53 protein-coding genes, 7 tRNA genes and 1 other RNA gene are annotated in these 57,671 nt (G+C 43.6%); 13 read left to right on the forward strand and 48 right to left on the reverse strand.

Features of this window, described 5'->3' with window-relative positions; translation table 11 throughout:
* Window positions 1-290 precede the first annotated feature (290 nt).
* The 11 genes from L4C32_RS06810 to L4C32_RS06860 all read right to left on the reverse strand — a co-directional run bounded on the left by L4C32_RS06810 (window position 291) and on the right by L4C32_RS06860 (window position 6,229).
* Window positions 291-367: transfer RNA gene (locus tag L4C32_RS06810), tRNA-Arg, on the reverse strand.
* Between the two features lie 44 nt (window positions 368-411).
* A tRNA-Arg gene (locus tag L4C32_RS06815) sits at window positions 412-488 on the reverse strand.
* Window positions 489-537: 49 nt separating this feature from the next.
* Window positions 538-614 (reverse strand) — tRNA-Arg (locus tag L4C32_RS06820).
* Between the two features lie 50 nt (window positions 615-664).
* Window positions 665-741: transfer RNA gene (locus L4C32_RS06825), tRNA-Arg, on the reverse strand.
* An 18-nt stretch (window positions 742-759) separates the two neighbouring features.
* Window positions 760-851, reverse strand: a tRNA-Ser gene (locus L4C32_RS06830).
* Between the two features lie 34 nt (window positions 852-885).
* Window positions 886-962: transfer RNA gene (locus L4C32_RS06835), tRNA-Arg, on the reverse strand.
* Window positions 963-995: 33 nt separating this feature from the next.
* Window positions 996-1,087, reverse strand: a tRNA-Ser gene (locus L4C32_RS06840).
* A gap of 160 nt (window positions 1,088-1,247) precedes the next feature.
* The gene (gene csrA / locus L4C32_RS06845) at window positions 1,248-1,445 is read right to left on the reverse strand and encodes a carbon storage regulator CsrA (RefSeq protein ID WP_428196118.1); all 198 of its coding nucleotides are present in this window, start codon (window positions 1,443-1,445) and stop codon (window positions 1,248-1,250) included.
* A 277-nt stretch (window positions 1,446-1,722) separates the two neighbouring features.
* On the reverse strand, window positions 1,723-4,302 hold the full coding sequence (alaS, locus tag L4C32_RS06850; RefSeq protein WP_428196119.1) for an alanine--tRNA ligase: 2,580 nt from the start codon (window positions 4,300-4,302) through the stop codon (window positions 1,723-1,725).
* A gap of 263 nt (window positions 4,303-4,565) precedes the next feature.
* Entirely contained in the window at window positions 4,566-5,600 is a 1,035-nt protein-coding gene (recA, locus tag L4C32_RS06855; protein ID WP_428196120.1) for a recombinase RecA, read from the reverse strand.
* Window positions 5,601-5,746: 146 nt separating this feature from the next.
* Window positions 5,747-6,229, reverse strand: a complete 483-nt coding sequence (locus L4C32_RS06860) for a CinA family protein (protein WP_428196121.1) — start codon at window positions 6,227-6,229, stop codon at window positions 5,747-5,749.
* 141 nt (window positions 6,230-6,370) lie between these two features.
* On the opposite strand from L4C32_RS06860, the gene mutS reads away from it, so the two are divergent.
* Window positions 6,371-8,896, forward strand: a complete 2,526-nt coding sequence (gene mutS / locus L4C32_RS06865; protein WP_428196186.1) for a DNA mismatch repair protein MutS — start codon at window positions 6,371-6,373, stop codon at window positions 8,894-8,896.
* Between the two features lie 50 nt (window positions 8,897-8,946).
* Here mutS and rpoS read toward each other — a convergent pair whose 3' ends face one another.
* The 13 genes from rpoS to rlmD all read right to left on the reverse strand — a co-directional run bounded on the left by rpoS (window position 8,947) and on the right by rlmD (window position 22,697).
* Complete coding sequence (gene rpoS / locus L4C32_RS06870) at window positions 8,947-9,903, reverse strand: RNA polymerase sigma factor RpoS (protein ID WP_428196122.1); 957 nt, start codon at window positions 9,901-9,903, stop codon at window positions 8,947-8,949.
* Window positions 9,904-9,957: 54 nt separating this feature from the next.
* Window positions 9,958-10,836: a peptidoglycan DD-metalloendopeptidase family protein gene (locus L4C32_RS06875; RefSeq protein ID WP_428196187.1), complete on the reverse strand. Its 879-nt coding sequence runs from the start codon at window positions 10,834-10,836 to the stop codon at window positions 9,958-9,960.
* 42 nt (window positions 10,837-10,878) lie between these two features.
* On the reverse strand, window positions 10,879-11,502 hold the full coding sequence (locus L4C32_RS06880; RefSeq protein WP_428196123.1) for a protein-L-isoaspartate(D-aspartate) O-methyltransferase: 624 nt from the start codon (window positions 11,500-11,502) through the stop codon (window positions 10,879-10,881).
* Window positions 11,502-12,257 (reverse strand): 5'/3'-nucleotidase SurE, encoded by a 756-nt coding sequence (gene surE, locus L4C32_RS06885; protein ID WP_428196124.1) that lies wholly within the window; start codon window positions 12,255-12,257, stop codon window positions 11,502-11,504. Before surE ends, L4C32_RS06880 begins: the two co-directional genes overlap by 1 nt.
* A 22-nt stretch (window positions 12,258-12,279) precedes the next feature.
* Window positions 12,280-13,332, reverse strand: a complete 1,053-nt coding sequence (gene truD / locus L4C32_RS06890; RefSeq protein WP_428196125.1) for a tRNA pseudouridine(13) synthase TruD — start codon at window positions 13,330-13,332, stop codon at window positions 12,280-12,282.
* Between the two features lie 35 nt (window positions 13,333-13,367).
* A complete protein-coding gene (ispF, locus tag L4C32_RS06895; RefSeq protein ID WP_428196126.1) occupies window positions 13,368-13,850 on the reverse strand; it encodes a 2-C-methyl-D-erythritol 2,4-cyclodiphosphate synthase in 483 nt (160 codons plus the stop codon).
* Window position 13,851: 1 nt separating this feature from the next.
* Entirely contained in the window at window positions 13,852-14,568 is a 717-nt protein-coding gene (ispD, locus tag L4C32_RS06900; RefSeq protein WP_428196127.1) for a 2-C-methyl-D-erythritol 4-phosphate cytidylyltransferase, read from the reverse strand.
* Between the two features lie 12 nt (window positions 14,569-14,580).
* The gene (ftsB, locus tag L4C32_RS06905) at window positions 14,581-14,865 is read right to left on the reverse strand and encodes a cell division protein FtsB (RefSeq protein ID WP_428196128.1); all 285 of its coding nucleotides are present in this window, start codon (window positions 14,863-14,865) and stop codon (window positions 14,581-14,583) included.
* Between the two features lie 186 nt (window positions 14,866-15,051).
* A complete protein-coding gene (eno, locus tag L4C32_RS06910) occupies window positions 15,052-16,353 on the reverse strand; it encodes a phosphopyruvate hydratase (RefSeq protein WP_428196129.1) in 1,302 nt (433 codons plus the stop codon).
* An 84-nt stretch (window positions 16,354-16,437) separates the two neighbouring features.
* Window positions 16,438-18,078, reverse strand: coding sequence for a CTP synthase (gene pyrG / locus L4C32_RS06915; protein WP_428196130.1), 1,641 nt, complete (start codon window positions 18,076-18,078; stop codon window positions 16,438-16,440).
* A 130-nt stretch (window positions 18,079-18,208) separates the two neighbouring features.
* Window positions 18,209-19,018, reverse strand: coding sequence for a nucleoside triphosphate pyrophosphohydrolase (gene mazG / locus L4C32_RS06920; protein WP_428196131.1), 810 nt, complete (start codon window positions 19,016-19,018; stop codon window positions 18,209-18,211).
* A gap of 71 nt (window positions 19,019-19,089) precedes the next feature.
* Window positions 19,090-21,312, reverse strand: coding sequence for a GTP diphosphokinase (relA, locus tag L4C32_RS06925; RefSeq protein ID WP_428196132.1), 2,223 nt, complete (start codon window positions 21,310-21,312; stop codon window positions 19,090-19,092).
* A gap of 47 nt (window positions 21,313-21,359) precedes the next feature.
* A complete protein-coding gene (gene rlmD / locus L4C32_RS06930) occupies window positions 21,360-22,697 on the reverse strand; it encodes a 23S rRNA (uracil(1939)-C(5))-methyltransferase RlmD (RefSeq protein WP_428196133.1) in 1,338 nt (445 codons plus the stop codon).
* A 184-nt stretch (window positions 22,698-22,881) separates the two neighbouring features.
* Between rlmD and barA the strand changes: the two genes are divergently transcribed.
* Window positions 22,882-25,683, forward strand: a complete 2,802-nt coding sequence (gene barA / locus L4C32_RS06935; protein ID WP_428196134.1) for a two-component sensor histidine kinase BarA — start codon at window positions 22,882-22,884, stop codon at window positions 25,681-25,683.
* 27 nt (window positions 25,684-25,710) lie between these two features.
* On the opposite strand, the gene acpS is transcribed toward barA, so the two are convergent.
* The 11 genes from acpS to rpoE all read right to left on the reverse strand — a co-directional run bounded on the left by acpS (window position 25,711) and on the right by rpoE (window position 34,734).
* Window positions 25,711-26,091 carry a holo-ACP synthase gene (acpS, locus tag L4C32_RS06940; RefSeq protein WP_428196135.1) on the reverse strand — a complete coding sequence of 127 codons (381 nt, stop codon included), beginning with the start codon at window positions 26,089-26,091 and terminating at the stop codon, window positions 25,711-25,713.
* Window positions 26,091-26,822, reverse strand: coding sequence for a pyridoxine 5'-phosphate synthase (pdxJ, locus tag L4C32_RS06945; protein ID WP_428196136.1), 732 nt, complete (start codon window positions 26,820-26,822; stop codon window positions 26,091-26,093). Before pdxJ ends, acpS begins: the two co-directional genes overlap by 1 nt.
* A complete protein-coding gene (gene recO / locus L4C32_RS06950) occupies window positions 26,819-27,532 on the reverse strand; it encodes a DNA repair protein RecO (protein WP_428196188.1) in 714 nt (237 codons plus the stop codon). Before recO ends, pdxJ begins: the two co-directional genes overlap by 4 nt.
* Window positions 27,533-27,542: 10 nt before the next feature.
* On the reverse strand, window positions 27,543-28,508 hold the full coding sequence (gene era / locus L4C32_RS06955) for a GTPase Era (protein ID WP_428196137.1): 966 nt from the start codon (window positions 28,506-28,508) through the stop codon (window positions 27,543-27,545).
* A complete protein-coding gene (gene rnc, locus L4C32_RS06960) occupies window positions 28,508-29,179 on the reverse strand; it encodes a ribonuclease III (RefSeq protein ID WP_428196138.1) in 672 nt (223 codons plus the stop codon). Before rnc ends, era begins: the two co-directional genes overlap by 1 nt.
* A gap of 5 nt (window positions 29,180-29,184) precedes the next feature.
* Window positions 29,185-30,090, reverse strand: coding sequence for a signal peptidase I (lepB, locus tag L4C32_RS06965; RefSeq protein WP_428196139.1), 906 nt, complete (start codon window positions 30,088-30,090; stop codon window positions 29,185-29,187).
* 63 nt (window positions 30,091-30,153) lie between these two features.
* A complete protein-coding gene (lepA, locus tag L4C32_RS06970) occupies window positions 30,154-31,947 on the reverse strand; it encodes a translation elongation factor 4 (protein ID WP_428196140.1) in 1,794 nt (597 codons plus the stop codon).
* Window positions 31,948-32,026: 79 nt separating this feature from the next.
* The gene (locus L4C32_RS06975) at window positions 32,027-32,521 is read right to left on the reverse strand and encodes a SoxR reducing system RseC family protein (protein ID WP_428196141.1); all 495 of its coding nucleotides are present in this window, start codon (window positions 32,519-32,521) and stop codon (window positions 32,027-32,029) included.
* On the reverse strand, window positions 32,521-33,489 hold the full coding sequence (gene rseB / locus L4C32_RS06980; RefSeq protein WP_428196142.1) for a sigma-E factor regulatory protein RseB: 969 nt from the start codon (window positions 33,487-33,489) through the stop codon (window positions 32,521-32,523). The genes L4C32_RS06975 and rseB overlap by 1 nt, the downstream gene beginning before the upstream one ends.
* Window positions 33,490-34,131, reverse strand: a complete 642-nt coding sequence (locus L4C32_RS06985; RefSeq protein WP_428196143.1) for an RseA family anti-sigma factor — start codon at window positions 34,129-34,131, stop codon at window positions 33,490-33,492.
* A 24-nt stretch (window positions 34,132-34,155) separates the two neighbouring features.
* The gene (gene rpoE / locus L4C32_RS06990; protein ID WP_428196144.1) at window positions 34,156-34,734 is read right to left on the reverse strand and encodes an RNA polymerase sigma factor RpoE; all 579 of its coding nucleotides are present in this window, start codon (window positions 34,732-34,734) and stop codon (window positions 34,156-34,158) included.
* 242 nt (window positions 34,735-34,976) lie between these two features.
* On the opposite strand from rpoE, the gene nadB reads away from it, so the two are divergent.
* Complete coding sequence (gene nadB, locus L4C32_RS06995) at window positions 34,977-36,590, forward strand: L-aspartate oxidase (protein ID WP_428196145.1); 1,614 nt, start codon at window positions 34,977-34,979, stop codon at window positions 36,588-36,590.
* A gap of 35 nt (window positions 36,591-36,625) precedes the next feature.
* Here nadB and L4C32_RS07000 read toward each other — a convergent pair whose 3' ends face one another.
* Window positions 36,626-37,033, reverse strand: coding sequence for a protein YgfX (locus L4C32_RS07000; protein ID WP_428196146.1), 408 nt, complete (start codon window positions 37,031-37,033; stop codon window positions 36,626-36,628).
* Window positions 37,002-37,262, reverse strand: a complete 261-nt coding sequence (locus L4C32_RS07005; protein ID WP_428196147.1) for an FAD assembly factor SdhE — start codon at window positions 37,260-37,262, stop codon at window positions 37,002-37,004. The genes L4C32_RS07000 and L4C32_RS07005 overlap by 32 nt, the downstream gene beginning before the upstream one ends.
* 189 nt (window positions 37,263-37,451) lie before the next feature.
* Between L4C32_RS07005 and ygfZ the strand changes: the two genes are divergently transcribed.
* Window positions 37,452-38,426: a tRNA-modifying protein YgfZ gene (ygfZ, locus tag L4C32_RS07010; RefSeq protein WP_428196148.1), complete on the forward strand. Its 975-nt coding sequence runs from the start codon at window positions 37,452-37,454 to the stop codon at window positions 38,424-38,426.
* A gap of 58 nt (window positions 38,427-38,484) precedes the next feature.
* On the opposite strand, the gene L4C32_RS07015 is transcribed toward ygfZ, so the two are convergent.
* Genes L4C32_RS07015 through L4C32_RS07025 form a run of 3 tightly spaced genes read right to left on the reverse strand, consistent with a single transcriptional unit; the run spans window position 38,485 to window position 41,483 of the window.
* Window positions 38,485-39,696 carry an FAD-dependent 2-octaprenylphenol hydroxylase gene (locus tag L4C32_RS07015; protein WP_428196149.1) on the reverse strand — a complete coding sequence of 404 codons (1,212 nt, stop codon included), beginning with the start codon at window positions 39,694-39,696 and terminating at the stop codon, window positions 38,485-38,487.
* Between the two features lie 3 nt (window positions 39,697-39,699).
* Window positions 39,700-40,908, reverse strand: a complete 1,209-nt coding sequence (ubiH, locus tag L4C32_RS07020) for a 2-octaprenyl-6-methoxyphenyl hydroxylase (RefSeq protein WP_428196150.1) — start codon at window positions 40,906-40,908, stop codon at window positions 39,700-39,702.
* A gap of 5 nt (window positions 40,909-40,913) precedes the next feature.
* Window positions 40,914-41,483, reverse strand: coding sequence for a YecA/YgfB family protein (locus tag L4C32_RS07025; RefSeq protein WP_428196151.1), 570 nt, complete (start codon window positions 41,481-41,483; stop codon window positions 40,914-40,916).
* A gap of 319 nt (window positions 41,484-41,802) precedes the next feature.
* Here L4C32_RS07025 and zapA point away from each other — a divergent pair, with 319 nt between their 5' ends.
* The 5 genes from zapA to serA all read left to right on the forward strand — a co-directional run bounded on the left by zapA (window position 41,803) and on the right by serA (window position 45,180).
* The gene (gene zapA, locus L4C32_RS07030; protein ID WP_428196152.1) at window positions 41,803-42,114 is read left to right on the forward strand and encodes a cell division protein ZapA; all 312 of its coding nucleotides are present in this window, start codon (window positions 41,803-41,805) and stop codon (window positions 42,112-42,114) included.
* A 37-nt stretch (window positions 42,115-42,151) separates the two neighbouring features.
* Window positions 42,152-42,334, forward strand: a non-coding RNA gene (gene ssrS / locus L4C32_RS07035) — 6S RNA.
* Window positions 42,335-42,339: 5 nt separating this feature from the next.
* The gene (locus L4C32_RS07040; RefSeq protein WP_428196153.1) at window positions 42,340-42,951 is read left to right on the forward strand and encodes a 5-formyltetrahydrofolate cyclo-ligase; all 612 of its coding nucleotides are present in this window, start codon (window positions 42,340-42,342) and stop codon (window positions 42,949-42,951) included.
* Window positions 42,952-43,053: 102 nt separating this feature from the next.
* Window positions 43,054-43,710, forward strand: coding sequence for a ribose-5-phosphate isomerase RpiA (rpiA, locus tag L4C32_RS07045; protein ID WP_428196154.1), 657 nt, complete (start codon window positions 43,054-43,056; stop codon window positions 43,708-43,710).
* Between the two features lie 240 nt (window positions 43,711-43,950).
* Complete coding sequence (serA, locus tag L4C32_RS07050) at window positions 43,951-45,180, forward strand: phosphoglycerate dehydrogenase (protein ID WP_428196155.1); 1,230 nt, start codon at window positions 43,951-43,953, stop codon at window positions 45,178-45,180.
* 34 nt (window positions 45,181-45,214) lie between these two features.
* Here serA and L4C32_RS07055 read toward each other — a convergent pair whose 3' ends face one another.
* The 3 genes from L4C32_RS07055 to L4C32_RS07065 form a co-directional block, all read right to left on the reverse strand.
* Entirely contained in the window at window positions 45,215-45,595 is a 381-nt protein-coding gene (locus tag L4C32_RS07055) for a hypothetical protein (protein WP_428196156.1), read from the reverse strand.
* Window positions 45,596-45,712: 117 nt separating this feature from the next.
* Window positions 45,713-46,417, reverse strand: coding sequence for an oxidative stress defense protein (locus L4C32_RS07060; RefSeq protein ID WP_428196157.1), 705 nt, complete (start codon window positions 46,415-46,417; stop codon window positions 45,713-45,715).
* 47 nt (window positions 46,418-46,464) lie between these two features.
* Window positions 46,465-47,367 carry a LysR family transcriptional regulator ArgP gene (locus L4C32_RS07065; protein WP_428196158.1) on the reverse strand — a complete coding sequence of 301 codons (903 nt, stop codon included), beginning with the start codon at window positions 47,365-47,367 and terminating at the stop codon, window positions 46,465-46,467.
* Window positions 47,368-47,472: 105 nt separating this feature from the next.
* On the opposite strand from L4C32_RS07065, the gene L4C32_RS07070 reads away from it, so the two are divergent.
* Complete coding sequence (locus tag L4C32_RS07070) at window positions 47,473-48,096, forward strand: LysE/ArgO family amino acid transporter (RefSeq protein WP_428196159.1); 624 nt, start codon at window positions 47,473-47,475, stop codon at window positions 48,094-48,096.
* A gap of 14 nt (window positions 48,097-48,110) precedes the next feature.
* Window positions 48,111-48,614: a YbaK/EbsC family protein gene (locus tag L4C32_RS07075; protein WP_428196160.1), complete on the forward strand. Its 504-nt coding sequence runs from the start codon at window positions 48,111-48,113 to the stop codon at window positions 48,612-48,614.
* 51 nt (window positions 48,615-48,665) lie between these two features.
* On the opposite strand, the gene mscS is transcribed toward L4C32_RS07075, so the two are convergent.
* The 5 genes from mscS to tkt form a co-directional block, all read right to left on the reverse strand.
* Window positions 48,666-49,511 (reverse strand): small-conductance mechanosensitive channel MscS, encoded by an 846-nt coding sequence (gene mscS, locus L4C32_RS07080; RefSeq protein WP_428196161.1) that lies wholly within the window; start codon window positions 49,509-49,511, stop codon window positions 48,666-48,668.
* Between the two features lie 275 nt (window positions 49,512-49,786).
* Entirely contained in the window at window positions 49,787-50,863 is a 1,077-nt protein-coding gene (gene fbaA, locus L4C32_RS07085) for a class II fructose-bisphosphate aldolase (RefSeq protein WP_428196162.1), read from the reverse strand.
* A gap of 129 nt (window positions 50,864-50,992) precedes the next feature.
* On the reverse strand, window positions 50,993-52,156 hold the full coding sequence (locus L4C32_RS07090; RefSeq protein WP_428196163.1) for a phosphoglycerate kinase: 1,164 nt from the start codon (window positions 52,154-52,156) through the stop codon (window positions 50,993-50,995).
* 84 nt (window positions 52,157-52,240) lie between these two features.
* A complete protein-coding gene (epd, locus tag L4C32_RS07095) occupies window positions 52,241-53,275 on the reverse strand; it encodes an erythrose-4-phosphate dehydrogenase (RefSeq protein ID WP_428196164.1) in 1,035 nt (344 codons plus the stop codon).
* A 140-nt stretch (window positions 53,276-53,415) separates the two neighbouring features.
* Window positions 53,416-55,407, reverse strand: a complete 1,992-nt coding sequence (gene tkt, locus L4C32_RS07100) for a transketolase (protein ID WP_428196165.1) — start codon at window positions 55,405-55,407, stop codon at window positions 53,416-53,418.
* Window positions 55,408-55,828: 421 nt separating this feature from the next.
* Between tkt and metK the strand changes: the two genes are divergently transcribed.
* Window positions 55,829-56,977: a methionine adenosyltransferase gene (metK, locus tag L4C32_RS07105; RefSeq protein WP_428196166.1), complete on the forward strand. Its 1,149-nt coding sequence runs from the start codon at window positions 55,829-55,831 to the stop codon at window positions 56,975-56,977.
* Window positions 56,978-57,085: 108 nt separating this feature from the next.
* Window positions 57,086-57,589 (forward strand): SprT family zinc-dependent metalloprotease, encoded by a 504-nt coding sequence (locus L4C32_RS07110; RefSeq protein ID WP_428196167.1) that lies wholly within the window; start codon window positions 57,086-57,088, stop codon window positions 57,587-57,589.
* Window positions 57,590-57,671 lie beyond the last annotated feature (82 nt).

A 57,671-nucleotide genomic window follows, 5' to 3' on the forward strand; every position in this document is an offset into this window, starting at 1 on the left:
AATAAAAGGTGAAAAATTTAATTCATATAAAACATTGTGACCAATTAATTTATACACCGCGAAAGTAACACACTATTTTCAAATAATCATCATGATTTAGCAAAACAAGCGGTTCGATGCCATATTGCGTTCTGTTGTCACTTATCATTAATAACGGGAAACATTTTCATAACATTTTGAAGGGTAAAAGGTATTATTTATTGATGGAGAGGTATGTGTGACAAGGGAGTATCGAATTTTGGATACAAAAAAGCCCAACTCAACGAGTTGGGCTTATCTGTACATAATAATGGTGCGCCAGGGAGGATTCGAACCTCCGACCGCCTGGTTCGTAGCCAGGTACTCTATCCAGCTGAGCTACTAGCGCACAAATACGATGTCAGTATAACAACTTGGTTATACTAGAAAAAATGGTGCGCCAGGGAGGATTCGAACCTCCGACCGCCTGGTTCGTAGCCAGGTACTCTATCCAGCTGAGCTACTAGCGCACAATAAATTCTGATTGTCTGCACCGCATAAATGCGATACGAGAAAAAATGGTGCGCCAGGGAGGATTCGAACCTCCGACCGCCTGGTTCGTAGCCAGGTACTCTATCCAGCTGAGCTACTAGCGCACAATAAATTCTGATTGTTTGCACCACATAAATGTCGTGCAATATAAAAATGGTGCGCCAGGGAGGATTCGAACCTCCGACCGCCTGGTTCGTAGCCAGGTACTCTATCCAGCTGAGCTACTAGCGCACAATAATTCCTAAATAATGGCGGTGAGGGAGGGATTCGAACCCTCGATGCGGGATAAACCACATACTCCCTTAGCAGGGGAGCGCCTTCAGCCTCTCGGCCACCTCACCGTTTTTACTCTTTCTGTGTTACTTTTCAAAATAATGGTGCGCCAGGGAGGATTCGAACCTCCGACCGCCTGGTTCGTAGCCAGGTACTCTATCCAGCTGAGCTACTAGCGCACAAATCTCTATTTACAATGTAGAGAGCAAGAATGGCGGTGAGGGAGGGATTCGAACCCTCGATGCGGGATAAACCACATACTCCCTTAGCAGGGGAGCGCCTTCAGCCTCTCGGCCACCTCACCGTCTTGCGGAGGCACATATTACGATTTACCGAAAATATGTCAAACGTTTTTTTGGTAATTTCACTCGAAAAACGTGCGTTCGCACAGGAAACAAACAATCTGAGCTAAAAACAAGCCAAATAGCAGACGAACTTGAATTTTTTAACTCAATTTCCTCGACTTAAAAATTTCCAGAAGGTGTCGTAGCTGTGCCTTTTTCAGCTTGAATACGCATGTAAATTTCTTCTCTATGTACCGAAACTTCTTTTGGTGCATTTACCCCGATGCGTACTTGGTTACCCTTAACGCCCAAAACGGTTACTGTCACTTCGTCACCGATCATTAATGTTTCACCTACGCGGCGTGTCAAAATTAGCATTGGAGCTCCTTGAGTTATCTCACTTAATTATTAGTATTTCATGTTCAGTCACGCAGCAAAAAGCGTTTTACTGATTCTAGCCTTACCGATAGCCATATATTTAATGATTAATCACTTAAGGCTGTTGTTGTGACCACTCACGCTTTCTTTAAAAACGTAATGGTCACAATCCAGTAGTCTATTGGTAACATAAATAGTCCATATAATAAACTACTCAGACCTTATTAATGAATAAGTCACTAATCTAAATGATGAATTAATGACTTACATTAACTTTCTACAGGCGTTCGGTTAACCAAGCCTCAACCGTTGACAGTGCCGCTGGCAGTGCATTGGCATCTGTACCACCTGCTTGAGCCATGTCAGGACGGCCTCCGCCTTTACCACCAACTTGCTGAGCGACCATATTAACCAGCTCGCCTGCTTTCACTTTGCCAACGAGATCTTTGGTGACACCGGCAATCAGTCCCACTTTGTCATCGTTAACATTGCCCAATAAGATGATTGCGCTGCCTAGTTGATTTTTAAGCTCATCGACCATACCGCGTAGGGCTTTATTCTCTGCGCCGTTTAGTTGGCTAATCAGTACTTTCGTACCTGCAATATCAATCACTTTACTTGCCAGACTTGCGCCCTCTTGTGAGGCCAGCTTATCTTTCAGCTGCTGAATCTCTTTCTCAAGGGATTTGGCTTTAGAAACCATGTCATTAAGTTTGGCTTCGCCTTGTTGCTCTTGTGTTTCTATTGCATCCAGCGCAGCTTCACCTGTCACGGCTTCAATTCGACGAATGCCTGCCGCAATGCCACTCTCAGACGTGATCTTGAAGAGTCCAATGTCACCAGTACTTGTCGCGTGAATACCGCCACACAGCTCAGTAGAGAATGAACCCATTGACAGCACTCTAACTTCATCATCGTATTTCTCGCCAAACAGGGCCATCGCCCCTTTTTGTTTTGCGGCTTCAATATCCATAATATCTGTATCTATGGAGTTATTAAGGCGTACCTGTTGGTTAACCATACGTTCAACATTACGTAGCTGTTCATTGGTGACCGCTTCTAAGTTAGAGAAGTCAAAACGCAGGTTCTCAGCTCGAACTAGTGAGCCTTTCTGTGTCACATGTTCACCAAGTACTTCGCGTAGTGCTGCGTGTAAAAGGTGTGTTGCTGAATGGTTTAAAATGGTAGCTTGTCGACGTGTTTCATCTACCTTTGCTTCGACGTTATCATCGACGGCAATGACGCCTTCAGAAACAACACCATAATGACCGATAGCGCTACCAATTTTCTTAGTATCGCTGACGGTAAATTTACCCGACTCTGTGATGATTTCACCACTGTCACCAGCCTGACCACCAGACTCAGCATAAAAAGGAGTCTGTTGTAGGATGATAATCGCATTATCGCCTGCGGTTAACGACTCAGCTGGATCTCCATCTCTAAACAGAGCTTCAACCGATGCACTCTCTTTTGTCGAGGTATAACCAGAAAACTCAGTAGTTGAATCAACTTTGATAACATCATTGTAATCGGTACCAAACTGACCCGCTTCACGTGCACGTTGACGTTGTGCGTTCATCGCCGTTTCAAAACCAGCTTCATCAATAGTCAGCTCTCGCTCTCGAGCAACATCGTTGGTTAAATCTGCTGGAAAGCCGTAAGTATCATAAAGTTTGAATACGGTATCGCCATCAAGCACTGTACCATCTAAGTTATCAAGTGCTTCAGTGAGAATAACCATGCCACGCTCTAACGTTCGGCCAAAGTTCTCTTCTTCAATTTTGAGTACTTTCTCAACCAGAGCCTGCTGATTTTTTAGTTCTTCTCCAGCGGTTCCCATAACGTCAGCCAACACTCCGACTAACTTATAGAAATAGGAACCCGTAGCGCCTAACTTATTGCCATGTCTAACGGCACGGCGAATAATACGACGAAGTACATAACCACGTCCTTCATTGGAAGGCATTACGCCGTCAACGATTAAAAATGAGCAAGAACGAATATGATCTGCCACCACTCGTAGCGATTGATTACTCAGATCGTCAGTCCCAACTACTTTAGCGGTAGCTTTGATTAAAGTATCAAAAATATCTATTTCATAGTTTGAGTGTACATCTTGCATTATTGCAGCAATACGCTCTAACCCCATGCCAGTGTCGACAGATGGTTTCGGAAGTGGCTCCATGGTTCCGTCAGCTTGACGATTAAATTGCATGAAAACGTTATTCCAGATTTCGATGAAACGGTCACCGTCCTCTTCTGGTGTACCAGGTCGGCCGCCCCAAATATGATCACCGTGATCATAAAAGATCTCAGAACATGGTCCACAAGGTCCAGTATCACCCATTTGCCAGAAGTTATCAGAGGCATAAGGTGCGCCTTTGTTATCCCCAATACGTACGATGCGATCAGCTGGAATACCGACCTCTTCGTTCCAGATCTTAAATGCTTCATCGTCGGTCGCATAAACAGTCACGAGCAAGCGATCTTGTGGTAATTTAAGAACGTCTGTCAAAAATTCCCACGCAAACTTTATTGAGTCTTGCTTAAAGTAGTCACCAAAGCTGAAATTACCGAGCATTTCAAAAAAAGTATGATGGCGTGCAGTGAACCCAACATTTTCAAGATCGTTGTGTTTACCACCAGCACGTACACAACGCTGTGATGTTGTGGCGCGTGTATAGTTTCGCTTTTCTGTACCTAAAAAAACGTCTTTAAACTGGTTCATTCCAGCATTAGTAAACAACAGTGTTGGATCATTGTCTGGAACTAATGATGAACTTGAAACAATTTGGTGTCCTTTGCTTTCAAAGAACGCTAGAAACGCACGGCGAATCTCGTCAGTGCTCATATACATGCGGCTCGTCCTGATAGAGTGTTTAGTTTATGTGTTGCTAATAAGTCGTGATCAATTGATGACCTATTGAGCAAGTTGAATAGCGGCTATTGTAAAACAAGGAGGGGGAGAACAGCTAGTTTTTAGTGCAAATGTTGAGTTTTAGTTGCCTTTTTTTATTATAAGCCCCTATTGGGATAATTTTTCCTAGCTGACAGATAGAGTAAAGCCCTGAATGTTCAGGGCTTTGAAGAAGCAGTAACGCGTAAAGTTTGAAGGAATAGTTACTCTTCAGTCAGTACGTCTTCTTTCTCTTCTGGCTGTTCAACAGCAGGTTTTAAAAGCAGGTCGCGTAAAATCGTATCGATTTCACTCGCTATTTCTGGATTCTCACGTAGGAAATTGCACGAGTTAGCTTTACCTTGGCCGATTTTACTGCCTTTATAGCTATACCAAGCGCCAGCTTTATCAACTAACTTATTCTTCACACCCAGATCAATCAACTCACCAAATCGGTTAAAACCTTGACCGTAAAGAATCTGAGTCTCTGCTTGTCTAAATGGTGCAGCAATTTTGTTTTTAACCACTTTAATTCGGGTTTCGTTACCAACAACTTCATCACCCTCTTTAACAGCACCAGTACGGCGAATATCTAAACGAACAGAGGCGTAGAATTTAAGTGCATTACCACCGGTTGTGGTTTCAGGGTTACCAAACATCACACCGATCTTCATTCGAATCTGGTTGATGAAGATACACATGCAGTTAGACTGCTTTAGGTTACCGGTTAGCTTACGCATTGCTTGAGACAGCATACGTGCTTGAAGACCCATGTGGCTATCGCCCATCTCGCCTTCGATCTCAGCTTTTGGTGTCAGAGCCGCAACGGAGTCAATAACCATAACATCGACTGCGCCTGATCGTGCTAATGCATCACAAATCTCTAACGCTTGCTCACCAGTATCTGGCTGAGAAACCAACAATTCATCAATATCAACACCCAGTTTTTTTGCATAAATTGGATCAAGTGCGTGCTCTGCATCGATGAAGGCACATGTTTTGCCGGCGCGCTGAGCCGCAGCAATCAGTTCAAGTGTTAATGTTGTTTTACCTGAACTCTCAGGCCCGTAAACTTCAACGATACGACCCATTGGCAATCCACCAGCACCAAGAGCAATATCCAGTGACAGTGAACCAGTCGAAATTGTTTCAACATCCATGGTACGGTTGTCACCAAGCTTCATGATTGAGCCTTTACCAAATTGCTTTTCAATTTGACCTAAGGCCGCTGCTAATGCTTTTTGCTTGTTGTCGTTCATCTAGTCTCTCCGGAACAAAACGTCATTTACTTTGATGCTGCTAAGTATACTGTCTATTCATACAGTGTCTATACCTGTATGCATTTTTTTTAAATTAATTGAGAGTCACTCCTCATTGAAAATTATAATTATCTGTTTTAACTCATTTATTTTACGATCGCAATCAAGCCTTTGTAGGCATGTTCAATCGCTTGTTTTCGTACTGCTTGTCGATCACCAGTAAAGTGACAGATCTCTTGTTGCTGCTCACCGTCAACTGTTTGCCAACCAAAACAGACGGTACCAACGGGTTTTCCCTCAGTGGCTCCTCCTGGTCCTGCAATGCCACTAACAGCAACCGATACCTGAGCATTCGAAAAGCTCAATGCTCCCGCTGCCATTTCACGAACCACCGCTCGGCTCACTGCACCATTCTGCTCTAATGTACTAAGGTTCACCGCTAACATCTGCTGCTTCGCTTCATTGGTGTAAGTGACAAAGCCTCGCTCAAACCATTGTGAGCTACCTGCGATTTCTGTCGCCACATACGCTACGCCTCCTCCGGTGCAAGACTCTGCGCAACTCATCATCCAGCCTTTAGCGAGCAATTTATCTGCAAGCTGTGTGGCAAGTTCGATACTTTTTTTCATGTCGCCCTCTTCAATTATTCGCTATCTGCTTATTGTAACTTTTACCTGAGACGCTATTCACGTATTCTAGGCAGTAATTTATCGCCATGACGACCACTAGGATAATTTGTGACTGTAAAAGCTTCAGAAAAGCATACCCCGATGATGCAACAGTATTTACGACTTAAAGCGGAAAATCCAGAAATTCTCCTTTTCTATCGTATGGGGGATTTTTATGAGCTGTTTTATGACGACGCTAAAAAAGCATCTATCCTAATGGACATCTCTCTGACTAAGCGTGGTTCATCCGCTGGCGAACCCATTCCAATGGCAGGTATCCCCTACCACTCTGCAGAAGGGTATTTAGCCAAACTCGTACAATTAGGGGAGTCCGTTGCTATCTGTGAGCAAGTTGGCGATCCTGCAACGAGTAAAGGTCCAGTCGAGCGTAAAGTGGTTCGAATTGTGACCCCAGGTACGGTGACTGATGAAGCCCTATTGCAAGAGCGTCACGATAATTTAATTGCGGCTATTTATCACCATAATGATAAATTTGGTTACGCCACGATGGATATCTCATCGGGTCGATTTCAACTGAGTGAACCCTCCTCTTATGAAGCAATGCAGGCAGAACTTCAGCGAACCACACCCACTGAACTGCTTTTTCCTGAAGACTTTGAACCAGTACAACTGTTAGAGAATCGTCACGGTAATCGACGTCGACCTGTATGGGAGTTTGAGATTGATACCGCACGTCAGCAGTTGAATAAGCAGTTTGGTACTCGTGACTTAGTGGGTTTCGGTGTTGAAGAGTCTCAACTTGGCCTATGCGCTGCAGGCTGTTTAATTCAATATGTAAAAGATACTCAACGCACCGCGCTTCCGCACATTCGTGCCATCACTATGGATAGACAAGATAACTCGGTAATTTTAGATGCAGCTACTCGCCGTAACCTAGAGATCACTCAGAACCTCTCTGGTGGCTTTGACAATACGTTAGCCGAAGTACTTGATAAAACGGCTACGGCAATGGGCAGCCGACTACTAAAACGTTGGTTACATCAACCGATGCGTACTCAGTTGGTATTAAATCAACGTTTAGATGCCATTACTGAGCTCAAAGAGTTGGCCCTATACAATGAGTTGAACCCACTATTCAAGCAGATCGGAGATATCGAAAGGATATTAGCCCGACTTGCCCTACGATCTGCTCGTCCGAGAGATCTTGCGCGTCTACGCACCGCACTGCAGTCTCTACCTGAACTTAAGACGATCACCGATTCGTTAAAGCAGAGTCACTTACAACATCTTGCGCACCTCGCCGCACCGATTGATGACATCTGCTCTCTATTAGAAAAAGCGATTAAGGAGAATCCGCCTGTCGTGATACGCGATGGTGGGGTACTCGCTGATGGTTACAATGCTGAGCTTGATGAGTGGCGAGAACTGGCTGACGGTGCAAAACACTTCTTGGATCAGCTGGAAGCCGATGAGCGTGAACGTCATGGGATTGATACCCTAAAAGTGGGTTACAACAATGTTCACGGTTTTTTCATCCAAGTGAGCCGTGGTCAGAGCCACCTTGTTCCTGCTCACTATGTCCGTCGTCAAACCCTAAAAAATGCGGAACGGTATATCATTTCAGAGTTAAAAGAGCATGAAGATAAAGTTCTGCATTCAAAATCAAAATCATTAGCTTTAGAAAAGAAGTTATGGGAACAGTTATTTGACCTACTCATGCCTTCGTTAGAACAGCTACAACATATTGCTACATCAATTTCTGAGCTGGATGTGCTGGCTAACTTAGCAGAAAGAGCTGATACGCTTAACTACTGTCGCCCGACCCTCACTACTCAAGTTGGAATATCCATTAAAAACGGTCGCCACCCTGTAGTTGAACATGTCATGAGTGACCCGTTTATTGCGAATCCCATTAAGTTACATTCCGATCGTAAAATGTTGATCATTACCGGTCCTAACATGGGGGGTAAATCAACCTATATGCGCCAAACTGCGCTTATTGCCCTATTGGCACATGTCGGATCCTACGTGCCTGCTGAATCAGTCGATATCGGTCCTATTGATCGTATCTTTACACGTATTGGTGCTTCTGATGATTTAGCTTCAGGGCGCTCAACATTCATGGTTGAGATGACAGAGACCGCAAATATTTTACACAACGCGACACAACACAGTTTGGTTCTTATGGATGAAATTGGCAGAGGAACCAGCACTTATGATGGTCTATCTCTAGCTTGGGCAAGTGCTGAATGGCTAGCGACAAAAGTCAATGCCATGACCCTATTTGCCACCCATTACTTTGAACTGACCGATCTCCCTTCTATGCTTTCTGGACTGGCTAATGTTCACCTTGATGCCGTGGAGCATGGTGATGAGATTGCCTTCATGCACGCCGTACAAGAGGGCGCGGCCAGTAAATCCTATGGCTTGGCTGTAGCAGCACTGGCGGGTGTTCCAAAGTCGGTAATAAAAAAAGCAAAACAAAAGTTACAGCAATTAGAGGTGCAAAGTACTCATGCACCAACCAGGGAGGTAAATGTCGAACATCAGTTGACACTGCTGCCTGAAGTGAGTGAAGTGGAAGAGGCCTTATCTGCCATTAATCCAGATGATCTTAGCCCGAGACAGGCGTTGGACGAGCTTTATCGACTCAAACGATTACTGTAAACAGAAAAAAGGCGCTCATGAGCGCCTTTTTAGTGACTTAACCATTCAGGTTAGTCCATCATGTCAAACAGAGACTCAATACTTAACCCTTGATGGGTCAGTACATCACGAAGTCTACGTAACCCTTCAACTTGAATCTGACGTACACGCTCTCGCGTCAGGCCAATCTCACGACCAACCTCTTCTAAGGTTGATGCTTCATAACCTAATAAACCAAAGCGTCTTGCTAACACTTCACGCTGTTTTGGGTTTAGCTCTTCAAGCCAGTGAACGATCGATGATTTAATATCATCATTTTGAGTAGAGGTTTCAGGATCTGAGTGCTTATCATCAGGAATGATATCTAAAAGTGCTTTTTCTGAATCGCCACCCAAAGGATTATCAACTGAGCTTACTCGCTCATTTAGACGCAGCATGCGATTGACATCTGAAACCGATTTGTCCAATTTATTTGCAATATCTTCGGCAGTCGGTTCATGATCGAGTTTTTGTGCTAATTCACGAGCAGTACGTAGATAAACGTTTAGCTCCTTTACCACATGAATGGGAAGACGTATGGTACGAGTCTGATTCATGAGTGCACGTTCAATAGTTTGACGGATCCACCAAGTGGCATAGGTTGAGAAGCGAAAACCTCTTTCCGGGTCAAATTTTTCAACGGCTCGAATCAGGCCTAGATTTCCCTCTTCGACAAGATCAAGTAAGGCAAGACCACGGTTACTATATCGGCGAGAAATTTTAACGACCAATCGTAGATTACTCTCGATCATTCTTTTACGTGCGATTTCATCACCGCGCAGAGCTCGACGAGAATATAAGACCTCTTCTTGAGCGGTAAGCAGAGGTGAAAAACCAATCTCACCTAAGTAGAGCTGGGTAGCATCAAGTGCTTTTTGAGTTGCGGCAAACTCGGTGTTCTCTTTCTTTGCTGCAACTTTGGTTAAAGTGGGAGCTTCCTTGACTGAAGCATTAAGTTGATCAACTTTTACTGCATTCTGTTTACTCATAAACGCCTCCCCTCGGCGAATTAGTAAGACATTACCACTTAGCTATGTCATCACTTAGGGTAAATAACGCTGCGGATTTACCGACTTACCCTTATAACGAATTTCAAAATGTAATCGAACACTATCTGTACCAGAACTTCCCATCAGCGCGATCTTTTGTCCCGCTTTTATTGATTGTCCTTCCTTTACTAATAAGCGTTCGTTGTGTGCATATGCACTTAAAAAGTTTTCATTATGTTTTATAATTATTAGATTTCCATAGCCTTTTAGGGCATTTCCAGAGTAAACAACTACCCCTTTTGCAGTGGAGACAATCTGTTGGCCTCGTTGGCCGGCTATATCTATGCCTTTATTGCCTCTCTCCGCATTTGAAAATTTGGAAATCACTCGGCCTTTTGTTGGCCACAACCAGCTGTTTACTTTTGTTAACGTTGGTTGGTTATTTTTCTTAACATTTTGTTTACCTGAACCTTGAGAGTACTCCTCCGATTTTTTATTTTCAACCTTTTTACTTTGTGATTTTTTTGCCGGCTCAGTTTTAGGACTTGCACCACGTTGGGGATTTGAATTTGAAGCACTTGATTTAGAAGGGGTTACTACGGGTGGAATTTTAGTTATCTTAGGATCACTCGCATCCGTATGTTTGCCATTTTTACCATAGGCAGGTGCTCTATATTTAGGTTGCCATAACTCCAGCTTTTGACCTGGGTGGATCAAGTATGGGCTTTTTAAACCATTAAAGGCGATGAGATCTTTTACATCCTTATCAGTTACATAGGATATAAAATAGAGAGTATCCCCTTTTTCAACCACATAGTAACTCCCGCGGTAGCTGCCACGTTCTGCTGAGCCATAATTGGAGTTCACACTAGAAACAGGCGCAGGATAACGAGATGTACAGCCAACAAGAAAAATTAGAATCGCATATGCAATTAATCTAGTGACACAACGAAAGCGAGAGAACACCACCACCAGTTAAGCTAACTCACCAGATACAAGCGGTACAAAGTTCACATCTTCAATATAGTGTGATTGGTACACATCGCCAGAGCGGGTAATCCTTGTCAGTTGCTGCACATCCTCTCCAACTGGGATAATAAGCGTTCCACCATCAGCAAGTTGTTCGAGTAGTGCTTGTGGCACAGAACTCGCTGCTGCGGTCACAATGATGGCATCAAAAGGCGCTCGACTTCTCCACCCTAACCAGCCATCACCATGTTTGGTCGAAAGGTTATAGATATCGAGTTTTTTCAGTCGACGTTTTGCATCCCATTGCAGCGATTTTATCCGCTCAACAGAGTAAACATGATCCACTAATGAGGCCAATACTGCGGTCTGATAGCCACAACCAGTCCCAATCTCTAACACTCGACTCTGTCTATTTAAATTAAGTAGCTCGGTCATCTTAGCAACGATGTAAGGCTGAGATATGGTTTGATTACAGCCTATCGGTAACGCATTATTTCCATACGCTTGATGTGCCATCGCTTCCGAGACAAATAGGTGACGAGGAAGTTGATAGATTATCTCCAATATTGCCTCATTGGTGATGCCATTGGTGCGCAGAAGTTGAATCAACGCATCCGCTTGTTGTGCCATTACCGTTCTGCCTCTGTTGATTGTAACCACTGCTCTACACAGAGTAACGATTCATGCGCAGTAAGATCAACCTGTAAAGGCGTTACTGAAATAAAATGATGATCAATAGCAAAAAAATCGGTCCCTTGACCCGCATCTTGTCGCTGACCAGGAGGACCTAACCAGTAGACCTCATGCCCTCGTGGATCCAACTGCTTAATCATATCTTCAGCATGATGCCTAGATCCAAGCCGAGTGACCTGCCAACCAGCGATCGCCTCTTCAGCACAATCAGGAATGTTAACATTCAAAATACGATTGGTGGGTAGCACCTTCTCTTTCTGTTTATTTACTAATGTGGCCACAAATTCAGCGGCAACGTTAAAGTTCACATCACCGACCAATGAGACCGCAATTGAGGGAATCCCTAAAAAGTGTCCTTCCATTGCAGCGGCAACAGTGCCTGAATAGAGTACATCGTCACCAAGATTGGCACCGTGATTAATCCCGGCGATCACCAAATCAGGGTGATCATCTTTCATCAACTCATTCAATGCGAAATGCACACAATCAGTTGGCGTCCCTTGCACAGAATAACGATTCTTCTCAATCTCTCTAACTCTTAATGGATTCTCTAATGTCAGTGAATTAGAGGCTCCAGAACGGTTACGATCCGGCGCAACGATAACGATTTCAGCAATGTCAGAAAGTGCGTTAGCTAGGGTATTCATTCCTTCTGCAAATATGCCGTCATCATTGCTTATTAATATTTTCATGCTCATCCTTTAGTCTTTACGGCTATTGCTGGTAGTGAGGCTCGACGGCTATCTGTTCAATCAATTCACGGACAATAACCGTAGCAAAGCTTCCGGCTTCTAACTCAAAAGCTAAACTAAACTCGTTTTCACCAACCGTCCACTCAAATGCTGACGGCTTGAGCATGAGTGCACGTCGCTCATGCCTCATTCGATTTCCACGGATCAACTTCATCAAGTCGGGCTCTTGTTCTGCTGTTGCTTTCTCAAGAGCCTCAACCTCAGCTTCCGTTCCAAAGTCATTATCTCCAGCCAGAGGTCCGGTGATCTGATAGCGGCCTTGGCTGACATTGTCTTGCAACTCAGCGATATTGTCACTATTCGCCACGATCACTCGACCATTATCATCAAGCAACATGTCTCCCACTAACACACTCAATAATGAGGCTTGTTCAATTCGCTTTGAGAGTACTTGATTAAATATCCACGAACGTGCAGCAGAGAGGTAAAAACTGCGTTTGTTGTTATCTCGCGTTCTCACATTTTCTTTTCCCCAACGGCGAGCTTCGGTAACATTATTTCCGTTATGACCAAAGCGCTGCTCACCAAAATAATTAGGAACCCCATGAGCGGCAACTAACGATAGGCGTTTTTCAACCTCTTCAATATTGGTCACTTCTGTGGCTCTTAATACAAATGCATTCCCTTTAAGATCGCCAGGGCGTAATTTTTTATTGTGTCTCGTGGTGGCCAATACCTCAATACCAGGGTGTGAAGCCACAAATTCAGACAAATCAGGTTCCGTTTGTGTCGGTAAATAGACACTTAACCATTGCTCTGTAACGGCGTGGCGATCCTTAAGCCCTGCCCAGCTCACATCACGAGATTTAACACCACACGCTTTAGCTAATTCATTCACTACATATTTAGTATTCTCACCCGTTTTACGGATCTTCACCATGAAGTGTTCACCTGACCCCGTAAACTCATAACCAAGAAGCTCTTTCACAATGAAATCTTGCGGTGATACTTTTATCTTTCCTTGGCTAAGAGGTTGCCCATTCAACCAACCAAACTCACTCATTACATCTGACATGTTTAACCCTTTATTTACCTACGAGGATAGTGTACTTACTCATGATTATGAGGAAAAATCAGAACAACTGATTCGCAAGCTATCCCCTCTTTACGACCAGTAAAACCGAGCTTTTCAGTGGTGGTCGCTTTGACATTAACGTTTCGAATATCCGTTTGCAGATCGTCAGCTATCACTTGGCACATACTCTCAATATAGGGTGCCATTTTCGGCGCTTGCGCAATAATAGTGACATCCACATTACCGAGCACAAAACCTCTCTCTCTGACCCTGCGATAGACATCTTTCAACAGCTCTCTGCTGTTAGCCCCTTTCCATTTATCATCAGTATCAGGGAAATGGCGACCAATATCGCCTTCAGCGATAGCGCCAAGTAGTGCATCACACACGGCATGTAGCGCAACATCACCATCGGAGTGTGCGATAAGGCCTTGCTCATAAGGAATAGCCACACCACCAATAATGATAGGACCTTGCCCGCCAAATTTATGCACATCAAAACCGTGTCCAATTCGCATGTTAACGTTCCTTTATATTACTACGATTTATGTAAAACTCTGCCAAAGCAAGATCTTCTGGTTGGGTGATCTTGATATTGTCGGCACGCCCTTGCACTAACAGGGGCATAACATTATTGGCTTCAAAACAGGAAGCTTCATCCGTAATAACCTCTCCCCTGTCCCATGCAAGAGTAAGGTTGCTGATTAAACTGTCCAATGGGAACATTTGAGGGGTCAGCGCGTGCCAAAGGTTATCTCGATCCACCGTATGGTCAATAACACTTTGTTGCGAACCATTTCCGCGCTTCATGGTATCTCTAACGGGTGTTGCTAATATAGCACCGACTGGATGTGAGCGAGCAGCAGTAATAAGTTTATCAATATCATCATCCTGTAAGCAAGGTCTCGCTGCATCATGAACCATAACCCACTCATAACGGAGTGTTTGTTGCAGATATTTCAGAGCACAAAGCACAGAGTCTGCTCGTTCTTTACCACCATTCACCACACTAACGCGCGGATCTCTGCTGAGTGGTAGAGCGCTAAAATAGGGATCCGTTTGAGTAATGGCAATCACGACATGATCAATATCATTATGATTAAGCAGGCGAGTCACTGTATGCTCTAACACTGTTATACCATCAATTTTCATATACTGTTTGGGGATATCGCTTTTCATTCGGCTGCCAATACCAGCCGCGGGTACTATGGCACAAATTTTTTGTTTATCAGACATCTTCAACGTAACTCAATCCGGTTTAGAATCACCAATGATTCGAAAAAAAGTCTCACCCTCTTTAATCATGCCTAACTCATGACGGGCCCGCTCTTCTATCGCTTCAGAACCTTTTCGTAGATCATCAATCTCTGCGTACATTTGGTCATTACGCTTCTTTAACGCATCATTTGCTTGTTTTTGAATCTCTACATCCTGCTTAGCTGATGAGTAATCTGCCATTCCGTTTTTTCCAGCCCAAAATGTGTATTGTAACCACCCAAGCAAGAAAACTAATAACAGTGCAAGTAGACGCATGTAAACTCCAAAGAAGCAGAATAACAAGAGGAATATCTCTAACCAACTATCATATCATACCCGTTTCAGCTTGTTATCTTAGCGACAGGAATTATCCCCATAAAAAAAACCGCCTCATGAAGAGACGGTTTTAGCAACATTGTTCAGTTCAACTAAGGTTGAAGCAAACTCACTTATTCATATGAATTAAGCTTGACCTTTAACTTCTTTAAGGCCTTTATAAGGTGCTAGTTCACCTAGAGCTTCTTCGATACGGATTAGCTGGTTGTACTTAGCAACACGGTCAGAACGGCTCATAGAACCTGTTTTGATTTGGCCAGCAGCAGTACCTACCGCTAGATCAGCGATAGTTGCATCTTCAGTTTCACCAGAACGGTGAGAAATTACTGCTGTGTAGCCAGCATCTTTAGCCATCTTAATTGCCGCTAAAGTCTCTGTTAGTGAACCGATTTGGTTGAACTTGATAAGGATAGAGTTAGCAACGCCTTTCTCAATACCTTCCGCAAGAATCTTAGTGTTTGTAACGAACAGATCGTCACCAACGATTTGCAGTTTATCACCTAGAAGCTCAGTCTGGTGTTTGAAACCAGCCCAATCCGACTCGTCAAGACCATCTTCGATAGAAACGATAGGGTACTGATTAGCAAGATCTTGTAGGTAGAAGTTAAACTCTTCAGAAGTGAAAACTTTGCCTTCGCCTTTCATGTTGTAGTTGCCAGCTTCTTTGTCGTAAAACTCAGATGCAGCACAGTCCATAGCAAGAGTAACGTCTTTGCCTAGCTCATAACCAGCAGCTTCTACCGCTTCTTTGATTGCAGCGAGTGCAGCAGCGTTAGACTCAAGGTTAGGTGCAAAACCACCTTCATCACCAACTGCAGTGCTTAAGCCTTTCGCTTTAAGTACTTTTGCAAGGTTATGGAAAACTTCTGCGCCGATACGTAGACCTTCTTTAAGGGTTGATGCGCCAACAGGCTGGATCATGAACTCTTGAATATCAACGTTATTATCAGCGTGCTCACCACCGTTGATGATGTTCATCATTGGTAGAGGCATAGAGTAAACACCTGGAGTGCCGTTAAGTTCAGCAATGTGTGCGTAAAGAGGCATGCTCTTTGCTGCAGCAGCTGCTTTTGCATTTGCTAGAGAAACAGCAAGGATTGCATTCGCACCAAATTTTGCTTTGTTATCTGTACCATCTAAATCGATCATGATTTGATCAAGTTCAGCTTGGTTTTTCGCATCTTTACCTAGTAGTGCTTCAGCAATTGGGCCATTTACAGCAGCAACCGCTTTAAGAACACCTTTACCTAGGAAACGTGCTTTGTCGCCATCACGCAGTTCAAGCGCTTCACGAGAACCCGTTGATGCACCAGAAGGCGCAGCAGCCATACCTACAAAGCCACTTTCTAGGTGTACTTCAGCTTCAACAGTTGGGTTACCACGTGAATCAATAATTTCACGACCTAGCACTTTAACGATTTTAGACATTATGTTTCTCTCCATAGTTTATAAATCAAAAATTAAAAGCTAAAAATAGCTGTAACGAACTAACGACTACAGCTATTTATGAATCTATTTGTCAAACTCACTACGCTGGTTTTCACCAGCCGCTTTTACGAAACCTTCAAACAATGGATGCCCATCGCGAGGAGTTGACGTAAATTCTGGGTGGAATTGAGCAGCCACAAACCAAGGATGGTTTGGAATCTCAACAATCTCCACTAATTTCTTATCTGATGATAACCCAGAAACCTTCAAGCCTGCTTTCTCTAATTTAGGAAGCAGATTGTTATTCACTTCGTAACGGTGACGGTGACGCTCTTCGATGGTTGCTTTGCCGTACAGCTCGCGAACCTTCGAACCTTTTGCTAAATGACAAAGCTGAGAGCCTAAACGCATCGTTCCGCCTAGGTCAGACTTTTCAGTACGCTCTTCAACTTTACCTTCACCATCAACCCATTCGGTGATCAAACCAACAACAGGGAAAGCCGTCTCTTTTGAGAACTCTGTTGAGTGAGCACCTTCTAATCCAGCAACATTACGCGCATATTCGATTAGAGCGACTTGCATACCTAGGCAGATGCCTAAATAAGGAACACTGTTTTCGCGTGCGTATTGTGCGGCAAGAATTTTGCCTTCAACACCACGATCACCAAATCCACCAGGTACAAGAATCGCATCAAGTTTGGACAGAATCTCTGTCCCTTTTGATTCCACATCTTGTGAATCAATATACTGAATCTTAACGCTCAAGCGATTTTTCAGCCCAGCATGCTTTAATGCTTCATTCACTGACTTGTAGGCATCTGGCAGTTCGATATATTTACCGACCATACCAATCGTTACTTCTGAAGTTGGATTCGCCTCTTCATAAATAACTTGTTCCCACTCAGAAAGATCAGCTTCTGGTGCTTCAATACCAAAGCGCTGACAAACAAGATCATCCATACCTTGAGATTTAATAAGTTGTGGGATTTTGTAGATCGAATCTACGTCTCTCATCGAGATAACTGCTTTCTCTTGTACGTTACAGAAAAGCGCAATTTTCTTACGTTCATTCGATGGGATGTTACGATCAGAACGACAAACTAAGATATCAGGCTGAATACCAATTGAGAGCAGCTCTTTTACAGAGTGCTGTGTCGGTTTGGTTTTCACTTCACCAGCTGCTGCTAGATAAGGAACAAGAGTAAGGTGCATGAACATGGTACGCTCACGACCCAGTTCGACCGCTAATTGACGAATCGCTTCCATAAACGGTAGAGATTCAATGTCACCCACCGTTCCACCGACTTCAACTAACGCTACATCATGGCCTTCAGCACCTGAAATAACACGCTCTTTAATCGCGTTGGTAATATGAGGAATGACCTGAATCGTGGCACCTAAGTAGTCGCCACGACGCTCTTTACGAAGAACATCCGCATATACACGACCTGCCGTAAAGTTATTACGCTTAGTCATTTTGGTTCGGATAAAACGCTCGTAGTGACCTAAATCTAAGTCTGTTTCCGCTCCGTCAACGGTAACGAATACTTCACCATGCTGAGTCGGGCTCATTGTGCCTGGATCAACATTGATATATGGGTCAAGCTTCATCATAGTGACATTTAAGCCACGCGCTTCAAGAATAGCGGCTAATGATGCTGCTGCAATACCTTTACCAAGAGAGGATACAACCCCTCCAGTAACAAAAATGTAATTCGTCGTCATACGTAACCTGAAATTGGTGTTGTGAGGTAGAAAATGGATATCATCTGGACGGGATGAAAATATACCAGAACCACCTTATGTTCACAACGTGAAACTTATCACAGCCATCCGATTTATTTTTTGCTTTAAATCAATTCCGCTCATCGAGCTTAACATTTTCCCACTCTTGGTCTAGCTCCTCTAAGCTACACTCCTCCAATACCTTCCCTTTTTGGGTCACTTTCGTCTCAACCCCTTTGAAGCGTCTGGCAAATTTGTGATTTGCTTTGGCAAGAGCTTGCTCTGGATCCTTGCCTAAATGTCTGGCCATATTCACCACAGAGAAAAGCAGATCCCCTAACTCCTCTTCAATTTTATCTTGATCGGGATTAACTTGAATCACTTCTTCAATTACCTCGTCAATCTCCTCTTTTACTTTATCGGCCACGGGGCCAAATGTGTCCCAATCGAAACCAAATTTAGCACATCGAGATTGCAGTTTTCTTGCACGGCTTAACGCAGGAAGGGCAACGGGCACAGTATCTAAAACACTCAAATTGAGCGTCTCATCTTGCTGCTTTTCCAGCCGTTCTTTGGCTTTTTCACGTTCCCAATTGGCTGCAATTTCCTGGTCGTTAGCAAATACTTGGTCTGAGAATACGTGAGGATGGCGACGAGTCAGTTTCTGGTTAATTCCACTCACCACATCACTAAAGTCAAACAGCTTTTTCTCTTTGGCTATCTGGCTATAAAAGATGACTTGAAACAGCAGATCTCCCAACTCCTCTTTTAAGTTCCCCCAGTCTTGATTATTGATAGCATCAACCACTTCATAAGTCTCTTCAATGGTATAAGGGATCACCGATTCAAAAGTCTGCTTTTTATCCCAAGGGCAGCCACTCTTTTCATCTCGAAGTTTTGCCATGATGGTTAACAGTTGCTCAATATTCTCTTTATCCACAAAATGCTCCTTCAATAAAAAACCCACGCCTTGTTGGGTGGGTTTTACGGTTTATCGGTTAATCAATCTGGTTAGCTCAATCGCTGCGCCCCAACCACATCTCGTATCTGTTCAACACGAGTAATGAGCTTACTTAAAATATCAGTATTCAGAACCTCAAGTTCAAAGTCCATAATAACCAACTGTTTTTTATAGTCTGTACGGCTCTTCATACCGGAGACTCGAACTTTCTCATTCGCTAACAGTGAGGTAATATCTTTCAATAATCCCGTACGCTCAAGAGCAGTGACACGAAGAGTTAGGTTATATGAACCAACCACACCGCCTCCCCATACCGTATCGATAATACGTTCAGGAGCATGATGTTTTAACTCTTCTAACTGCTCACAATCACTTCGGTGTACTGAAATCCCTCGACCTTGAGTAATGTATCCAGCGATGTCGTCACCAGGGATCGGCTGACAACAGCGGGCTAGGTGATTCATCAAGTTATCAATACCCTCAACCACAACCGCATCTTTTTGAGATCGTGTATTGGCCGCTGCTTTCTCTTCAGAGAGCTGCAGTTTTTGCAAAACCTTTTGATCTTCTTCTTCTGCCGTTGGTTTGTTTACCAAAGCATTAATATGATTAACAACTTGGTTAATGCGAAGATCGCCACTGCCTACCCCCGCATAAAGTTCGTCGGCACTGTTCACGTTGAATCGTCTAAGAGCATACTGCTCAGCATCTTTCAGCGTAGCACCAATCTTAGCCAACTCAGTCTCTAAGATATCTTTACCCGCCTCTAGATTTCCTTCTCGGCTCTGCTTTCTAAACCACGCATTAATTTTGGCTCGAGCACGCCCTGAATGGACGAAGCCAAGAGTCGGATTTAACCAATCTCGAGATGGGTTTGGCTCTTTTTGGGTAATAATCTCAACCTGATTGCCCATGGTTAGTACATGCGTAAATGGGACGATACGTCCATCCACTTTGGCACCAATACAGCGGTGTCCAACTTCAGAGTGAATGTGGTAAGCGAAGTCAAGGGGGGTCGCACCAATAGGCAGATCGACAACATCACCTCGAGGGGTAAAGGCGTACACTCGGTCTTCAAAGACTTGGCTTCTTAACTCATCCAAGATCTCGCCCGAGTCTGACATCTCCTCTTGCCAATCCAGAAGTTTACGCAACCATGTGATCTTTTCATCATAGCCGGAATGCCCCCCGCTAGAGCCCTCTTTGTATTTCCAGTGAGCAGCCACTCCCAGTTCAGAGTCATCATGCATCTGCTTGGTTCGGATCTGAATCTCAATCGTTTTTCCTTCCGGTCCTAATACCACGGTATGGATCGATTGATACCCGTTAGGTTTAGGGTTGGCAACATAGTCATCAAACTCATTAGGAAGGTGGCGGTATTTGGTATGAACGAGACCTAAGGCGGCGTAACAATCTTGCAGTTTAGCGGCAATAATTCTGACCGCTCGCACATCAAACAACTCATCAAAATCTAAGTTCTTCTTCTGCATTTTTCGCCAAATACTGTAGATATGTTTTGGTCGACCGCTGACATCAGCATCAATATTTGAAACATCCATCTCTTCAAGCAAATCGTGAACAAAATCAGAGATATACTCCTCTCTCACAATACGCCTTTCAGAAAGTTGCTTCGCTATTTTTTTGTAAGTGTCAGGGTGCTGATATCGAAAAGCGTAGTCTTCCATCTCCCATTTCAATTGCCCAATACCTAAACGGTTAGCTAATGGGGCGTAGATGTTGGCACACTCTTTTGCAGCGGCACGACGAACCGCATCTGGCGCATCTTTCACTTCACGTAAATTACAGATACGTTCAGCAAGCTTGATGACCACACAGCGAAAATCATCCACCATAGAGAGCAGCATACGTCGAATATTATCCACTTGGACCGATGTTGCAGATCCATCTTGGGTGGCACTCAGGTGACCGATAGCCGCCATCTCAACCACACCATCAACCAGTTTAACTACCTCTTTACCATATAGTTCGTCTAACGCTTCACGATCACAAAGCCCATTAGCGACCAGAGGATATAACTGAGCAGCCATTAATGTCGCTTTATCCATACTTAACGTATTCAGTATTTCAATCATCTCACGGCCCTGCCATAAGAGCAGTACTCCGGATTCGTGTCCAGCTAATAGCTGAGCACAGTATTGATATACTTTGATTAGCTTATTTGATGTTTTGGCGTCTTGATTAAGACTTGATATCCACTCATCAAGATTGAACTCTTCATTTTCCTTTAAGTGTGCACCGCGAACCGCGACCATCTGTCTATCCTATTTTTATTAATTATGAGAGTGACTCTTTATCTATCTTATTTATTTTTTTGAAACAGTGCCATCGACTCTAAGTGTCCTGTATGAGGGAACATATCCAGTATACCTAACTTCTGTAACCTATAACCACTTTGCAACAGTACTTGGCTGTCTCTGGCCAATGTCGCCGGATTACATGAAACATACACTATAGAGTGTGCTTGCAGTTTTGCCACATACTCCATCACGCCTGGAGCCCCTGCTCGCGCTGGATCTAGCACTATTTTTGAAAATGTATTTTTGGCCCAAGCCTGCTTGGTAATATCCAGTTCTAAGTTGGCATGATGAAAGCTAACATTCGATAATCCGTTGCTCTCTGCATTTATTTGAGCACACCGAACCATCTCCTCAACCCCTTCAACACCTACAACGTGATTGACTCTTTTCGCTAGAGGTAAACTGAAATTACCTAAACCACAAAATAGGTCAAGTACTCGGTCACTGCTTTGTAGATCTAACCATGAAATGGCTTGTTGGACCATATCTTCATTCACTTGACGATTAACCTGTATAAAATCTTGAGGCGTAAAGGCGATCTCTACCCCATCAATCTCATAGTAGGGAGCCTCACCGTATACTCTATCAACAACGTTACTGTCAGGAGAAAGAAAGAGTGTCAACTGATGTTGCTTTGCAAAGGCGGTTAACTGTTCTAAGTCGTTAACAGAGAGTGGTTTTAAATGACGTAACAAACAGACTCTGCCTGTACTTGCCTCAACCAATTCAACATGCCCTAAATCTCGACGAGCAGACAGGCCATTGAGCACACAATGAAGCTCACCCAATAGTGACTCAAGTGGCTGAGTTAATACGGGGCACTCTCGAACGTCAACAATCGACTTGCTCTGACGTTTTCTAAATCCCATCAATAACGCGTTTGATGGCCGATCAAACTGTAAGCTCAGGCGAGCACGACGTCGATAAGCATGATCTGCGCTCAATATAGGTGGCTGCTGAGCTTTTTCTTGTTTATCAAGTTCTTGGCCTGAAAACTTGCTCATCAACTCATCTAATGCACTCTGCTTGGCCTTAATCTGCCCCGCTAAACTCAAGTGCTGTAAATTACAACCGCCACACTCTTGGTAGTGGCGACAAAACGGGTCCACTCGCTCTGAACTCGGTGTCAGTAACTTAATCAATTTAGCTTTCGCGTAATTTTTTTTATTTTCCGTTAACTGAACTAAAGCACGCTCTTCAGGTAAAACCCCATCAATAAAAACGGTTTTTTTGTCTAATAACCCAATGCCTGCACCTAAATGATCCAACCGAATAATGTTGATGGCTTTATGCTTAGCATCGATACGCTTTGTTTTTAAGGGTTTAAAAAATTGTGCCATTAAAAATAACCTAATGAAAATAAATCTATTGGGATCTCAATATCCTAATGCTTAGACCAAATTATATTCGCAAATATACTGACTATTGAGGTAATGTTACACCTATTGTATTAGAGTCGAGATAGCTATGTCGACATAACAGCTATTTTCCCACAGTGACATAAATTTGCAATTATAGAGAATCATGACTAAATACGGCTTACGTGCTCGCGTTATCACCATGACCTTGGCTCCTACTTTGATCATTGGTCTGTTACTTAGTACTTTTTTTACGATGAATCGGTATACCGATCTTGAGAACCAACTCATCTCTACCGGTACCAGCATCATTGAACCATTAGCCATCTCCAGTGAATATGGGATGACCACTAAAAGCCGAGAAGCGGTTCGACGACTCATCAGTTACACCCATCGAAAACACTCCAAAATCGTTCGAAGCATTGCCGTATTTGATTCAACCCATGAACTGTTTGTTACCTCAAACTTTCATCCCAATTTTGAACAGCTCATGTTAAATAGAGAGGTGCCTATTCCTCTTCTCTTAGACGTTAACTTGCATGATGATATTTTAATTCTTAGAGCGCCTATTTTGGCTGAAGGGCAATTCTCAAATCAATTTGAAGACACCGCCATCAATCAACCTTTAGGTTATATTGCCATTGAGCTGGATCTCTCCTCTCTACGTCTACAGCAATTCCAAGAGATATTCGCGGCCCTGACGGTGCTAGCGCTGGGCTTAAGTCTATCTGGCTTATTCGCCTACCGATTGATGCAAGATGTGACTAAACCTATCTCTCATATGGTGAGCGTGGTCGATCGCATCAGGCGCGGCCACTTAGATACTCGAATTGAAACCCATCTGCACGGTGAATTAGACACCTTAAAAAATGGTATTAATGCCATGGCGATTTCACTTTCGGAATACCATGTCGAGATGCAGCAGAGTATCGATCAAGCCACTTCTGATCTACGGGAAACTTTAGAACAATTAGAGATCCAAAACGTGGAACTGGATATCGCGAAAAAACGCGCACAAGAAGCGGCACGAGTGAAGTCAGAGTTCCTTGCTAATATGTCTCATGAACTGCGTACCCCACTCAATGGCGTCATTGGATTTACCAGACAGCTACTGAAAACCAGACTCTCAAGCAGTCAACAAGACTACCTACTCACCATTGAAGGTTCAGCGAATAACCTGTTAACGATCATTAACGACATTCTTGATTTCTCAAAACTTGAAGCGGGCAAGCTGTTACTTGAGAACATCCCTTTTGAGTTCCAAGAATCGCTTGATGAAGTGGTTGCTCTATTGGCACCAAGCGCTCACGAAAAAGGGTTAGAGTTAACCTTAAAAGTGGACACAAACATTCCAACTGGAGTGATTGGCGATCCACTGCGTATTCAGCAAGTGTTAACCAATTTAGTTGGAAACTCCATCAAATTTACTGAACGTGGCAATATTGATATTTCGATTGAGTTGAAGATGCTCAGTGACAACAGCATTGATATTCAGTTTGTGGTTCGTGACACTGGTATTGGCATCTCAGAGAGACAACAAGCGCAGCTATTCCAAGCCTTCAGCCAAGCTGATGCCAGTATATCTCGCCGCTATGGTGGAACCGGGTTAGGTCTGGTTATCACCCAAAAACTGGTCTCTCAAATGGGTGGAGAGATTGGATTAAGTAGCCGTCTACACCAAGGATCAACTTTCTGGTTCTCAATTCGATTAGGCACCACAGAATTACCTATTGCAGAGCCTATCGACAGTGAGCAACTTATTGGAAAGAGCATTTTACTTATTGACTCCAATACTCAATCTGCTGCGATTTTGCAACAACAGCTGTCGAAAGAGGGCTTATCCGTCGATCACTGCTTAGAGATTCCCTCACACATTGAGTTTCACGATGTGGCTCTTATCAATTTCAGTGCTGATAGCAGTTGGGACAATAGCTCTGTGTTACATTACATCAACCGACTGCAGATAGTGTGTCCTAAAGTCATTGTGGGTTTACCCAGTACTGAGCTCGCGCTGTCTGAAACGCTGCTCCACATTCCTAATGTGACTTGTTTGGCCAAACCACTGGCGAAAAGAAAACTTTTTAATGCGCTCGTTATCTCAAGCGATATTCTGCCAGAGGTTGCGGTTTCAACGCCAATGCAACCACAGAATGAGATCCTGCCGTTAACCGTTATGGCGGTTGATGATAACCCCGCGAACCTAAAATTGATTACCGCGCTACTTCAAGAGCGTGTTGAAACCGTTATCTCTTGTAGTAGTGGCCAAGAAGCCGTGGAACAGGCACAAAACCGACACTTTGATGTGATCTTAATGGACATTCAAATGCCTCAAATGGATGGGGTAATGGCGTGTCAAAAAATCAGAGAAATCCCTCATAACGTCATGACTCCGATTATTGCTGTCACCGCACATGCGATGGCAGGGGAACGCGAACGTCTCATTAATGCTGGTATGGATGACTATTTAACCAAACCGATTGAAGAGCATATTTTGCAACAAGTGTTGGTGCATTGGGATCCTAACAGCTGCTCGACTCAGGTTGAGAAAGTACAGCCAACATCGGTGGATGTTAACTCTCTCATCAAAAAGAGCCAGTCCGTACCGAAGAAATCTGATCCCATTGACTGGACGCTCGCTTTAAAACAGGCGGCAGGTAAAGAGGGGTTAGCAAAAGAGATGCTGCAGATGCTGGTCGATTTCATTCCAGAAGTTGACCAACAGATAGAGATCACACTAGAGAATCCTGAGCAGCAAGTCATCGCGCTTAAGGAGATCATCCATAAATTGCATGGAAGTTGCTCTTACAGTGGTGTCCCTCGATTAAAGGCATTGTGTCAAACCATTGAGACGGAGCTACGAGCTCAACAATCTATCGATAATATTGAGCCTGAGTTACTTGAACTGCAAGATGAGTTAACTAAGGTTTGTGAGTCAGCGAAAGATATTTATAAAGTGATAAAGCTATAGAACGAGCAGAGCGATCTCTGCTCGATCTCAAGATTCAAAGATAACGGTCGCCACTGCGTAGTTTCTTTCGTCTGATATAGTGAGGTGAATCTGGCTCACCTCTTTTTCTGTCGCAAGTTCTAGTGCCTTACCGAATAACGTTAAGACCGGTTTTCCTAAATGGTCATTGCCTATCTCAAAATCTTGAAACGTCACCCCACAAGCAATCCCTGTTCCCAACGCTTTTGAGGCAGCCTCTTTGGCAGAAAAGCGTTTCGCAAGGTAACGAGCCTGTTGCTTTAACCCACTGAATTTTTGATACTCTCGATCCGTTAAGATACGCTGGGCAAAAGCATCACCACTTCGAGAGAGCGCTTTTTCCACTCTCTCAATTTCAGCAATATCAGTACCTAATCCAACAATAGCCATTAACGACGAGCTTCATCCATCAACACTCGCATGTCACTGACCGCTTTACTTAAGCCATCAAACATTGCTCTACCCATCACAGAGTGACCAATGTTCAGTTCATACAGCTCTGGAATAGCAGCCATCGCTTTAACATTATGATAGGTAAGGCCATGCCCAGCATTCACTTTAATGCCTAACGAACTGGCATAAGTTGCCCCTACGGCAACCTTATCAAGCTCAACCTTCTGTTGCTCTTCATTTTCAGCGTCTGCATATTGGCCGGTATGCAACTCGATAAAAGGAGCACCACAAGCGGCAGCAGCTTCAATCTGTTTAGGGTCAGCATCAATAAAGAGAGAGACTTTAATTCCTGCAGCCGTCATCTTTTGTGTCGCCGCTTTCACTTTCTCTAGCTGCCCAACCACATCAAGTCCGCCTTCGGTCGTTAATTCTTCACGTTTTTCGGGAACTAAACATACGTACTCGGGAAGCACTTCAAGTGCAATAGCAACCATCTCATCGGTGACAGCCATCTCTAAGTTCATGCGCGTTTGAATCGTCTCTTTCAACACTCGCACATCGCGATCGTTGATGTGTCGACGATCCTCTCGAAGATGGATAGTGATGCCATCAGCCCCAGCTCGCTCTGCGATCTCCGCTGCGTGTACAGGATCTGGGTATTTAGTTCCACGTGCATTTCTTAGGGTCGCGACGTGATCAATATTAATACCAAGTAAGATTGGACTCATTTTGCAATTCTCCTTGCTCGAGGAACAAACAGTTCCCTGCTTTTTAATGGTTTGGCACCAAGATACGGCTTTAATGCTATACGTGTAAAGCGTTTAGCCGCTTTTAATTGTTCTTTTGTTTCAAATCTTCTTTCGCTGATGGCAATCAGTTCATTACCATAAAAAGTGAGGTTATCCATTCGAATAGAGGCCAGAAAACCTTTTTGCTCTCGAAAGCGATAAGTCATATCAGGGTCCACCGGCTCCCCCGTTCCTGAGCAGTGTAAAAAATCTACGCCATACCCCATTGCTGATAAGAGTGCTAACTCAAAGCGACGCAGTGCCGGTTCTGGGTTTTCTGTTTGAGCAAGTTCTGATAATGCAGATAGATAGTCTAGAAAAAGAGCTGGATATGGGGTTTCACTCTCTAAAACACGTCCAAGTAACTCATTGAGATAGAGCCCTGAATAGAGCATAACACCGGTTAATGGTAGCGAGAGACTGATGGTTTCTGCCTGACGAAGGGTTCGCATAGAGCCTCTACCCGACCACTTCATCAGCAGTGGCGTAAATGGCTGCAGTGCCCCTTTCAAATGAGAACGTTTACTGCGAGCGCCTTTTGACATAATTGAGAGGCGACCATACTCTTCGCTAAACACGTCTAAGATAAGACTCGTCTCGCTATAGGGTCGACGATGAAGGACAAAGCAGCGCTGCAGCCCATCCTCCATCAAGGGGTTATTAAAGGTCGTCAATGTACCCCAATGAACGCAGTGCACGCTCATCATCAGCCCAACCTGATTTCACTTTAACCCATAGTTCTAAGTAGACACCGCGCTCAAAAAGTTTTTCCATGTCTAGGCGAGCTTCACGACCGATGGTTTTAATTTTTTCACCACCTTTCCCTACCACCATTTTTTTCTGGCCTAAACGTTCAACCAGAATCAAACCATTGATTTGAAAACCATCATTATCAGGATTGTAATCAAAACGTTCGATCTCAACCGTCACAGAGTAAGGCAGTTCTTCGCCAGTAAAACGCATCAGTTTTTCACGAATGATCTCTGAGGCCATAAAGCGCTGCGAACGATCAGTCACATACTCTTCAGGAAAGTGATGCTCCGCTTTTGGTAGGTATTCACGAACAATTTTACGAATCGCATCAACATTGGTTCCTTTCTTTGCAGAAACAGGAATCACGTCAACAAAATCCATTTTTTCGGTTAATGTCTGCATATGAGACATCACTTCGGTGCGATCTTTTACGTTGTCTACTTTGTTCACCAGCATCACTGTTGGGAACTCAGCTTTACGCAATTTATTCAGCACCATTTCATCATCAGCGGTCCAGTGCGTACCGTCCACCATAAAGAGGACTAAGTTCACATCACTTAATGAGCTGTTAGCTGCGCGATTCATCAAACGGTTAATCGCGCGCTTCTCTTCAATGTGAAGGCCCGGAGTATCAATAAAAATGGCTTGATAATCCCCTTCAGTATCGACACCCATTATACGGTGACGAGTGGTTTGTGGCTTGCGAGAGGTGATCGATATTTTCTGCCCTAATAAATTATTAAGCAGGGTCGATTTACCAACATTTGGGCGCCCTACGATGGCAATAAATCCACAATGCTGATTATCTGTTGTTGTTGTACTTCCCTCTGACGAAAAATAGGCGTCGAGGTCAAACTCTTTATCTTCTGACATTAACTCAGTTGTCCTAATGCTATTTCAGCGGCCGCTTGCTCTGCCTTGCGACGACTGCTGCCTTTTCCTACAACAGGTTTTTCCATGCCTGAAATGTCACACTCAACCGTAAATTCTTGATTGTGTGCCTCACCTTTAATATTAGTCACATTATAAGCAGGCAGTGGTAAACGTCTGCCTTGTAAATGCTCTTGAAGCCTCGTTTTTGGATCTTTCTGTGATACACCCGGTTCAATGGTCTCTAAACGCGAGTGATACCAAGCGAGAATAATCTTACGTACTTCTTCGGTATTGCTGTCTAAATAGATAGCGCCAATAATTGCTTCTACAGCGTCAGCTAAGATAGAGTCACGTCTAAACCCGCCACTTTTTAGCTCACCTGGACCTAGAAATAGATAATCTCCCAGCATGAACTCTCGGCCAAGCTCAGCCAAAGTATGTCCTCGCACTAATGTGGCTCGCATACGACTCATATCGCCTTCATCAACGCTTGGGAAACGGTGATACAGTTCATCAGCAATCACAAAACTCAAAATAGAATCGCCCAGAAACTCTAGACGTTCATTATGTTTTCCGTTAGCACTACGATGAGTCAATGCTAAGTTGATCAGCTCAGGGTTTACAAACTCATAGCCGATCTTTCTTTGTAATCTGTTAATTGGTGTGGTCATAATTTTTAATCAATTCCGCCGACACGACTGAATCGTACATCGGTAGGTATCCAAGATGGCAGCACACTATCGCTACCGCGTTCAAATTCAAAGCTGATCCAGATTCCGACCGCTTTACCCACTAAATTCTCTTCTGGGACAAATCCCCAAAAACGGCTATCTGCACTATTGTCTCTATTATCACCCATAGCAAAGTAGTGGCCTTCTGGCACAACCCACGTATTCACACCAGGACGAGGCGAGTAATTTGCCTCACGGTTTGGTGCGTAAGGGTTAACTAAAATTTGGTGTTTGATACCATTATCAGCTAACTGCTCCGTAGCTTGAATCAAATCCGTTCTTCCTTGACTAAATTGACTGACTTGTACATCAGTAAGTGGCACCCACTTACACGACCCTTCACCTGACTGTTGAATACACAATTTCTTATCTTGAGTGTAAGTCACGGTATCACCGGGAAGCCCAACCACTCGTTTAATGTAATCAATAGTAGGGTCAACCGGGTACTTAAAGACAATCACATCGCCACGTTCAGGCTTTCCAGTCTCTAGTATCTCGTTTCTCCACATTGGCTCACGAAGGCCATAGGAGAACTTTTCAACCAAAATAAAGTCACCAACCAAAAGCGTCGGCATCATTGAACCGGATGGAATCTGGAACGGTTCATAAATAAATGAGCGTAATATTAACACTAGCCCTAACACCGGAAACATAGAAGCCGGAGTCTCTATCCAAGCGGGTTGAGGCGCAACTTTAGCAAGAGAAACGGCATCAACCAGACCACCAGAAATGTCCGCCGCAGCATCGATTTTTAGCTTACGCTTTGGTGCTAGAACAAATTTATCTAACGCCCAGATGATTCCCGTAAATAAGGTAAGTAAAACCAAAATTTGCGAAAAAGTAGCTGCCATTTGTTTCCCTTAATATCTGTTTATTGCTTAATATGTTTCAACATCGTGCTGAGTGGATAAAGATTAATCTTTACCTACATGAAGTATGGCTAAAAACGCTTCTTGAGGCAGCTCGACATTACCGATCTGCTTCATGCGTTTTTTACCCTCTTTCTGTTTCTTCAACAGTTTCTTCTTACGGCTAATATCGCCACCATAACATTTTGCGATAACGTTTTTACGCAACTGTTTAACGGTTGAACGAGCAATAATATGACCGCCAATTGCCGCTTGAATCGCGATATCAAACATCTGGCGAGGAATGAACTCTTTCATCTTCTCAACCAGTTGGCGTCCATGACTCTGTGAATTATCATGGTGCGTAATGATCGCGAGTGCATCCACTCTCTCACCATTAAGCAATACGTCAACACGAACCATGTTAGACAGTTCGTAACGCTGAAAGTTGTAATCCAACGAAGCATAACCTCGTGAGGTCGATTTTAATCGATCGAAGAAATCTAACACCACTTCAGACATTGGAATGTCATAAGTCAGTGCCACTTGATTTCCGTGATAAACCATATCCACCTGCGTTCCGCGCTTCAAAATACATAAGGTAATTACATTACCTAAATATTCAGAAGGAACCAGTATGTGACAACGTGCAATAGGTTCACGGATCTCTTCAATACTGTTAACAGCAGGCAGCTTAGCTGGGCTGTCGACATAAAGAAGGTTGCCATCACTCTCAATCACTTCATACACTACGGTTGGCGCTGTCGTAATAAGATCGAGATCATATTCACGCTCTAAGCGCTCTTGAATAATTTCCATGTGCAGCATGCCTAGGAAACCACAACGGAAACCAAAACCTAATGCCGATGAACTCTCTGGTTCGTAGAATAGAGAGGCATCATTCAGACTCAGTTTGCCCAATGCATCGCGGAAATTTTCATAATCATCGGAAGAGACAGGGAATAGACCTGCGTAAACCTGAGGTTTTACTTTCTTAAAGCCAGGAAGACGCTCGGTACTCCCCCCTTTGGCAACAGTAAGCGTATCACCAACTGGTGCACCAAGAATGTCTTTAATACCACATACGACCCAGCCTACTTCGCCGGTATTCAGTAAGTCGGTATCAACCTGTTTTGGTGTGAAGATACCTAAACGGTCAACACCCCAAACTTGGTCAGTGCTCATCACTCTGATTTTGTCGTTTTTCTTTAGCGACCCATTTTTGATTCGAACCAGTGAAACAACACCTAAATAGTTATCAAACCATGAATCGATAATCAAGGCTTGTAATGGCGCGTTAGGATCACCTTCTGGTGGTGGAATAGAAGCAACAATGTCTTCCAATACCAGATCAACACCTAAACCGGTTTTTGCTGAACACTGAGTCGCATTGCTAGCTTCAATACCAACAATGTCTTCAATTTCTTCAGCGACTCGCTCAGGATCTGCTGCAGGAAGGTCAATTTTATTAAGGATTGGAACCACTTCCAAATCCATCTCCATCGCCGTATAACAGTTGGCTAACGTTTGAGCTTCAACGCCTTGACCGGCATCAACCACTAACAGTGCGCCTTCACAAGCAGCTAAAGAGCGAGATACTTCATAAGAGAAATCTACGTGGCCTGGGGTGTCGATAAAGTTGAGCTGATAGGTTTCGCCATCATTCGCTTTATAATCAAGAGTAACACTCTGGGCTTTAATGGTGATGCCGCGCTCACGTTCAATATCCATTGAATCAAGCACTTGGGCTGCCATTTCACGTTCTGCAAGGCCGCCGCAAACCTGAATTAAACGGTCGGATAAAGTCGACTTACCGTGGTCGATGTGCGCGATGATCGAAAAATTACGAATATTCTTCATGGATATTGTGACTGACTCAATTAATAAAAAGATGGGATCGTTAGATCAAGTTGCAGGATTCTACCGAATTTCGGCGCAGCTAGCTATCTTCTGATGCTGCATTTGTCGTCATATTGTCAGATAACGGTGCACCAAGAACTCTTAACAGACGTAATTCGCCTTCTGTTCCTGCTTCATTTCTTGTTGCAATGCACTTTGCCAGTTTGAATCCAACCCCTGTAAATACAATGGCTACAGCAATTACAAACGGTTCGCCTAGGCGAAGAATAGGCTCTAAAATCGTCTGTGCAAAGAGGGCCCCAAGCAGTAAAAAAAGCAAGGGGATAATATAAACAATAATTGCGGATTGCAGTAAGTTCTTCTCTGGAAGGCCTATCTCAACCAGTTGACCAATTGTTAAGGACTGCTGAGTGGTGAACGTCCACTGATGCTCTTTTCCTGGAATCACTCCAGATACGATGCCAGTGCCGCAACTCTGTTTTGACGCACAGTTGCCACAACTGGTTTGTTGCTTACAGCCGACTGTCACCCGATCATTTTCAATATCGATCACAGTTGCTAGAGCACTCATCATTACTGATTATCCTTACTACTATCGCTATCAAAGCGAATAGACTCTGCAATTCGTTTTGCGGTGGCAATAGGTATATCTCCGATGATGGTCACTTCACGCTTATTGGTCACATGACTGTGCAATGTACGTCGCCCCTGCCTAACCAGCTGTTCTTTCAACGACTTAGAGTCTGCGTCTGAAACATATACAGAGAACGTAAACAGGCCATCAGTGAACATTTGGCTCTCTACTTCTCTTTGCGTATTGGCTAAGTTATATCGATTAAGAGTAACAACCTCAAACCCAGCAGGCTTCCAGCCAAGTTTCCAGTTTACGCTGCCAACAGGCTGTTTAGGGAAGCTCACCACTTCTGGCAGTGTCGCCTTTTTTAGACCTGACATCAGCTCGGCAATTTTATCATTGACAGCATAAGAGATTACTTTGTATTGCTCGATCACTTCACCATCACGATCAATTAGATCTGTTCTCAATGGTAAGTTACTGCGTTGATCGATCCAAACCAAGTAGGAATATCTCAGTCCATCTTTCGGTACGATTCTAACCACATCACATGGAGATCCCGCCTCACGAGACCGTCCCATAGAGACAAAGTCATAATATTGCGCAAGTTGCTCAATGCTTCGATTCATGAGTGGGGGTAAAGGTGCCACCATTGACTCTGTAGCCAAAGAGAAAGGTTCGATACTCTGCTCAATATAACTCACCTCTTCGCCACGTCGGATCACCTCACGGACCGGACCACTTAAATAGATAACATGCTCAAACGTCTGCTCATCACTGTTTGAGTGGCGATACATTAAAGGCTCTATGCTATTTTTTCGAATTAGCACATAAGAGAGTTCATAGTTAAGTTGATCACTAGCTTGACTCATTTGATGCAACAAAGCCTCGGCAGTTTCTGACTCTGCTGAGGCTTGTATTGGAATCAAACTAATCAGTGCTACAACACCGATCAGGAATTTTTTCATCTATTCTGCCATTTTACTGTCTTGTGTTAATGGATCATCTTTAACACTGCTGTCGCGAGCATTCAATCGTAATTGAAGTTCATAATCTTGCAGCATTGCATTGACTCGACGTCTCTGCTCCATTAACTGAGTTTCGTTTTGAGAAGTGTGTCTTACTGAGTTTCTAGTTAAGCTCACAGGTTCAGCAGATCCGGCAAATGGGACGGTATTTAAAACAGGCAACTGCTCAATAGCTGAGCCCGCTCCATCCACACCATTATATTGCTGTACACCCACTATCACGGCTAACGAAACACACGCAGTTAACGCAACTTGACTCAGTTGTGTCAACCAAGAAGGTAGGGTTCTTCGAGCTTGTGTCGGTTTAGGTTGAGACGCCATCAGTTCGACCACATTATCTGAACTCGTTAACTGATGTGCAGGCTCTTGTTCTAATGCCAAAGCAACATTGCCAGCAATATCCCACTCTTTACTTACAGGTGCTTCTCCGCGCATTACATCACCAATTAAGTGGTAACTCGCCCAAGCATCTGAACACTCCTTGTCGGTAGACAAAGTGGATAGTAACCCTTTATCTACCACCTCTCCATCTACTAAAGCAGAGAGTTTTTCGTTATCAGACTGTTTGTCGTTATGAAACATTATCATCACCGTTTAAGTGCCGAATTAGCTCTGCATTAATGGTCGAATTTTCTTTTCAACCGCTTCTCTTGCTCTGAATATACGAGATCTCACCGTACCAACAGGGCAATCCATAATTTCTGCAATATCTTCATAACTCAAACCTTCCAGTTCTCGTAATGTGATTGCTGTTTTTAAATCTTCAGGTAGAGCGTCAATAGTACTAAAAACGACTTGCCTTAACTCTTCAGACAACGATAAGTTCTCTGGGTTCGAAATTTCTTTTAAGGCCGTTCCACTTTCATAATATTCCGCGTCCTCAGCATCTATATCACTGGCAGGAGGACGACGTCCTTGAGCCACAATATAGTTTTTTGCTGTATTGACCGCAATTCGATATAGCCATGTATAAAAAGCACTTTCGCCTCTAAATCCGGGAAGAGCTCGATACGCTTTAATAAACGCCTCTTGCGCAACATCCGGTACATCGCCTGAATTGTTAACATAACGAGAAACAAGACTGCACACTTTATTTTGGTATTTTACTACCAAAAGATTAAATGCTTGCTTGTCACCGTTTTGAACACGCTCAATTAATACCTGGTCAGTCAACTGCTCGCTCATTCGAGCACATACCTCATTTAGTTATTATATCGTCAAAAGCAGCCTTGACACCTCTGCTAAGTTGAGCAATAAGTAGGACTGCCATTAATAATGAAAGTTCAAATTAAATATTACATTGCTCATTTTAGCGGTCAAAATTCTATCTACTTCGCTAATTTCCCACTAGTTTAGCACCGCAACAAGTGACGAACAAAGATAGATTGGTATAAGATGTTCACATCAGACAAGGACATAACGATCTTATGAACGAAAATCGAGAACATATTTGTGATGTATTGGTTATTGGTAGTGGTGCTGCAGGCCTTTCATTAGCATTACGCGTTGCGCCATACGCCAAAGTAATTGTATTGAGTAAAGGCCCTTGGAGCGAAGGGGCAACCTACTATGCACAAGGAGGCATAGCGGCTGTTTTTGATGAGGCAGATAGCATTGAGTCCCATGTAGAGGATACTCTTATTGCTGGTGCTGGATTGTGTGATAAAGAGACGGTGACCTTCATTGCTGAAAATGCAAAACCCTGCGTTCAATGGTTAATTGATGGCGGTGTTCCTTTTGATTTAGATGAAAACAATAAAGAGGAAGAGCCGAAGTACCACTTAACTCGAGAGGGTGGGCATAGCCACAGGCGTATTCTACATGCTGCTGATGCGACTGGGATGGCGGTACAAATATCCCTACAAGACAATGTTAAAAATCACCCTAACATTACGATTTTACAGCGCCATAATGCGTTAGACCTAATTACTGGCGATAAGATTGGCGGCAGTGAGAAAGAAGTCGTTGGCGCTTATATCTGGAATCGTGATGACGAGAAAGTAGAAACCGTTCGTACAAAGTCCGTCGTTCTTGCGACGGGGGGAGCCTCTAAGGTTTATCAATACACCTCCAACCCTGACGTCTCATCTGGAGACGGTATCGCAATCGCATGGCGTTCAGGTTGTCGAGTGGCTAACTTAGAGTTTAATCAATTTCACCCAACCTGTCTTTTCCACCCTGAATCAAGAAACTTCCTATTAACAGAAGCACTTCGTGGTGAAGGTGCCTACTTAAAACGCCCCGACGGCACTCGATTCATGCCTGACTTTGATGAGCGAAATGAGTTAGCACCAAGAGATGTGGTCGCTAGGGCCATCGATTTTGAGATGAAACGTTTAGGGGCTGACTGCATGTACCTTGATATCAGTCATAAGCCGAAAGGCTTCATTGAAAAGCATTTCCCTACCATTCATGAGAAGCTGCTTGGTCTCGGTTTTGATCTGACTAAAGAGGCGATCCCCATTGTTCCTGCTGCCCATTATACCTGCGGTGGCGTGATGGTTAATCACCAAGGTCAAACCGATCTTGCCGGGCTCTATGCTATCGGTGAAGTCAGTTATACCGGCTTACATGGCGCCAATCGTATGGCATCAAACTCTCTGCTTGAGTGTGTGGTTTACGCTTGGTCAGCCGCGGAGAGCATTATTGCCGAAGTCGCCAATAAAGCGCTACCTCCCGAACTGCCTAAATGGGATGAGAGTAAGGTGAGTTGTTCCGATGAAGAGGTCGTTATTCAGCATAACTGGCATGAATTAAGACTGTTCATGTGGGACTACGTTGGAATCGTTCGCTCAACAAAACGCTTAGAGCGTGCGATGCACAGAATTGAGATGCTAAAAAGAGAAACCCACGACTACTACAGTAATTTCAAAGTCTCTAACAACCTATTGGAGCTTAGAAATTTACTTGAAGTCGCCGAGTTGATGGTGCGCTGTGCCATGCTACGAAAAGAGAGCTGTGGCCTCCATTACACCTTAGATTATCCGGAGACTAAGACCCCCAAAGGGCCGACAATCTTATCTCCTAAGCCAACAAAATAGCCCATACGATTAAGGAGAGGTCACCCTCTCCTTTTTTATCGGCTATGAATAACTCTCGATACGTTTTTAAACTGATCCGCTTGACAGCTATCGTGCCAAATCACCACCGAGACTTGTCTTCCTTTCTCTTTTCGTAACACGATGACAACTAACCAAGGCGTTACAATTGAGCTATAGCAGTATTGATGTATCTGCTGCTTCCAGAGAACATCGCCATCAAAATCGATAACCAGCTCACCATATTGCAACCCAAGATAGGAAAAAAAACGTCTGTACTCCCATGACAACACAAGAGTAAGCACTACCGATAAGAGAATAGGTACGGGGGAAAGAAACCACAGAGCCCATGCTACAATGACATATAAAACTGTCAACAGAGCATGAGCGAAATGAGAAGGGTGTAACTGCGCTCTAGCGCAACTTGCTGCGGTTATGGGCAACAATTTTATCAATCGCCGCAGCGTGAGCGAGATTCTCACTACGACCATGGCCCATAATCCAAGTAAACAGATCCGGATCATCACTTTCTAATAGTGACACAAAATCCTTTTGCTCCTGCTCGGTAAGCATGTCAAAACACTCTTCATAAAAAGGCATAATCACGACATCCAACTCCAGCATACCACGACGACATGCCCACTTGATTCGCGCCTTTTCTTCTGTGCTATACATAACTACCCCTGTTATTGATTAATACTTCATTTGAGCTTACTACTAAGAGAACTATGCTCTTTTATCCTAAATTTTTCAAGCCACAAGCAGTTAGCAGCTCGAAACATTGAGACCTTGTCATGAAACAATGGATTTGAGAGCAAACAACTATTAACATGAATCATCTATTTTACACCAATTGGTATCAACATGAGCGTATGGACATCAGCTTTTTCATCATTATCACTATCGAGTCAAGATCCCCTTCCTGAGTTATCCCTTTGTCATTTAGACAGCTGGGCACTTATCTCTATGGTTGGTGAAGATAAAAAAAGCTACCTACAAGGCCAAGTGACTTGTGATGTCGTCTCTTTAGAGGATTCAGCTTCAACACTCGGTGCTCACTGTGATGCCAAAGGAAAGATGTGGTCTATCTTTCGCTTATTCAACCACAATCAAGGTTATGCGCTTTTTCAACGTAAAAGCGCAGTGGCCACAGAGCTCACTGAGATAAAAAAATACGCGGTGTTCTCTAAGGTTGATATTACTATTTCTGACGACTATCTATTTGGAGTTGTTGGTGATAAAGCTCAGGAATTCATTGATAACTTAACCACCTCGACGGATGATGTGAGAGCGTTTGAACAAGGTACCGCAGTGAAAATTAACCACCAGCAGTGGTTACTCGCCATTAACCACTCGAGTCTCAGTCCCTTCTTAGAGCGCCTAGATGAAGCGCTGATTAAGTCTGATGATAAACTGTGGGATCTTTTTGATATCAAAGCTGGTTTACCCCGCGTTGATTCAACATTGGTTAACGAACACATTCCTCAAGCATTAAACTTACAAGCTGTCGATGGCATCTCTTTCACTAAGGGGTGTTATACCGGACAAGAGATGATCGCCAGAGCAAAATACAGAGGCATCAACAAACGTGCAATGTATCAACTGTCAGGCCCAAGTAATCACTCGATTGCTTCTGGCGATGCCATTGATCGACAAGTGGGAGAGCATTGGCGTAAAGCGGGTACTGTGGTAAGCAGTTATCAATACAGTGATGAACAATCCATTGTTTTAGCCGTGTTGCCAAACAACCTCGATGCAGAGACTCAATTTTCTCTACCCGAACAACATGATAAATCATGGAATATCCGCACTCTTCCCTACTCATTAGAGAGTGAGTAGAAAGAAGTCAAAAAGTAAGCGGGGATATTGTCTCAGCTTACTTTTCGATTAAGACACATTAGTGTCGTTTGGCCAGTGAGGGCAGTTCTCCCGTAATGCCAAGCGCACGTTTCATCAGCTCATCTTTTAACAATGGAATGTGATTGGCTAAGGTCATGCCTAATCCACGGATCATTTTTTTAGCAGGGTTCGCTCCAGAGAATAGCTCTTTAAACCCCTGCATTGTTGCTATCATTTGAGCCGCTTCCGCTTTCCTCCAGCGTTCATAGTGACGCAGGTTTCTTTTGCTACCAATATCTTGACCGTTTTGTTGAAGTGTCAACACCTCTTGAGCCAGCGAGGCTGCATCTAATAAACCTAAATTCACACCTTGGCCAGCTAATGGGTGGATGGTATGAGCTGCATCCCCCACCAACGCGACTCGTTCACGAACAAAATCTCTGGCGTAACGCATCTTCAATGGAAAGGCTTGGCGATCACCTTCAACCGAACATAATCCCAGTTGATTATCAAATGCAGCAGTTAATGTTTTGTTAAATTCATTCTCGTCAAGATCAAGCAACCTCTGTGCTTGCAACGGTTCAGTCGACCATACAATAGAGCATAAATGCGGTTCCGATAGAGGTAAAAATGCCAATGGTCCTTGTGATCTGAAGATTTGTCTCGCCACGCTCTCATGAGGTTCAACGCAGCGAATATTAGCAACCAAAGCACTGTGCCCATAATCCCAGTGCGTTAATGGAATGTCTAAATGCTGTCTTAACCACGAGTTAGCACCATCGGCTCCAACCACCAGCTTAGCGGTTAATGAAGCACCTGATGATAACGTTAACCACGCTTCACTTTCACCAAAAACCAAATTACTGCAGGTATCAGGGGCGATGAGAGTCACGTTACTCTGTTGTTTCACCTGTTCTAATAGAGCCAGTTGAACCACTCTATTTTCGACAATGTGACCTAGATTTTTCTCAGGCTCTTGCTCGGCACTAAATGATATGTCAGCAAAACTATCTTGCTCCCACACCTTCATCGCCTGATAAGCAGAGAGTCGGCGAGATTCAATTCCGCCCCATGCACCAACACGACGTAAAATCTGTTCACTGGCCCGACTTAACGCAGAGACCCGTACATCCGGAAGAGGAAGTAACTCCCCCTCTGGTAGCTTCCCTTCTATAACCGCGATTCGTAAATCGCTGTCAGCTAAAGCAGCAGCGAGTGTTAACCCCACCATGCCACCGCCAACAATTGCGATATCTACACTTTGCATCATAATTTATCTTTTTACCTCTCCCATGGCTCGATGAGTCAGGGGAGTTAATAGTGTTTGAAAATGGTTTGAAACAGATAAGCTAAGGTTTCTTCCTGCGACTAGAGGCCAATATTGATTGGCAAAGATCGACAGTAGTCCCGAAGTCATAGTAATGGTCGCGTGGCGGTCGGCCTCTCTACGCTGCATAAATCGATTCAACACGGAGTAATCACCAATATCAAACGCATTTTTTTTAGCACTTATCATCTCTTCAGCTAAAGTGAATACATCCCTAATGCCGAGGTTAAACCCTTGACCCGCGATAGGGTGTAGGGCCTGTGCTGCATTGCCTACAACGGCAAATCGATGTGAAACGCAAGGAGAAACCTGCTTGAGAACCAGCGGGTAGCTGACACGATGACCAGTATGGGTTAACTCACCTAATCGCCAACCAAAAGCCTGTTGCAGTTTTGCCAGAAACTGGGGCTCATTCAGAGTCATGATTTCAGCAGCATCATCCGGTTTCAGGCACCAGACCAGCGAGTTCCTCCCTTCCGACATAGGGAGTAAAGCAATAGGGCCATGCTCAGTAAAACGCTCAAAAGCCTTACCCGAATGAGGGACTTCAGAACTCACATTCGCAATGATTGCGGTTTGTTCAAAATTACGATGATGAGTCTCATGCTGTAGAAGCTGACACGATAAAGAGTCTCCACCATCGGCCGCAACAAGTAACGAAGAGACTATTTTGTCATCATTCGAGAGAGTAACCACGCAGGAGGATTCTGTTCTCTCAATATCTTTAATCGTTACTGGGCAAAAGAGATCTATCTGTTTACGTTGTTGAAGCTCATGATGATAGAACGAACCAACATCACTCAATTCAACCACATAGCCCAAAGCGTCAACGCCAACTGAAGTAGCGTCTAGCTTACACTGACCAAAATGGCCGCGATCAGAGATATGAATCTGTTTAATGGCCGTAGCCGCGGGCTTGATTGAAGACCATAACCCCACTGACTCTAATAATCTTACCGTACCATATGAGAGAGCGATGCTTCGAGAGTCGTAACCGGGGTGAGTATGAACATTCGGTTCCACAGCTTCGATCACTGCAATAGATAACGTCCCTTTCGCTAACGTATCTAACGTTAAAGCCAGCGTCGCGCCTGCCATTGCTCCGCCAACAATAACAACGTCATACTCTCTGTTACTTTGCTCTGCGTTATTCATACGTATTAATGAATGGTTTTGGATGCTTTAGGTTTTGATCTCGCACCTAACTCAGTATGTATGGTTAGCACACAAGCTTTAACATGCTCAATAACTTGTACTAACAGCGCAGCTTGCTCGTCAAGATCATCATCTTCATCAATACCTAAACGGGCGATCTCTTCAAGGTCGGTCAGTGACTCTTTCACTTCAGTAGAGCAGTCATTCATAGATAATCCCGCTAAACCTAAACCAGATAAAAAGTGAGTGACCCAATCGCTTACTGCGTCACCAAGCTCAATAAGAGGAACGCTATCATCAGGAAGAAGGAGGGTAACCACGAGGTCATTTTCCGTTAACTCTTCGACTGAAAAAGTAAACATTGAACTCGCCACTTGCAGTGCAGAGTCCGGCCAGCCTAACCCATCATTAGTGTAATCAAACAACGCAGGTTTCCAAGATTGGTCATCTATATTCAAACCGCCACTTAACATGCCCACCAGCAACCCATGTAACTCCGCCGATGATACTGCTAACCCACTGCTATTTAATGCATTTTCAACTGCGGAATATTCAGGTAGTTTTTTGTCAGTCATCGTATTGCCTACTTAAAGAGTGGTTAGATTTAATTGAAGCATATTATCATTTCAATGACGGTTATAACACTGAGGTTCCTCACTAAACCGCATTTCAGTCCAAACAGTTGATGAAGTTTTCAACGAATTGGCTTTTTATTAATACATTAACCACTGATTTGAAAGAAAGCGGATTGAACCTCTTGAATGTTGCTCGCGGTTTTTCTATAGTTTCCAACCTAAATAAGGGTCGTCTGATATGTTGATGCTCTATTTATTTTAGAATACTGTTAGCAAAATTGTTATAGTATTAAATCCGCGGCTAGTGAGTAATATACTGATGAGTAACCAAGCAGTTCAAGTCCAGATATTAGGGCGTGCCATTAAAGTGAATTGCCCAGCTGGTCAAGAGAGTGCACTAAAAGCCGCGGCGGTCGATTTTGACCAACGTTTACAGCTGCTTTCTGATAAGACTCAAGTGTCAAACCCTGAGCAGCTATTAACCATAACAGCACTGAATGTCTGTTATGAGCTGCATATGGCAAAAAGTGAATCGGATGTTCTCTCAACAGAGCTACAAGACCGAATGCAGCAGCTCAATATGGCACTGGAGCAAGCGTTACAAAACACAGAACAACTAACAGCAGATTGAGCAGACGATAGTCATCTAATCATCTACTGCTAAAAAATTTACCCTGGGGTGTTTGTCAGTTAATCTATGTCCCTGAGCCGATAAGCACATCTAAGGGTTAGTACTTGGTCGCTATTGAGCAAGCTCGGCCTCGCTGAGAAGCCTACGGCAACCATTGCTGATCCGCCTTGAACCGCAGGGTTCAAGGGCTATGATATAACAACGGCACTTTGGGGTAATCCAACTTTGAAACCATCCACTAAACTGATTCGAAAAACCATTCGCGACAATCGGCGCGCGCTCACCCCAGATGCGCAACTCAGTGCCGCAAAGCAGCTTCTTACTCGCTTTATTCAGCTTCCTGAAGTCATAAATGCCAAGTCAGTGGCTCTCTATCTATCTGTGGATGGCGAAATTGACACAACAATACTCATTGAGTGGCTATGGAGTCATAATAAAGAGGTTTACCTTCCGGTTCTGCACCCTTTCAACCCCGGAAACTTGCTCTTTTTGAGGTATTTACCCGATACTGAGATGAGACTCAATAAATACAACATTAAAGAACCCCATCTGAATGTACTTTCCGTCATTCCCACTCAAGAAATTGATCTAATCTGCGCTCCGCTGGTGGCATTTGATGCGCAAGGAAACCGACTGGGGATGGGAGGTGGATACTATGATCGCACTCTGTCAATATGGCACCAAAAGAAACAGGGGCCGAAACCGGTAGGCCTTGCTCATGATTGCCAACAGACCCAAAGCATTCCTGTTGAATCTTGGGATGTCCCACTGCCGCACATTCTTACCCCATCAAAGCACTGGCACTGGCCAAGCTTACTATTAAATAGCAATAAATAATTAGATTTTCTTCTGACGTCTGTCTGGTTGTGAGTTATAATCGCCCGAAAAATAGCAAACGTTTTCCCTCTTCCTTTTACCAATACAGAAACAGAGAATGTCATGACTCAAGATGAAATGAAAAAAGCCGCTGGATGGGCTGCCCTAGATTACGTTAAACCTGACAGTATTGTTGGGGTTGGCACCGGTTCTACCGTTAATCACTTCATTGATGCGCTTGCGACAATGAAAAGTGAAATTAAAGGCGCGGTATCAAGTTCAATCGCTTCTACCGAGAAACTGAAAGGTTTTGGTATTGAAGTCTTTGATTGCAACAGTGTTGACTCTCTTGATATCTATGTTGACGGTGCTGATGAGATTAACGGAAATAACGAGATGATTAAAGGGGGCGGTGCAGCTCTTACTCGTGAAAAAATTGTTGCCGCACTGGCTAAAAAATTCATTTGTATTGTTGATGATACCAAGCAAGTTGAGATCCTTGGCGATTTCCCACTACCTGTTGAAGTGATTCCAATGGCCCGTTCATACATTGCTCGTGAGTTAGTAAAACTCGGTGGACGTCCCGCTTACCGTGAAGGAGTAACAACAGATAATGGTAACGTAATACTCGATGTTCATGGTCTCTCTATCATCAATCCAAAAGATCTCGAGCAGAAGATTAATAATCTTGCGGGTGTCGTAACTGTTGGACTGTTTGCGTCAAGAGGTGCTGACGCACTGATTGTAGGCACTCAAGAAGGCGCTAAAATTATTGAATAACGCACCCTTTTGGTGCTTTATTACAAACGGCACTAAGTAGTGCCGTTTTTTTATTTTTTTTTCGTAATATTTTTACCCAAATCGATTATTTTTTGTTACTTTATTCATAGGGCCTATCGACAAGTAGTTCGAATTTATTGTCCGGTAGATAGATGCTCATACCTTGAAAAACTTGGCTAACACCTAGATTTTTAATGATATGGCATATGACGTATATCGTTTTTAAGGATAAGAACAACAATGATTAAAAATTCATTAGAAAAAGAAAAGATAAAAATATTGCTACTTGAAGGGCTTCACCCCTCTGCAGTCGAAATTCTACAAGCTGAAGGATACAGCAATATAGAATATCATAAAGGCTCTCTCTCTGATGACGAACTCATAAAAGCGGTTAAAGGCGTGCATTTTATCGGTATCCGTTCACGTAGCCAACTCACTGAAGAGGTGTTCGCCGCCGCAGATAAATTAGTCGCAGTGGGCTGTTTTTGTATTGGTACCAATCAAGTCAATCTCAAAGCTGCGGCCAGCCGCGGAATTCCTGTCTTTAATGCTCCATTTTCAAATACGCGTAGTGTGGCAGAGTTGGTTCTTGGGCAAATTCTATTGCTGCTTCGCGGTATCCCAGAAAAAAATGCACTTGCTCATCGTGGTATCTGGAAAAAAAGTGCAGATGCCTCATATGAAGCAAGGGGCAAACGTTTAGGTATTATCGGTTATGGCCATATCGGTACTCAGCTCGGTATTCTTGCTGAAAACCTAGGCATGAGAGTTTACTTCTATGATATTGAAAACAAACTGTCACTAGGAAATGCCACTCAAGTGCACAACCTAACTGAATTACTTAATAAGTGTGATGTCATTACCCTGCATGTACCAGAAACAGCAAGCACTAAAGAGATGATGTCTAAAGCTGAATTTGCTCGCATGAAACCTGGCGCAATCTTCATCAATGCTGCGCGTGGTACTGTTGTTGATATTCCAGCACTGTGTGATGTTCTAGAATCAGGTAAAATTGGCGGTGCTGCGATTGATGTATTCCCAACGGAACCAAAAACCAATGCAGACCTTTTTGAATCACCGCTGCAAAAATTTGATAACGTAATCCTGACACCTCATGTCGGAGGATCAACACAAGAAGCGCAAGAGAATATTGGGGTTGAAGTGGCAGGGAAACTGGCTAAGTACTCTGATAACGGTTCTACGTTGTCCTCAGTAAACTTCCCAGAAGTGTCACTGCCTGAACATGTGGGGACCTCTCGTCTTCTTCATATTCATGAGAACCACCCAGGCATATTAACGCAAATAAACAGCGTATTTGCCGATGAAAACATCAATATCGCCGCTCAGTACCTGCAAACCACCCCTGAGATGGGTTATGTGGTTATTGATGTTGAAGCTTCTCGCTCAGAAGAGGCGCTAAGCAAACTCAAAGCGATCGATGGCACCCTTCGCGCTCGTATTCTGCATTAATAAAAAAGCCCCTGAGACTCTCAGGGGCTTATTATCAGTTTAACCCATCCTTAAAAATATCTGTGGTTTCTTCAGTGTCACAGTACTCTTTATTATAAAATTTATTTGCTCCTCCCTTACCTTGGGCGACAAATTGCACGACAAAACCAGCTTCAATGTAGTCAATTAATTTCTCGCAGGCTAATCTGTGACCAAATTCTCTAATAGTAATCCTTTCCCACACATACCTGCTTGGTAGCTTATTTGTTATCTTTATAACTCCGTCATCGCTAACGTTTACTTCTTTATGTTCCTTAAATTGCATCTTAGCAGTTTCGATATCTTGTACACTAGCAGTTGCAACATAAGGGTTTTTCCCCAGTGTTTGACAACCGACCAGTAATGTAAATGCTATAACTACCACAATAGCTTTCATGCTCAACTCCATTTTTAAACAAAGCTGTACTCTACTTAATGCGTCCTAAAAGCACTATAGGCTCTAAATATTAAAGAGAAGCAGATCAACATAATAACTTATTGATATGAAACGTAATTACAAATCATCTAAGCGAAAAACCACATCAATTTGGTCTTTAATGACAATTTGACTGTCTTGGTAAGAGGCCTGTCCCTTTGATGAGTCCAACATCACCGTTCTCATCTCAATCGGCGCATTACGGCTGTTGTGGTATCTCACTGTCCATACCCCTTCTACCTGTTTATCAAAACCTGCGGCCAATCTATTGGCTTTGTTTTTTGCATCCTCAATAGCGGCTAGCTGCGCTTTTTGTTGATACTCTTTCTCATTACTTACCTTCAGTGCGACATGATTGATACGGTTGATACCATCCCCTAGCGCACCATCTAATAATCCATTTAACTGGTTAAGTTGCCTTACGATAACCGTCACCGTACGGGTTGCACGATAGCCTTCAAGTTTCGGTTTTTCATTTTTAGGATAACTGTACTGCGGTGAGAGTTGGATATTACCTGATTGAATATCGTCACGAGTGACACCCAGTTTTTGTAATCGAGAGTGGAACGCAATCACCACGTCATCGACAGCACTCTTCGCCTGCTTTGCTTTCACTCTCTGTTCAACGACCTGAACTGAAAACTCTGCCATATCAGGCGTCGCTATCACTTCTCCCATACCTACCGTTGCAATATGAGGGAAATCATAGTCTGCTGCAAACGACATGGCACTCAATAAAGTCATTATAAAAAAAGTAACTATTTTAGTTAAACGATTAACCATTTCCGGCTCCAATTACAATACATAGTGTGTTTGATATGACAGCATGTTTACTCATACGTTCCAAACGTAGAGCGACCGTAGCGAATAATGTTGTCCGTCATTTTTGCTAATATGTCACTTTCTAATGCCCAATGATGCCAATAAAGTGGTCTGATAATGGTGTGGGCTGGATAGATATCCATTAACTCACCGCTGGCAAGCTCCTGTTTAACTTGAATCTCAGGAATCAAGCTATAGGCGACACCTCTTTTCGATAAGAATACAAAAGATTCAGAGGACCTCACCGTATGTTTAATCCACTCCCCCGCGGATAAATTAAAGGTTTCGAATAGATATTGCTGGTGCATTTCATCGTGTTGGTCAAATGACACCGCTGGCGCTCTCATGATCGCTTCTCGGGTTACCCCTTGTTTAAAATATTTATCAACAAAACTCGGGCTAGCAACACAGCGGTAAACAACATCTCCTAAATAAGTGCACTCACAACCAATCATCGGTTTTTCATGGGTACTCAACGCCCCCACCACTTCACCATTTTTTAACTTTAAAAGGGTTCGAGTTTCATCCTCAACCAATAGATTCAGCTCAATACTGTTGCTCTCAAGTAGCGGCGAAATGGCGGGTAAAAACCACGTAGCCAAACTGTCTGCGTTCACCGCTAATGAAACAATCAATGGTCGATTAATGGTGGTTAAATCCAGATCGGGAAAGGTCTCTTGCTCAAGCAGTTTTACTTTTTGATATAAACTGAGTAGTTTCTTTCCAGTTTCAGTCGGTTTAGGCGGTTGCTCTCTGATAAGTAACGGTTGTGCAACCAGTTTCTCTAGTTGTTTAATCCGTTGTGATACTGCTGACTGCGTAATACAGAGCTGCTCAGCGGCTTTTTCAAAGCTTTTTTGATGAACAATGGCATCCAATGCAGCCAACCACCTGTAGTCTAATCCCTTCATCTCCGCCCTCATTAGAAAAACTTATATACCATCAGTATTATTAGTTTAACTTTATTGGAATTCAACTCTATTCTATACACTGATTTTATTGAGAAGGAACTTATTATGAATTCTTGGATCCCACTTCAAGGATTTGCTCTTGGTTTGAGCATGATCATTCCCATTGGTGCTCAGAACGCTTTTGTTCTCAATCAAGGGATTAAAAAACAACACCATATCACCACCGCGACTATCTGCAGCATCTGCGATATTGTATTGATAAGTTTAGGTATATTTGGAGGCGGCGCGCTCCTTGCCAGTAACCAAACGATCCTCACTCTCATTACCCTCGCAGGTATCCTATTTCTAATTTTTTATGGTTACAGTTCCCTTAAAGAGGCTTATCACGCCAGCGATTCAGTGCCACTTCCGAGTAGCGATAACCTCATTAGTAGCCGTCGTGCTGTTATTGCCGGCGCATTAGCGGTGACACTACTCAATCCGCATGTCTACCTTGATACTGTTGTAATCCTTGGCTCAATTGGTGGGCAGTTTAATGAGAGTGATCGGGTTCTTTTTGCTATTGGTACCTTAGCTGCTTCATTCACATGGTTTTACGGTTTATCACTCAGTGCGGCTAAACTGTCATCAACGCTATCAAAGGCAAGAGTCAAACAGACCATTGATCTCTTAGTCGCCGCTATGATGTTTTACATTGCGGGAAAACTGGTAGTTAGCCTGATTCATTAAAAGGAGGTGGTAACGTGTACAAGATCGATGAGATATTTACTTTCACACAAGATCTCTTTCTACAATCAGATGTGAAATTTGAGCACTGCCGCCATCAAGCCATCACCAATTATGACATTGATGAGCAGGTGTGCCAGCAGTTTGCTTGGACAGCCCAACCAACCAAAAGCTTATTTTTAAAACTTAAAGGGTCGGACAACAGTTTTGCACTGCTGTTTACTCTGAAGGATCAAAGATTGGACAGTAAAGCGGTAAAAACACTGCTTGGCAAGCGAGTATCTATCAGTTCAAATGAGGAGATGGTAGAGCAACTCGGTTGTGTGCCTGGTGCAGTTTGTCCCTTTATGATCAATCATACCGTTCCTATTATTATTGATCCCATCTTATTGGCTCATAGTGAGTTGCTCTTCACCCCAGGCGATCCAGAGTCCACCTTTATTTTTAACAGCCAAGATCTTGATACATTATTGGCTAAGCTGCCTAATCCGATCCATTACCTCCCAAAGATTGACAGTTAATAAAAAGGGCAACCCATTGGGCTGCCCTTGCTTGTCTCAACGTCTGCGTAATTATTCTGCTTTATTGAGGTGAACATCCATCTGAGGGAATGGAATTTCAATACCCTCTTTATCAAGCCCCTCTTTAATGGCTTGTAACGTGTCAAAGTAGACATCCCAATATTCTGCTGTTTTACACCATGGACGAACCACGAAGTTAACAGAAGAGTCAGCTAGAGCCACCACACCCACAGTCGGCGCTGGGCTTTTTAGTACTCGAGAGTCACTTTCTAATATCTGAGTAATAACCGCTTTGGTTTTTTGTAAATCGGCAGCGTAAGAGACACCAATAACATGATCAACTCGGCGAGTATCATGACGAGAGTAGTTGGTGATTGGCCCGCCAATGACACCGCCATTAGGCACTACAACCATTTTATTGTCTGGCGTGACCAATACTGTTTGGAAGATTTGAATCGATTCAACCGAACCTGCAACACCACCAATTTCAACATAATCACCAGATTTGAATGGACGGAATGCCACAATCAGAACACCAGCTGCAAAGTTAGAGAGTGACCCTTGCAGTGCAAGACCAACGGCTAAACCAGCGGCACCAATAACAGCAACGACAGAAGCGGTTTGTACACCGATACGCCCTAGTGCAGCAATCAGTACGATAACAAACAGAAGGTAACGAACTAAGGTATGAATAAACTCAACAACCGCTTGATCCATCTCTTTCTTTTTAAGAACCTTAGCAACACTTCCCGCCACGGCTTTGACGATAAGATTACCGATAAACAGAATCAGTACTGCTGAGATAATATTTACGCCGTATTGCACAAATAGATCACTATTATTAGTGAACCACTGTTCAAGTTTACCTAAATTCGGAGCTAATTCGACGTCAGCCATATTTGAATTTTCCTTAATAATTTCTATGATGTATTTTTCGACTTTATCGCAGCTTCCTGTGCGATAAAAGTCCATTCTTGGTTAGACCCATTCCCTGATAGCGGAGACAGTAAAACATATTTATTGAAAGGCTGTTAACACTGTTAGAAAAAAATTATCGCCGTTTCATAATTGAGAATAGCAAAGGAGAAAGATCATTAGTACTTTTATTACATAAAAAAAACCTTGCCCATCTGGACAAGGTTTTTTATAAAACTTAAGGGGTTATCGATGAATTATAATACGTCGATAGCGTTAAGATCTGAGAATGCTTTCTCAAGACGCTTAACCATTGAAGTTTGACCTGCACGTAACCAAACGCGTGGATCGTAGTACTTCTTATTCGGTGCATCATCACCGGTTGGGTTACCGATTTGGCCTTGTAGGTATTCACGGTTCTCAGCTTCGTAGGTACGAATGCCATCCCATGATGCCCACTGAGTATCAGTATCGATGTTCATTTTGATAACACCGTAACCAATTGACTCTTGGATTTCAGCTTCAGTTGAGCCAGAACCACCGTGGAATACAAAGTTAAGCGCATCAGCAGCAATACCGAACTTCTCAGCACAGTACGCCTGAGAGTCACGTAGAATCGTTGGCGTTAGCACAACGTTACCAGGCTTATAAACACCGTGAACATTACCGAATGACGCAGCAATAGTGAAACGAGGGCTTACTGCATTTAGTTTTTCGTAAGCGTACGCAACATCTTCAGGCTGAGTATAAAGCAGTGACGTGTCCATATCTGAGTTATCAACACCGTCTTCTTCACCACCAGTACAGCCTAATTCAATCTCAAGCGTCATGTTCATTTTAGCCATGCGCGCTAGGTACTTAGCACAAGTATCGATGTTCTCTTCCAAAGTCTCTTCAGAAAGATCGATCATGTGAGAAGAGAAAAGTGGCTTACCCGTTTCTGCGAAGAATACTTCACCAGCATCCAGTAGTCCGTCGATCCATGGCAGAAGTTTCTTAGCTGCATGGTCAGTGTGTAGGATAACTGGGATACCGTAAGATTCAGCGATAGCGTGAACATATTTTGCACCAGCTACTGCACCAGCAATCTGTACGCCTTGGCCTTCAAGTTTCAGACCTTTACCAGCGAAAAATCCAGCACCACCGTTAGAGAACTGAACCACAACAGGCGCTTTCACTTTAGCTGCTGCTTCAAGAACACCATTGATTGTATCTGTGTTTACTACGTTTACTGCAGGAAGAGCAAATTTGTTTGCTTTTGCTACTTCAAATACTTTCTGTACGTCATCACCAGAAATTACACCAGGTTTTACAAAATCGAAGATCTTAGACATGGAAATAGTCCTATTTTTTCTATCGTTTTAAATTAAATACTAATTCTGCAATCGTTTGCTCACAACAGATTCTATTGTAGCAACAAACGGAATAAAGCGGAAAATTATTTTATTTCCGCCTCAAATTAATTAACCTTTTGCGCGTGCTTCTAGCATAGCAACGGCTGGAAGTACTTTTCCTTCAACGAACTCAAGGAAAGCACCACCGCCAGTAGAGATGTAAGATACATCCGCTTTAATACCAAATTTATCGATAGCCGCTAATGTATCACCACCACCCGCAACCGAGAATCCTTCAGAGTCAGCGATTGCTTTAGAGATGCCAGCAGTACCCGCTTCGAAGTTTTTAAACTCAAATACGCCAACTGGGCCATTCCATAAAATAGTTTTCGCGTTGCTAATAATCTCAGCAAGAACCGCCGTTGAATCTGGGCCAAGGTCGAAGATCATGTCATCGTCTTGAACATCAGCCACATTCTTGATTTCAGCTTCTGCGTTCTCGTCAAATGCTTTGGCACATGCCACATCAGTTGCTACTGGAATCGCACACTCTTTCATCAGTTTTTTAGCCGTCTCAACCAGATCCGCTTCATATAGAGACTTGCCGACGTTGTGCCCTTCCGCTGCGATGAAGGTATTTGCAATACCGCCGCCAACAACAAGTTGATCGGCGATTTTAGATAGAGACTCAAGAACAGTCAGTTTAGTCGATACTTTAGATCCACCTACGATAGCCACAAGTGGACGAGCTGGATTATCCATCGCTTTCCCTAGTGCTTCAAGTTCTGCAGCCAGTAGAGGGCCTGCGCACGCGATAGGAGCATTTGTACCAACACCGTGAGTTGATGCTTGCGCACGGTGAGCGGTACCGAATGCATCCATTACAAAGATGTCACAAAGTGCCGCGTATTTCTTAGAAAGTGCTTCTTCGTTCTTCTTCTCGCCTTTATTAAAGCGTACATTTTCAAGAACGATTAACTCACCACTGTTTAACTCAAGGCCATCTAGGTAATCTTTCGCCAGTTTAACGTCGCAATCTAACGCGTCATTTAAATAGTTAACAACTGGAGCTAAAGAGAACTCTTCGTTGTACTCACCTTCAGTAGGACGACCTAGGTGAGAAGTAACCATTACTTTTGCGCCAGCTTCTAGACACATTTTGATGGTTGGTAGTGATGCTAGAATACGGGCATCTGACGTTACTTTACCGTCTTTTACTGGTACGTTTAGGTCAGCACGAATAAAAATGCGCTTACCAGCTAGTTCCAGATCAGTCATCTTGATTACAGACATGGTTTGTCCTCTCAACGTTGTAATTAAAAAATAAAAATAAAAAAGCAACTCACCAAGCAATGGCTCAGTGGTATAAAATCGTTATCAATTTTTAGAGTGTTTATCCATCTCTAAGGCGGTATCTAACATACGGTTAGCAAAACCCCACTCATTATCACACCAGACCAGCATCTTAACTAAATGACCATTACTCACACGAGTTTGGCTGCCATCGACAATGGCACTATGCGGGTCGTGATTAAAATCTACAGAAACTAAGGGTTGTTCGGTGTAATCTACAATACCGCTTAATGTACACCGAGACGCCTCAATCATGGCTTGATTTATGTCATTAACTTTCACTTTTGAGTCAAGAGTGACACTTAAATCCATGGCTGAGACATTTATTGTAGGAACTCTAACTGAAATCGCTTCAAATTTGTTAGAAAATTTCGGAAATATCCTTTCAATTCCAAGGTGAAGTTTTGTGTCTACTGGAATAATAGACTGGCTCGCGGCACGAGTTCGTCTTAAATCTGAGTGGTAAGCATCAATAACTTGTTGATCATTCATCGCTGAGTGAATGGTAGTGATGGTCCCAGACTCTATACCAAACGTATCATCCAGCACTTTAATGATAGGGGTAATACAGTTCGTGGTACAGGACCCATTAGAGACGATGAGATCCTCTGCTTTTAAGCTCTCTTGGTTGACACCAAAAATAATCGTATTATCGATATCACTGCCGGCAGGATGAGAAAATAGTACCTTTTGCGCACCAGCTTGAATATGAGCCTCACCATCCGCTCGAGAACCAAAAACACCAGTACAGTCCAGTACGATATCAACCCCGAGATCATGCCAAGGTAACAGGTTCAGTTCAGATTGATGCAGTAAACGAATCGCATCCACCGAGGCGTCTGGATGTGTAATATGGAGGTGTTCCTGATCAAAAGAGATTTTTTTACAAAAACGACCATGGCTTGAGTCATATTGCAGAAGGTGGGCCATTGCTTCTGGCTCAGCTAATTCATTGATAGCCACAACCGTTATCTGCTGATTTTTACCGCTCTCGTATAGCGCTCGTAATACACTGCGACCAATACGTCCAAATCCGTTAATTGCAACTCTTAATGCCATAACAAGCCTAATCGTTCTATGATGATAAAAAGGGTAATGTCATCAAAGTGTATCTTAATAACCAAGTGGATTCATTATAAAAAAAGCCCCCAATAAAGGAGGCTAATTAATATCAACGAGACACCTAAGTGTCGGGTTAATTAAGCAAGAAGTTCTTTTGCCGTATCAACAACATTTTCTGTTGTGAAACCGAACATTTTGAACAGCTCACCAGCAGGTGCTGACTCACCAAAGGTAGTCATACCAATGATGCGGCCATCAAAACCAACATACTTGTACCAGAAATCAGCAATACCAGCTTCAATCGCAACACGAGCCGTAACGTCTGAAGGTAGTACTGTCTCACGGTAAGCGGCATCCTGTTTATCAAATGCATCTGTTGATGGCATAGATACGATACGTACATTGTGACCAGCTAGCTGCTCTTTTGCAGAGACTGCTAGTTCAATCTCAGAACCTGTCGCAATCAAAATCAGATCCGGCTTGCCATTACAATCACTCAGGATGTAGCCACCTTTTGCGATATTAGCCACTTGCGCTTCATCACGTGCTTGCTGAGCAAGGTTCTGACGAGAGAAGATTAATGATGTAGGACCATCTTTACGCTCAATCGCCAGTTTCCAAGCGACTGCAGATTCAACTTGGTCACACGGACGCCATACACTCATGTTCGGTGTTAGACGCAGTGAAGAGACCTGCTCAACAGGCTGGTGCGTTGGACCATCTTCACCAAGACCGATTGAGTCATGAGTATAGACTTGGATGTTCTGAATTTTCATTAGAGCAGCCATACGTAGTGCGTTACGAGCGTACTCCATGAACATTAAGAAGGTTGCACCGTAAGGAACGAAACCACCGTGCAGAGCAATACCATTCATGATCGCCGTCATACCAAACTCACGCACACCGTAATGCACATAGTTGCCTGAGAAATCTTCAGCTTCAACCGCTTTAGAGCCAGACCACATCGTTAAGTTTGAAGGTGCAAGGTCAGCAGAACCACCCATAAACTCAGGAAGCATTGCACCAAACGCTTCTAGTGCGTTTTGTGATGCTTTACGAGAAGCGATGTTAGCAGGGTTAGCTTGTAGATCCGCAATGATTGCGTTCGTTTTCTCTTCCCACTGCGCTGGTAAGTCACCGTTTACACGACGCTTGTATTCAGCTGCTAATTCAGGGTGTGCGGCAGCGTAAGCGTCAAATTTAGCATTCCACGCTGCTTCTTTAGCTGCGCCAACTTCTTTTGCATCCCACTCTGCTGCGATATTAGCAGGGATTTCAAAAGGACCGTGTTCCCAGCCTAGCGCTTTACGCGTAGCTGCGATTTCATCAGCACCTAGTGGTGCGCCATGACAGTCGTGCGTACCCGCTTTATTTGGAGAACCAAAACCGATAACCGTTTTAGTACAGATAAGAGTTGGACGACCTGTTTCAGCTTTAGCCGCTTCAATCGCTGCATTAATCGCTTCAGGATCATGACCATCAACCGCTGGAATTACATGCCAACCATATGCTTCGAAACGTTTAGGGGTATCGTCTGAGAACCAGCCTTCAACTTCACCATCAATCGAGATGCCATTGTCATCCCAAAATGCGGTCAGTTTGCCAAGACCTAAGGTTCCAGCTAAAGAACACGCTTCGTGAGAGATACCTTCCATTAGACAACCATCGCCCATGAACACATAAGTGTTGTGGTCAACGATATCGTGACCGTCACGGTTAAACTGAGCTGCTAACGATTTTTCAGCCATCGCCATACCAACACCATTAGTGATGCCTTGGCCTAAAGGGCCTGTCGTCGTTTCAACACCAGGGGCATAACCAAACTCAGGGTGACCTGGAGTTTTAGAGTGCAATTGACGGAAGTTTTTCAAATCGTCGTTCGATAAATCATAACCAGTAAGGTGCAGTAATGAATAAATCAACATTGAACCATGGCCGTTAGAAAGAATAAAACGGTCACGATCAGCCCACTCAGGGTTTTGTGGGTTGTGATTCAGGTGGCCACGCCATAATACTTCAGCGATATCAGCCATTCCCATTGGGGCACCAGGGTGACCTGAATTAGCTTGTTGTACACCATCCATACTAAGGGCACGGATTGCGTTGGCGAGTTCCTTACGTGAAGACATGTCTGCTCCTAAAATTCGAAAGACTTTTCAATAGTGGAAGATTAACTCTAGAATTAGAATTAACCCCATTATACCTAAATGACTTCTCATAAAGAGGGGTGGCTTAATGCCGCTTTAATAAAAGGAACTTAGGTATAATTATTCGGAGTATTGTCGCAAAGCCGCTTTAGCACTGCAAATGTTTTACAACTAAATAGTTCGCGTCACATCACTATTTCTGACATTCGTTACATCCTTCGTTACATTGAAAATCATCAATTAAATGGCGCAAACGTTTAGTTGCTTGATAAGTAAGAAATCGGTTGCAATCTGAACGGATTGGAATATTATAGCCGTCTAGAAGTCGAAACCGCCATATACCTACATTGAGTATGGTTGTTTCATTCAACGTACTTGTTTAATTTAAAAAGTGGACACCATCATGGCAAAACACCTTTTTACCTCTGAGTCTGTATCAGAAGGTCACCCAGACAAAATCGCCGATCAAATTTCTGATGCGGTACTTGATGCGATCATTGCTCAGGATCCTAAAGCTCGTGTGGCTTGTGAGACCTACGTAAAAACTGGCATGGTTATGGTCGGTGGCGAGATCACTACCTCAGCTTGGGTTGACATCGAAGAGCTCACTCGTGAAACCGTTCGTGAAATTGGTTATGTGCACTCTGACATGGGCTTTGACGCAAACTCGTGTGCCATCTTGAATACTATTGGTAAGCAGTCTCCAGACATCAACCAAGGTGTTGACCGTGCTGACCCTAAAGAGCAAGGCGCTGGCGACCAGGGCATCATGTTTGGTTACGCAACCAACGAAACAGACATTCTAATGCCTGCTCCAATCACTTACTCTCACCTTCTTGTTCAAAAACAAGCTGAAGTACGTAAGGCTGGAAAATTAGACTTCCTACGCCCAGATGCAAAATCACAAGTCACCTTCCAATACGACCAAGGTAAGATTGTCGGTATTGATGCGGTTGTACTGTCAACTCAGCATTGTGATTCAATCTCTACACCTGAACTTCGTGAAGCGGTAATGGAAGAGATCATCAAACCAGTCCTTCCTTCTGAGTGGTTAAATAAAGAGACTAAATTCTTTATTAACCCAACAGGTCGTTTTGTTATCGGTGGCCCAATGGGTGACTGTGGCCTTACTGGTCGTAAAATTATCGTTGATACCTACGGCGGCGCGGCTCGTCACGGCGGTGGAGCTTTCTCTGGTAAAGATCCTTCAAAAGTTGACCGTAGTGCGGCTTATGCGGCTCGTTATGTAGCGAAAAACATTGTTGCTGCTGGTCTTGCTGATCGCTGTGAAATTCAGCTTTCTTACGCCATCGGTGTGGCTGAACCAACGTCTATCATGGTTGAGACGTTTGGTACTGAAAAAGTATCACACCAGATCATCGTTGAAGCGGTTCGTCAAAACTTCGATCTACGTCCATATGGCATTTTAGAGATGCTTGATCTTCTTAAGCCTATCTACAAAAAGACAGCGGCTTATGGTCACTTTGGTCGTGAAGAGTTCCCTTGGGAAGCGACAGATAAAGCGGCAATGCTAGCTGAATTTGCTAAATAGCCCCTTTATTTAGTGAGTTTACCTCGCTAATTCAAAATTTAGAGCAAGAGTTTATTCATTAGACTCTTGCTTTTTTATCTCTTACTTCCCTTCGGTATAAGTGCTCTTATGGAGAAACTGAAACAACACTCCATTGAAAAGGCCGCTCAATGCATTCAACTGGCGCAGAGTGCCTTAAACATGGACTTCGCCCTACCTACCATCTCATTTAACCAGCGCGGAAAGGCGGCCGGTACTGCTCGCTTGCAACGCTGGGAGATCCGTCTCAACCCTATCCTGTTGCAAGAGAACCAACAGCAATTTATTGATGAAGTGATACCCCACGAAATTGCTCACCTTATTACTTTTCAGCTTTATGGCAGAGTCAAACCTCACGGTAAAGAGTGGCAAGGCATCATGAATCACGTTTTTAATTTACCGGCTAAAACAACCCACAGCTTTAATGTTCACTCTTTGCAAGGTAAGACCTTTGACTACCAGTGCCACTGCCAACAACACGTTTTAACAATTAGACGTCATAATAGGGTCATCCGCCAACAAGCCACCTATCTCTGTCAGCGCTGTAAACAACCTCTGATCGCAATGCCTATTCCCTCCCGTTCTACGTTATAATCACAACACATTGTTAAAGCAGGTTTAAGGGTTGTAATTCAGCTCAATAACACCCATGTTATTAGCAACACACGTATTATCA

Origin of the sequence: Aliivibrio kagoshimensis (assembly GCF_050337105.1) — a bacterium.
Taxonomy (GTDB): Bacteria; Pseudomonadota; Gammaproteobacteria; order Enterobacterales; family Vibrionaceae; genus Aliivibrio_A; species Aliivibrio_A kagoshimensis.

What these genes read in the sequence shown, in the direction of transcription:
- csrA (WP_428196118.1), bottom strand. Translation starts at nt 1,445, where the DNA reads ATGCTAATTTTGACACGCCGCGTAGGTGAAACATTAATGATCGGTGAC.
- alaS (WP_428196119.1), bottom strand. Translation starts at nt 4,302, where the DNA reads ATGTATATGAGCACTGACGAGATTCGCCGTGCGTTTCTAGCGTTCTTT.
- recA (WP_428196120.1), bottom strand. Translation starts at nt 5,600, where the DNA reads ATGAACGACAACAAGCAAAAAGCATTAGCAGCGGCCTTAGGTCAAATT.
- L4C32_RS06860 (WP_428196121.1), bottom strand. Translation starts at nt 6,229, where the DNA reads ATGAAAAAAAGTATCGAACTTGCCACACAGCTTGCAGATAAATTGCTC.
- mutS (WP_428196186.1), top strand. Translation starts at nt 6,371, where the DNA reads ATGATGCAACAGTATTTACGACTTAAAGCGGAAAATCCAGAAATTCTC.
- rpoS (WP_428196122.1), bottom strand. Translation starts at nt 9,903, where the DNA reads ATGAGTAAACAGAATGCAGTAAAAGTTGATCAACTTAATGCTTCAGTC.
- L4C32_RS06880 (WP_428196123.1), bottom strand. Translation starts at nt 11,502, where the DNA reads ATGGCACAACAAGCGGATGCGTTGATTCAACTTCTGCGCACCAATGGC.
- surE (WP_428196124.1), bottom strand. Translation starts at nt 12,257, where the DNA reads ATGAAAATATTAATAAGCAATGATGACGGCATATTTGCAGAAGGAATG.
- truD (WP_428196125.1), bottom strand. Translation starts at nt 13,332, where the DNA reads ATGTCAGATGTAATGAGTGAGTTTGGTTGGTTGAATGGGCAACCTCTT.
- ispF (WP_428196126.1), bottom strand. Translation starts at nt 13,850, where the DNA reads ATGCGAATTGGACACGGTTTTGATGTGCATAAATTTGGCGGGCAAGGT.
- ispD (WP_428196127.1), bottom strand. Translation starts at nt 14,568, where the DNA reads ATGTCTGATAAACAAAAAATTTGTGCCATAGTACCCGCGGCTGGTATT.
- ftsB (WP_428196128.1), bottom strand. Translation starts at nt 14,865, where the DNA reads ATGCGTCTACTTGCACTGTTATTAGTTTTCTTGCTTGGGTGGTTACAA.
- eno (WP_428196129.1), bottom strand. Translation starts at nt 16,353, where the DNA reads ATGTCTAAAATCGTTAAAGTGCTAGGTCGTGAAATTATTGATTCACGT.
- pyrG (WP_428196130.1), bottom strand. Translation starts at nt 18,078, where the DNA reads ATGACGACGAATTACATTTTTGTTACTGGAGGGGTTGTATCCTCTCTT.
- relA (WP_428196132.1), bottom strand. Translation starts at nt 21,312, where the DNA reads ATGGTCGCGGTTCGCGGTGCACACTTAAAGGAAAATGAAGAGTTCAAT.
- rlmD (WP_428196133.1), bottom strand. Translation starts at nt 22,697, where the DNA reads ATGGCACAATTTTTTAAACCCTTAAAAACAAAGCGTATCGATGCTAAG.
- barA (WP_428196134.1), top strand. Translation starts at nt 22,882, where the DNA reads ATGACTAAATACGGCTTACGTGCTCGCGTTATCACCATGACCTTGGCT.
- acpS (WP_428196135.1), bottom strand. Translation starts at nt 26,091, where the DNA reads ATGGCTATTGTTGGATTAGGTACTGATATTGCTGAAATTGAGAGAGTG.
- pdxJ (WP_428196136.1), bottom strand. Translation starts at nt 26,822, where the DNA reads ATGAGTCCAATCTTACTTGGTATTAATATTGATCACGTCGCGACCCTA.
- recO (WP_428196188.1), bottom strand. Translation starts at nt 27,532, where the DNA reads ATGGAGGATGGGCTGCAGCGCTGCTTTGTCCTTCATCGTCGACCCTAT.
- era (WP_428196137.1), bottom strand. Translation starts at nt 28,508, where the DNA reads ATGTCAGAAGATAAAGAGTTTGACCTCGACGCCTATTTTTCGTCAGAG.
- rnc (WP_428196138.1), bottom strand. Translation starts at nt 29,179, where the DNA reads ATGACCACACCAATTAACAGATTACAAAGAAAGATCGGCTATGAGTTT.
- lepB (WP_428196139.1), bottom strand. Translation starts at nt 30,090, where the DNA reads ATGGCAGCTACTTTTTCGCAAATTTTGGTTTTACTTACCTTATTTACG.
- lepA (WP_428196140.1), bottom strand. Translation starts at nt 31,947, where the DNA reads ATGAAGAATATTCGTAATTTTTCGATCATCGCGCACATCGACCACGGT.
- L4C32_RS06975 (WP_428196141.1), bottom strand. Translation starts at nt 32,521, where the DNA reads ATGATGAGTGCTCTAGCAACTGTGATCGATATTGAAAATGATCGGGTG.
- rseB (WP_428196142.1), bottom strand. Translation starts at nt 33,489, where the DNA reads ATGAAAAAATTCCTGATCGGTGTTGTAGCACTGATTAGTTTGATTCCA.
- L4C32_RS06985 (WP_428196143.1), bottom strand. Translation starts at nt 34,131, where the DNA reads ATGTTTCATAACGACAAACAGTCTGATAACGAAAAACTCTCTGCTTTA.
- rpoE (WP_428196144.1), bottom strand. Translation starts at nt 34,734, where the DNA reads ATGAGCGAGCAGTTGACTGACCAGGTATTAATTGAGCGTGTTCAAAAC.
- nadB (WP_428196145.1), top strand. Translation starts at nt 34,977, where the DNA reads ATGAACGAAAATCGAGAACATATTTGTGATGTATTGGTTATTGGTAGT.
- L4C32_RS07005 (WP_428196147.1), bottom strand. Translation starts at nt 37,262, where the DNA reads ATGTATAGCACAGAAGAAAAGGCGCGAATCAAGTGGGCATGTCGTCGT.
- ygfZ (WP_428196148.1), top strand. Translation starts at nt 37,452, where the DNA reads ATGAGCGTATGGACATCAGCTTTTTCATCATTATCACTATCGAGTCAA.
- L4C32_RS07015 (WP_428196149.1), bottom strand. Translation starts at nt 39,696, where the DNA reads ATGATGCAAAGTGTAGATATCGCAATTGTTGGCGGTGGCATGGTGGGG.
- ubiH (WP_428196150.1), bottom strand. Translation starts at nt 40,908, where the DNA reads ATGAATAACGCAGAGCAAAGTAACAGAGAGTATGACGTTGTTATTGTT.
- L4C32_RS07025 (WP_428196151.1), bottom strand. Translation starts at nt 41,483, where the DNA reads ATGACTGACAAAAAACTACCTGAATATTCCGCAGTTGAAAATGCATTA.
- zapA (WP_428196152.1), top strand. Translation starts at nt 41,803, where the DNA reads ATGAGTAACCAAGCAGTTCAAGTCCAGATATTAGGGCGTGCCATTAAA.
- rpiA (WP_428196154.1), top strand. Translation starts at nt 43,054, where the DNA reads ATGACTCAAGATGAAATGAAAAAAGCCGCTGGATGGGCTGCCCTAGAT.
- serA (WP_428196155.1), top strand. Translation starts at nt 43,951, where the DNA reads ATGATTAAAAATTCATTAGAAAAAGAAAAGATAAAAATATTGCTACTT.
- L4C32_RS07055 (WP_428196156.1), bottom strand. Translation starts at nt 45,595, where the DNA reads ATGAAAGCTATTGTGGTAGTTATAGCATTTACATTACTGGTCGGTTGT.
- L4C32_RS07060 (WP_428196157.1), bottom strand. Translation starts at nt 46,417, where the DNA reads ATGGTTAATCGTTTAACTAAAATAGTTACTTTTTTTATAATGACTTTA.
- L4C32_RS07065 (WP_428196158.1), bottom strand. Translation starts at nt 47,367, where the DNA reads ATGAAGGGATTAGACTACAGGTGGTTGGCTGCATTGGATGCCATTGTT.
- L4C32_RS07070 (WP_428196159.1), top strand. Translation starts at nt 47,473, where the DNA reads ATGAATTCTTGGATCCCACTTCAAGGATTTGCTCTTGGTTTGAGCATG.
- mscS (WP_428196161.1), bottom strand. Translation starts at nt 49,511, where the DNA reads ATGGCTGACGTCGAATTAGCTCCGAATTTAGGTAAACTTGAACAGTGG.
- fbaA (WP_428196162.1), bottom strand. Translation starts at nt 50,863, where the DNA reads ATGTCTAAGATCTTCGATTTTGTAAAACCTGGTGTAATTTCTGGTGAT.
- L4C32_RS07090 (WP_428196163.1), bottom strand. Translation starts at nt 52,156, where the DNA reads ATGTCTGTAATCAAGATGACTGATCTGGAACTAGCTGGTAAGCGCATT.
- epd (WP_428196164.1), bottom strand. Translation starts at nt 53,275, where the DNA reads ATGGCATTAAGAGTTGCAATTAACGGATTTGGACGTATTGGTCGCAGT.
- tkt (WP_428196165.1), bottom strand. Translation starts at nt 55,407, where the DNA reads ATGTCTTCACGTAAGGAACTCGCCAACGCAATCCGTGCCCTTAGTATG.
- metK (WP_428196166.1), top strand. Translation starts at nt 55,829, where the DNA reads ATGGCAAAACACCTTTTTACCTCTGAGTCTGTATCAGAAGGTCACCCA.
- L4C32_RS07110 (WP_428196167.1), top strand. Translation starts at nt 57,086, where the DNA reads ATGGAGAAACTGAAACAACACTCCATTGAAAAGGCCGCTCAATGCATT.